The sequence below is a fragment of the Actinomycetota bacterium genome (genome assembly GCA_035765775.1).
In the GTDB taxonomy this organism is placed as follows: domain Bacteria; phylum Actinomycetota; class CADDZG01; order JAHWKV01; family JAOPZY01; genus DASTWV01.
Window position 1 is genome coordinate 1 of sequence record DASTWV010000043.1, and the last position, 57,335, is coordinate 57,335.

The following is a 57,335-nucleotide window of genomic DNA, read 5'->3' on the forward strand; positions in this document are numbered from 1 at the left end:
TATGGCCCGACCGGGGTGGAGCGGGCCGGGACTGGCCTGCCGCCGCATACCTGGTGGCGTGGTACAGCCAGGGGATGTACTGCTCCGCCAACTATGGCCCGACCGGCGTGGAGCGGGCCGGGACTGGCCTGCCGCCGCATACCTGGTGGCGTGGTACAGCCAGGGGATGTACTGCTCCGCCAACTATGGCCGGACCGGCGTGGAGCGGGCCTGCGGCCGGGCTCGGGACCCGGTAGCCGAACCGCCCCACCTCAGTCCGAGATGACGACGGGCGTGCCCAGGGGCACGTTGTTCATCAGCACCGAGAAGTCGTTGCCGGTCATCCGCACGCAGCCGTTCGACGCCCGCTTGCCCATCACCGATGCGTCGGTCCACCCGTGGATGCCCGTACGGCCCCCGCCCGGCCAGTTGACCAGCACCGGCGAGAAGGCCGACAAGGCAAAGATCCCCACGGCGTAGGGGTACTGGTTCCAGTGCTGGGTGGCCCAGACGAAGAAGCTGCCGTTGGGCGTCGGCGTCGCCGGCACCCCGACCGCCACGGTGAAGGAGTTCTGCAGCTGGCCGTTCTCGTACAGGTTGAGCTTGAACTGGCTCTGCGAAACCGTGATGTACCACGGGTCCGAGCGGGTGGTCACGTCGGAGGCCCGGATCCAGCCCGTAGTCCCGTTCGGGCGAACGGGTACCTCCACCTGGTACCAACCGGGCTGCGAGCTGAGGACCAGGAAGGCCTCCCGCTGGCCCTCGACGTTGTAGCCGCTGACGCTCATGTTCGAGGAGCCCCCGGCGCTGCCGAAGATCGGCACCGAGTTCACGGCGGCATCCGCCACCAGGGAAGTGGCCGGGATCCCGGGCACGGTGGCGGGCGCTGCGGGAGCGGCGGCCGGGGTGCCGACTACCGGGGCGGGGGGCGCCGGGGACGGGTTGAGCCCGCCCAGGAGGCCCGAGGCGAGCCCGGACAGGTCGGGGACCGGGATCGAGATGGGCGGCAGGCCGCCGAGCTGGATCGGCCCGATGTCTGCGGTCGAGGCCTGCCCGGTGGAGGCGGCAGCCAGGGTGGAGCTCCCGTGCGGCGCCGGCCCCTGGTGGGTGGCCGCAACCCCGATGCCGGCGCCCACCAGGGCGATGGCGAGGAACAGGGCCACGGCCAGGCGGATCTCGGGCCGGAGCGACTTGCCCCCGGAGCGCACCGCCAGGCTGAGGGCACCGAGGACCGGGCCGACATCAGCCAGTGTCCTGGCGGACGGCCGGGGAGCTGAGGAGGGCGGCGTCCAACTCGAGCCTGCGGGGGTGGGCCGGGTCGCACCGGGACGGGTCGAACTGAGACGGGTCGAACTGAGACGGGCCGAACTGAGACGGGCCGAACTGGGACGGGCCGCGGGCACCGATGCGCCGGGGCGGACACCAGGCCCGCTGGAGGGGGGTTGCCAGGTGGCCGGGGGCGCGCTCTTACGGAGCCCCCCAAGCCCCTGTCCCCGAATCACCAGTAGATTTTACCCAACGCGGGGCTTTGTCGTCAAAACGATGTCGACAGAGTGTCCTGCTTTGATCCGTTCGAGGCGATTTCTGCCAGGCTCCGGTCAGCCAGCACCCAGCACGTGCCCACGTCCTCCCCAGCGACCCCGCGGGGCTCGCAGCGCTACGCCGCCCCCGCACAGTGGCGGTTCACCAGGGCCACGAGGGCGTCGGGGCGGATGGGCTTGGTGATGTAGTCGTCCATCCCCGCCTGCAGGCAGCGCTCCCGATCGCCCGACATCGCTGAGGCGGTGATGGCCACGATCGGCGTGTGGTGGCCCGAGCCCTCGAACTGGCGGATCTGGGCGGTGGCCTCCAGCCCGTCCACCATGGGCATGAGCACGTCCATGAGGATGAGGTCGTAGTCCTGGTGGCGCACGGCGTCGACCGCTTCCGATCCCCCCGTGGCCAGGTCCACGGCGAAGCCCCGGGCTTCGAGGACCGCCCGGGCCACGAGTTGATTGACCGCCGAGTCGTCCACGACCAGGACCCGGCTGTTGGCTGGACCGGCCAGCTGGGAATCCCGCTGCGGGGAAGGCTCGGGAACCGCGCCGCCCGAACTGGCAGGCTCATCGAGGCCGGCCGCAGTCCGGACCGCAGCCAGGGACCGCACGGGCGCCGGGACCGCAATGGCCAGGGGCACGTCGAACCAGAAGGCGCTGCCCTTGCCCGGCTGGCTGCGGTAGTCGAGGGTGCCGCCCATCAGCTCGACCAGCTGGCGGCAGATGGCCAGGCCCAGGCCCGTCCCGCCGAAGCGCCGGGTGGTGGAGGCGTCGGCCTGGGTGAAGGGGTCGAGGAGGTAGCGGCGGGCCGCCGGGTCGATGCCGATGCCCGAGTCCACCACTTCGAAGCGGATCCGGCCCGGCGCGCTCGGGCGGACCTTGATCAGGACCCCGCCCGAGTCGGTGAACTTCACCGCGTTGCCGGTCAGGTTGGTGAGGACCTGGCGGAGCCGGCCCGGGTCGCCGAGCGCAGTGCGGACCATGGTGACGGGGGCGTCGTAGTCGAGGGTCAGGCCCTTGTCGCGGGCCGCGGGCCCGAGGAGGCTGACCACGCCCTCCACCACCGACAGCAGGTCGAATTCCACCGACTCCAGCTCCAGCCGGCCGGCCTCGACCTTGGAGAAATCGAGGATGTCGTTGATCAGCTGCAGCAGGCCCTCGCCCGATTCCCGCAGCGCCACCAGGTACCGGCGCTGCAGGGCGTCGACGTCGGTCTGCAGCAGGAGGTGGGTCAGCCCCAGGACACCGTTCATCGGGGTGCGGATCTCGTGGCTCATCGTCGCCAGGAAGCGGGACTTGAGCCGGGAGGTCTCCAGGGCGGCGTCCCGGGCCGCCCGGATGGCCTCCTCCTTGGCCCGCAGGGCCTCCTCGACCCGCTTGCGGTCGGAGATGTCCCGGATCGCAGCGATCACCCAGAGGCCGTCGTCGGTGCCCACCAGGCTGAGGGTGACCTCGACGGGGATCTCGGTGCCGTCCGGCCGGACCACGGCCATCTCCACCGGGGTCTCCATCTGACGGAGCTCCGGGTCGGCCAGGGACCGGGGAAGGCCGCCGGCGTCCTCCCGGAGGAGGCCCTCCGCCGGGCGCCCGGTCATCTGCGACCGGGGCCGGCCGAACAGGCGCTCGGCGTGGGCGTTGGCGAAGCGGACGACGCCTTGGCGGTCGACACCCAGCATCGGGTCGGGCAGGCCGGCGAGGAAGCGTTCGAAGCGCAACTCGACGGTGTCGGCGATCAGGCGCTCGATGAGCGCGTCGCCCGGGCGGTCGGTGGCCGAGAGCGGGCGGGCGGCTGGGGTGAGCGGCCCACCGGGCAGCATGCCCGGGGCCTGCGGAGTGCCGAATGCCATGCCGTCCTCCGGGAGGAACTCCGGCTTACTCGTCCGAGCGCACCGAGCGCAGGGCGACCGACAGCCCGGGGGGATCGGAGGGCTGCAGGCGGCGCTCCGCCTCCAGGGCAGTCTCGGCCAGCCCCAGGGTCGGGTTCATGACGTTGTCGAAGCGTTCCATCACGACGGCGATGCGCTCCAGCTTGTTCAGCAGCTCGACGAAATACGCTTCCAGCTTGGCGTAGTCCACGGCCAGCTCCGGCATCGTCTGCATCACGCGGTCTCCCGTCGCTCGCCGGGGGTGACCCCCAGATTGGCAGCAAATTGCTACCCCGAGTGTTCGCCCGCAGGGCGACAAATTCAATGGCCCGATCGGGCCATTTCTTGACTAGTCAACACCGGGTCTCCGGGGTCCCGCGGGGGTACCGGGACAGGTCAGCGCGGGCCTGCCGAATGCTCACGCCGCGGTCAGCGGTGCGCCTCCAGGCACACGCAGCCCCGGGGGCCGACCAGTGCCCCGTGCGGGGTCCCGGCCGGCAGGTCCAGACGGTCGCCCGCCTGCAGCGTGACGTCTTCGCCCGCCACCTGGAAGGCGATGCTCCCCTGGGCGCAGATCAGGACCTTGTCGAAGCTGTGGGTGTGGACTGCGTAGCGGTCCCCCGGCCCGTTGGACCAGGCGTACGGCGACAGGCCCTCGGTGGCGAAGACGGCCCGCACCGAGGCCTCGGTCGGGGCTTCGGGCTGCCCCCAGCGCGTGACGGACAGCGGCATGCCGGATTCCTACCCACCCGAGGTCGAGGTCGTCGAGGTCGAGGTGGCCGGGGTGGCGGTCAGCGTGGCAAGGATGGACTTGGCGGTGGGATCGGTCGGCGAGTTGCTGAGCGCCTCGGTGGCTGCCGCCTTGGCCCTCGTGGTGTTGCCCAGGCTGAGGTAGACCTGCGCCAGCTCGTCGAGCTGGGTGGTCTGGTCGGGCCGCTCGGTCACCGCGGTCTGCAGCTCCTGGGCCGTGCGCTGGAGCAGCGAGCGGTTGGTGGGCTCGGCGTTGGCCCAGGCGTTCAGCATGTTGGCGTACTGCTCGTGGATCTGGTAGTCGGTCGGGTCGATGGCCTGCGCCTTGCCCCACCAGGTGTCGGCCAGGGGGAACTTGGTCGGGTCGCCGGCCCCCCAGCTGGTGTACACCCGGGCGAGGTTCATCACGTAGAACACGTTCTCGGGCTGCAGGTTCAGCGCCGCCCGGTAGCGCCCGAGGGACAGGTTGAACCACTTGGTCGCCGTCTTCGGGTCGGAGTTCAGCGCCGAGTCCCCGGCGCTCTCGTAGGTCGATCCCGCCAGGGACTGATAGCTCGGCTCCCGGGGCTGGAAGTGGGCGGCGTGGACGAACATCGCTGCCACGCCCTGGGTGGTGAACCCGCCCTGGCCCTGGGACAGGGCGCTCTGGGCCGTCTCGGCGGTGTGGGCCAGGTTGTCGGCCCAGAAGGGGCGCACGCCGATGACGAGGAGCACCACGAACCCCACGAAGCACGCCAGGTGCACCTGCCAGCGGGTCGTCCCCTGGCGCACCACCCGCAGTCCCCCGAAGGGCAGGCGGGCCTTGGCCGCCGCGGCGCCCTTTTTCTTCTTCGGCCGCGCCCCCTTGGCCGCCTGCGCCGCTCGGGCCGCTTCGATGGCCTCCCGGGCACGGATCGCGCCGGGGTCCGCCAGGCAGGCAATGCCCGCCAGGTTCACCCACCCCAGCACGGCGAGCGGCGGGATGTCGATGGAGAACACGCCCTGGCCGATGTATGCGGCCAGCGAGACGATGAACACGGTCAGCAGCAGGCGGGTGTGGCCCTCGAGCTTCGCCACCCGCTTGTAGCCGAACCAGAGGGCGGCCCCCAGCGTCGCCAGGTAGGTCCCGATGCCCAGGATCCCGGAGTTGGAGGCGTACTCCAGGTAGATGTCGTGGGGCTTGTCGGTGATGGTGAGGCCCAGCAGAGCCCCGTCCTTGGCCAGGCGGTAGTGCGGGTAGTTGGCGTAGTAGGTGTCGGGACCGGTCCCGAGGATCGGGTGGTGCTGGAAGATCCGCAGGGCGGTCACCCAGTAGTAGGAGCGGGAGGTCAGTGTGCCGGTGCGGAAGAAGCTGAACTGGCCGTTGACGTTGAAGATCCCGGGCGCCTGCTTCATGCCGGGGTGGACCAGGACCAAGATCGAAACCAGCACGACCGCCACGACGCCACCGGCTGCCGCCCGGCGCAGCCAGCGGGGCGCGAGGTCTCGGTAGAGGAAGGCCAGGACGGCGAGGGCGAAGCCGAAGGCGATGAAGGCGCCGCGGGCCTGCGTGAACCACAGGGCCGTCATCTCGGCCACCATGGCGGCGGCCAGGATCCAGCGCATGTAGGTGCTCTTGGCGGTGATCACAACGTACAGAAAGAGCGGGGCGGCGATGGCCAGCCACCCGCCGGCGAAGTCCGAGTTGCCCAGGGTGCTGACCGGGTAGGGGGGCGGGTTGCCGGTCGAGTCCCGCCAGGGGATCCAGTCAAGTCCCGCCTTCTCGAGGATGACGTAACCCGAGACGAACAGGGCCGCCAGGACCATCGCCCGGGGGATCTCCTTGAGGTCCTGCGGGCGCTCCCAGTAGAGCCCCACCAGGATCAGGCCGATGGTGGCGTACAGGGTGAAGGGCAGCAGGCCCCCGTAGCGGTGGTAGAGCCCCAGGAAGGACAGCCAGCGGTCCTGGGAGAACACCGTGGCCAGCGCCTGAGCCACCAAGAACGCCCCGGCGAACCAGAAGAGCTTCGCCTTGGGGACCCAGACCCCCCGCTCGGCCGAGGAGATGATCCACAGCACCAGGGCCGCCAGACCCATGATCCACAGGATCGTGAGCTTGGTCAGGTCGAAGACGTCGATGGTCGGGCGCCAGAACCAGATCGCCGAGAAGAAGAGGCCCGTAAGGAGCACGAGGCGGGCATAGGTCTGGTAGCGCTGCAGGATCCACGTTCTCATGTGCGGCTCCGCTCTGCCTCGGCTCTATGCCCGGGTCGGCTTCTTGCTGCGTTGCACCGCAGCGGCCCGCGGTGGGTACTCCACCTTGACGCGCAATAGCAGCCAGCCGAGGAACAGCGCCATGGCGGTCAGCCACCCCATCAGCAGGTAGGCGGTGCGTGGGCGAGCATAGGCGATCACCACCCCCAACCAGCCGCACGAGGCCGATGCGAAGTAAATCAGGCCGACGGCCGCACGGGAAGGAATGCCGATCTTCACCAAGCGGTGCGAGACGTGGTCCTTACCCGGCTGGATGGGGGAAAGGCCGTGGCTCACCCGGGACACCGACACCATCAGGGCGTCGATGATCGGAACCGCCAGCACGCAGATCGGCACGAAGAAGGTCACCTGGTCGATGTTGTCGAAGCGCAGCTTCAGCCCCAGGGCAGCGAGCAGGAAGCCGAGGAAGAGGCTGCCGGCATCGCCCATGAAGATCCGGGCCGGTGGCCGGTTCCACCACAGGAACCCGAGGGCGCAGCCGGTGAGTGCCGCCCCCAGGCTGGCCACCAGAACCTGGTGGGAGAGTGCGGCCATCACGAAGAAGTAGGCGGCGGCGATGGCGACGACGCCTGAACTCAGCCCATCCATGTTGTCCTGGTAGTTCACCGCGTTGGTCACCCCGACCACCCAGCCGATGTTGAGGGGAAGATCGAGGGCGAGGTGCTTGAACGGCTGCGCCCGCACGTGGGCGGCGAACAGACCCAGGGCCACCACGATCTCGACCGGCACCTTGATCCAGCCGGGGACGACCATGAGGTCGTCGATCAGGCCCATGCCCGCCAGGACCAGCCCGCCGCCGAGGATGGCCGCCACCTGCCCGTAGGAGCCGCTGAGCGGGTGGACGATTACGCCCAGGGCCATCGACCCGACGAAGGCCAGGATGATGGCCACACCCCCGAGGTAGGGCACCGGGTCCGTGTGCACCTTGCGCGCCGCCGGCATGTCCACTATGCCCAAGCGCAGGGCCACCTTGCGGGCGACCGGGGTGGCTACCAGTGCACCGACCAGCGAGACCGCAAACGCAGCGGCGTAGTCGACGCTCACAACGCCCTAGCGGCGGTGCCGGGCGTCTTCGATCATCGAATCGACGATCTCGACCAGGGTGGTGCGGGGATCGAAGCCGATGAGCTTGCGGGCCCGGGTGGTGTCGGGCACGCGCCGGGGCATGTCCTCGAAGCCCCCCACGTAGACATCCTTATAGGGGATGAACTGGATGCCCGAGGAGGAGCCGGTGCGCTGGATCACCAACTCGGCCAGGGCACGGATGGTGATCTCCTCGTGGGAGCCGAGGTTGACCGCCAGCCCCTCCGCCTCCAAGGACCCCATGAGGGCCATGAGCGCCGGGACGATGTCCTGCACGTGGCCGAAGCACCGGGACTGGGACCCGTCGCCGTGGACCTTGAGGTCACGGCCCTCGAGGGCGGCGTCGATGAAGCGGGGCAGCACCATGCCGAACTCGGCCGACTGGCGGGGGCCGACGGTGTTGAACAGCCGGACGATCACCGTCGGCAGCCCCTTGGCCTGCCAGTAGGCATGGGCCAGGATCTCGTCCACCGCCTTGGAGGTTGAGTAGCTCCACCGCCCCACCAGGGGGGAGCCCAGCAGCCGGTCGCTGTCCTCGTGCATGGGGACGTCCGGGCTCTTGCCGTAGATCTCCGACGTGGAGGTGATGAGCACCTTCTTGCCGTACTTGTGGGCCTTGTCGAGGAGGATCTCGGAGCCCCGGATGTTGGTGACCAGCGACTCCAGGGGCCGCTCCACGATGAGCCGTACCCCCACGGCGGCCGCCAGGTGGTAGACGACGTCGGCCCGGGACACGAGGTCGTCCACCAGGTCGGCATTGAGCACCGAACCCAGGACGAACTCGAAGCGCGGGTCGCCGATGTGGCCCCGGATGTTGTCGTGGCGCCCGGTCGTCAGGTTGTCGAGCGTCATGACGACGTCACCGGCCGCCAGGTGAGCGTCGCCCAGGTGGGAACCGATGAACCCGGCACCGCCGGTGATGAGGACCCGCATGGTCGCCCACTATAGGCGGGCGCAATATGAACAACACGTGAACTGCGCGGGGCTCCACCCGGGCTTTGGTGGTGTCTACTCGTCGTGGGGAGGGAGACCGTAGACCGAGCTGTTCCGGCGCTGACGGTCGGGGGCTCGATGCCCCGTGCTACTGGGGCTCGCCGGCGAGACCTTCTGAAGCGGCATTCGTCACCGGCTTGCGGAGAACCACGAACCAGCCAGCGTCGTCCCGGGCCGCTTCCAGCGCCATGCCCGCGCCGGTGAACCAGGCCCGCAGCTCGTCCAGGGTGTAGCGGTTCTCGATCGGGGCGCTCAGGCGGTCGAAGGTATCCAGCCACAGGGAGCGCAGCGGCTTGGCCCGGTAGGTCTGCAACGGCAGGCCCCGCAGGGCGGCGACCCGGTAGCGGTCGCCCAGTTGCCCGGGCAGCACGAGGCCGGCGTACAGGACGCCGGCGATCGGGGCGCTGAGCGCCCGCAGGGCCTTGTGGGGCAGCCGGACGGTCGCACGGCGCAGGCCGGCAGCCGCGGCGAGGCCGAGCGCTCGGAGGTTGCGCTCCACGGGGCGGCTGTAGAGGTACAGGAGCATGAGGCCGCCCGGCTCCAGATGGCGGACCAGGGTCTCGAACCCGGCCCGCGGATCGGGCAGGTGGTGGAGGACCCCCAGGCACGAGATGAAGCCGAAGCTTTCCTCGGCGAAGGGCGGGGTACGCAGATCGGAACGGACCACAACGACGTGGTCGAGGCCGGCCAGGTTGCGGGCGGCCGCCTGCACGGCGTCGGAGCCGTCGAGGGCCACAAGGGCCTCCAGGTGGCGGGCGGTGAAGACGCTGAAGCGCCCCTTGCCGCAACCGGCGTCGAGGCCCACCCGGCCGGCGAGCTCGTCGAGGGGCACGTCGGCGACGTAGTTGCGCCAGTAGGCCTCGTCCTCGGGCTGGATGGCATCGAAGGTCGTCCACTCGTAGCCGAAGCTGGCGAAGGTGCGTGCCGTGGCCTCGTCGGCGGGCCGGGCGGAGGCGTCGAGGTACCCGTCCCGCACCGGGAGGGGATGGCCCTGCTGGCATACCAGTGCATCGGTCCCATCCGCAGGGAAGGGGCTGCCGCACGTCGGGCAGCGGAGCCGCTGCCGGATGGCTGGGTGGAGCATGGCCGCATCTTGGCAGCCTGTGGATCAGACGGGTCCCTGGCGGAGCGGGTATGTCGACTGAGTACCACACCCGCCCCAGGGTGGCGGGCTATGGTTCCGGCGACGGTGCCCAGGCCCTCCGCGCCCATTCCAGCGTGCGCTCGATGCCCCGGGCCAGGGGGATCGCCGGCGTCCAGCCGAGCAGCTCGCGCGCAAGTCCGGGGTCGGGGCAGCGCCGCTGCGGGTCGTCCAGAGGGCGCTCCCGGAAGACGATCTCGGAACCTGACCCCGCCGCTGAGCGCACCCGCTCGGCGAGCTGCAGGACGGTGACCTCCTCCGGGTTGCCGATGTTGACCGGCCGGCCGGAGGCCCGCTCCGAGCCGAGCAGGCGGATGAAGCCTTCGATGGTGTCGTCCACGTAGCAGAGGCTCCGGGTCTGCGATCCGTCGCCGTGGACGGTCATCGGCTGCCCGGTCAGGGCCTGGCTGATGAATGCCGGGATGGCCCGCCCATCATTGCGCCGCATCCGGGGTCCGTAGGTGTTGAAGATCCGGGCGATGCGGACCGGCACCGCATGCTCACGGTGGTACGCCATGGTTGCCGCCTCGGCGAAGCGCTTTGCCTCGTCGTACACGCTGCGCACGCCGACCGGGTTGACATTGCCCCAGTAGGACTCGGGCTGCGGGTGCACCAGAGGGTCGCCGTAGACCTCCGACGTGGAGGCGAGGAAGAACCCCGCCCCCGTTGCGCGGGCAAGGCCCAGGCAGTTGAAGGTGGCGAGCGACCCGAGCTTCAGGGTGTGTATCGGGTGGCCGAAGTAGTCCACCGGCGACGCCGGCGATGCGAGATGCATGATCCACTCCAGCGGGCCGCTGACCTCCAGGCGCTGGGTGACATCGATCTGCTCGAAGGCAAAGCGGGGCTCGCCGCGCAGCGAGGTCAGGTTGTCCAGGGAGCCGGTCAGGAGCGTGTCGAAGCACAGGACCTCGTTGCCCTCTGCGATCAGCCGTTCGCACAGGTGGGAGCCGAGGAACCCCGCTCCTCCGGCGACCAGGACCCTCACGCCGGCCAGTTGACCGATGGCCGGCCGGTGGGCAGGTAGGTGAAGCCGGCCGACTGCAGCTCCGCCGGGTCGTACAGGTTGCGGCCGTCAACGACGAGGGGGTTGGTCATCAGCCCCTTCAGCCGCGCCCAGTCCAGGTGGCGGTACTCGGGCCACTCCGTGGCCAGGACGAGCGCATCGGCCGCCTCGGCTGCGGCGTAGGGATCAGCGGCGATCTCGAGTCCGGGCACCGCCTGAGCGGCTCGCTCGGCGGCCTGCGGGTCGCACCCGACCACCGAAGCCCCGCCGGCCAGCAGCCGGCCCACCAGGCGCGGGGCGGGCGAGTCCCGGAGGTCGTCGGTGCCCGGCCTGAACGCTAAACCGAGGACGGCGATGCGCTTCTGCTCCAGGTTCCCCAGGGCATCGGCGATCTTAGCCACGACCGCCTCCAGCGCCTCGTCGTTGATCCGGACGATCTCGTCCAGCAGGCGGAAGTCGTAGCCGAGCCGGTGGGCCTGGCGGTGGAACGTCGCCAGATCCTTGGGGAAGCAGAACCCGCCGAAGCTCAGGCCGGCATTGAGGAATGCCCGGCCGATGCGGGGATCGGCCCCGATGATGGCCGCCCCCGCGGTCAGGTCCGCTCCCGACGCCTCACTCACCCGCGCCCGCGAGTTTGCGTAGGAGATCTTGAGCGAAAAGAACGCGCTACAGCCGTGCTTGGCCAGCTCGGCGGTGGCGATATCGGTGGCGAAGTAGGTGGCACCGGCGTCGATCATGGGGGCGTACACCCGGCGCAATAGCGCGTGGGCCTCCTCGTTTCCCGCCCCCACCAGGATCCGGTCGGGGCCCAGGGAGCCCGCCACCGCGCAGCCTTCCCGGAGGAACTCGGGTTCGACGCCACAAGCAGGCGGTGGCGGGACAGCCGCCGCAGCAACGCCGACGCCCGCTCGGAGGTCTGCACGGGGACCGTCGACTTCTGCACCACGACCATGTCCCGGGAGGTCTAGGTGCCGATGGCCGACGCCGCCCGCTCGACCGCCAGAAGGTTCGGCTCGCCGGTCGGCCTGCCCGGCGTCCCGACGCAGATGAACGCGACCTCGCTGCCGGGGATGCCCTCCTTCGGATCGGTCTCGAAACGAAGGCGCCCGGCGGCACCCTCGGCGTCCATGAGCTCCTGGAAGCGCTCCTCGAAGAGGTGACTTCCCCGACTGCAGGAGGACCACCTTCTCCCGGTTGTCGTCGGGGCCGACCACCCGGTGGTCCAGGCTGGACAGCGTGGCGGCGGTGACGAGCCCGACATGGCCAGTGCCGATGACCACGATCTTCAGCTCGTCGCCCATCCCCACCCTTCTCCAGATGTGCGCGCCCAGGACGACGCTCTCTTAGAGGCCGCTCGCTCAGCGTGCCCTCTCGTGTGCATCAACGCCCTGAGCTGAGTTTGCTCCGCCCGGAACGAGACCTTTGTGAGCCTAGCCCAGGCACGGGCGCGCCGCAGGGCACCCAGCCGTTGGCGGCGTCCGGGCATGGACGCCCGCTACCCTGGCACGCGAGCGGCACCCCGCCAGGGGGGCGGGCCGGCCGCCGGAGGACTCGTGGCCGGTGCGCTCAAGGCAACATTCCTGGTGACCGCACCCCCGGACCGTTCCCCGGGGCAGCGCTTCCGGGCCGAGCAGTGGCTCAAGCTCCTGCCGGAGGGCGCCGTGGACGCCCGCGTGCTGGCTCTCTTCAACGAGGCGGAGTACCACCGCCTCCACCGCCCGGGCGGGACGGCCCGCAAAGCCGTGGACAACCTGGTGGCCCTCGGGCGGCGGGCGGCCCAGGTGGTTCAGGCGCAGCGAGCGGACGTCGTGTACCTGTTCCGGGAGGCGTTCATCCTCGGCCCGGCGTTCTTCGAACCCCTCCTGGAGCGCCGGGTCCCGGTGGTCTTCGACTTCGACGACGCCATCTGGCTGCTGGAGGCCAGCGAGGCGAACGCGTGGGTCGCCCGCCACCTGAAAGTGCCGGGCAAAGTGGACGGGATCATCGCCCGGGCCACCACGACCACGGTGGGCAACGACTATTTGGCCGACTACGCACGGCGATCCAGTGATCGGGTGCACGTGATCCCGACCACGCTGGACGTCGAGCGCTACTGTCCCCAGCCCCGAGAACCGAACGACCTCGTACGGATCGGCTGGAGCGGCAGCCCCACGACCTCCCGTTACCTCGGGCTCATCGAGCGGCCCCTCCGGCGGGCGCTGAGCGAGTTGCCGGTGGAGCTGGTCGTGACCGGAGACCCTGGCTTCGCCCTCCCGGGGGCCGAGCGGGTGCGGGTGCTGGCCTGGGATCCGGCAACCGAGATCGCCGAGGTGGGGGCCTTCGACATCGGGCTGATGCCGCTGCCCGACGATCCCTGGAGCCGGGGCAAGTGCGGCTTCAAAGCCCTCCTCTATATGTCGTTGGGGGTGACCCCGGTGGTATCGCCGGTGGGGGTGAACACCGAGATCGTCGCCGACGGGGAGAGCGGGGTCCTGGCCGACAGCGAGGACCAGTGGTTCACTGCGCTCCGGAGCCTGGTCGAGGATGCCGATCTCCGGCGTCGGCTGGGTGCCGCCGGCCGTAAGACTGTGGTCGAGCGGTACTCGGGAAACGTCTGGGCGCCGAGGTTTCTCGAGGTCCTTCAGGAGGCGGCGAGCCGGAGGATGGGGGACTAGCTCGGCGTTATGCCGCGTCCGTGAACGTGAGGGTCAACTCACCGCTGCCGCGCTGCACACCGGCGCAATCAGCACCAGAGTCGCCGCGCGGGCTCCAGGTTTACCCGCCCCACATCTTCCCCATACTCCCCACTTAGAGCATTCTCGTAAGAAGGGCGGCTAACCTTTAGCCTTGGTCGATCGCAGCCCATGTGCGAACGCCTCGCGGATCCGCAACGCCGTCCTCACGCCTTACAGAGAGCGTTCTTCGAGGCGGTCAGGCTGATCGTCAATGGCTGTGGGGCAGTTGCGGAAGGCAGTTAACCTCAGCCTTGCTGCACGCCCCATGCAGCGGTCGTCAAGGCAAGCCGGGTGGGTCCGGAGGCCGCCTCCCAGTCGCGTGTGCGGTTGTCCGCGACAAGCAGGTTCGCCTGATCGCCGCTGCGGAACGTATGACTTTGCGGCCAGGCTTCCGCCTCATACGCACGTCCGTCGCGGCCCACTACCAAGCAGGCTAGGCCCCGTCCCCACACTTGCCTGGTGAGGGAGCTTCGGCCACTTTCGAAACAAAGAGCTTCCCATTTGCTCATGACGTTGGGGGTTCGCAGATCGAGCATAAGGTCACGCCGCATGACGAAGGCATTCGTGCGGATGTGGGGATTCGGGAAGGCGGGAATAGCAACTGCTGCTCGGGCGTATTCCCTAATGACCCACCCTCGGTCCCGAAGGCTAAGTCTCCGAGACTTGCCGGATCCCTGAGACCTACCCCAAGGCAACAGAGCTGCAGGGAGCATGCGCCCAACTGACGACCTATGACTTTCCCAAGATCCACTGGCACCAACCACCCCTACGTCTGCAGTTTGGTGCGACAACAGCTTGCGCAGCCAGCCCTTATCCCGGATGACGCTGAAGGAATTCAGGAAGCAGAAAGTGTCGTATGAAAAGGCATGAGCAGCGGACCAATATGCGCCGATATCCCACCCTTCGTCCCCCAACGCCATCGACCGATTTCCGTGCCGAGCAAGGCGTTGCTGGTACTCAGGCGGCGCAACATCGCCGGGAAAGCCCTTGAGAACGACAACTAGTTCATAATCTACGCCAGCATCATACTCTTCAAGAGATCGCAGGAAGCGATCAAATGGTTCCCAGCCATTTGCCCAACGCGCCAGGTGTACCACGCACAGGCTGACCCCCTCAGCCATCGTGTCGATCAAGGCGGCCTAGCCGCCGGCCTCGGATCGCCATCCGAAGGATCAGAGCGTAGGCTTGGAGACGCTCCTTGGCGAGCGACCTTCGCCGTGAGCTCGTAGACAAGAGTGCCCAGACAGCTGAGCGGAGGGCCATCTCCGGCACGGTCATCGCCGCGACCACTTTGCGTCGCCACACTGATCCGTGGCGGTCAAAGAATCGTTGGGCGCTTTCATAGCTGTGCACAAGGCTCTGGGTCTCCAGCTTTTTGCGACTTGCTCCCCCAATATGGACTATTGGATGTGTGGATAGAAACCAGACACTAAATCCGGCCTCTCGGACACGGGCGCACAAGTCCAGGTCCTCGTAGAACATGAACATGGCCTCGTCCCACCCGCCCAAATCAATAGCGAGATCGCGTCGTATACAGAGGGCGGCTCCTGTTACCCAGTCAACTTGTCGCGAGGCCGAGGGAGCCCATTGCCGAAGTGTCGGAAACACTCGGTGCAACAGTGACTTGCTTAGAAACTCCGTCCACAAATTTGGTCCCGGACCGCAGGAGGCCTGTGGCCGCCCATCGGGGAAGACCAGAGTCGGGCCAGCCACGCCAGTCAGCGAATGTTCCCCAAGGAACACGGCAATATCATCCAACGCCTTTGGGTCTGGAATTGTGTCGTTATTCAGAAACATGATATACGGTGTACTCAACGCGTACATGCCCTGATTATTGGCGTAGGCAAATCCGCGGTTGGTAGGATTTTTAATCACCTGCACTTCGGGAAACATCTCTTGAATAAGGTCGACGGATCCGTCGGAAGAGGCATTGTCAACAACAATGACGGGTACACCCGCTCGGGTCAGAGGAGTCAGGCATTCGCGCAGTAGATGAGTACCGTTCCAGTTGACAATGACAACGCCCATCGAGGGCTGAGGGACCTCGCGATCGTCCATGCCGATCAATCATGCCGCACTATTCTGTCCTTGTGATGCGCGATGAACCCGTACTGGCTAAAGCGCCCGAGGCTGGGCGACCGACTTTGACGACTATAGCGATCCCCACATACAACCGATTGGGGCTTCTCGAACGCGCACTCGCCTCGGCGATGGCACAAGACTATGCGGACCTAGAAATTGTTATCTCTGACAATGCTTCAACAGATGGGACCGAGCAGTTCTGTAGGAGTGTCTGCGAGAAGGATGCACGAGTTAGGTACTACCGGCTACCGGAGAACGTGGGGCATGCCCGAAATTTTGCCGCGGCGTTTCGGCACGTGCGCGGGCCCTTCTTCCTATGGCTCGCCGATGACGATTGGATCGATTCGAATTTTGTGTCGCGCTGCGTCGAGAAGCTCCAGAGCCATCCGGATACGGTTCTTGTCTGCGGTGTGTGCATCTATTACCGTGAAGGTAACCCATCAGAGTTGAACGAACCAGTAGTGAATCTCCTCTCCGAGTCGCCCACGCGGCGAGTTCTCGATCACTATCGATCGGTAAAACGCAATGCCACGCTCCTGGGGGTCACTCGTAGCGCCTGCATTGAGGCCGATGCCTTCCCCACCGTCTTCGGAGGCGACTGGCTTCTGCTTGCCCGGCTGGCCTTTCAGGGGAAAGTCAACACCCTCGGGGACGTCGCTCTCCACCGGAGCCTTGGGGGCGAATCAGGGGATATGCGGGGCCTCGCGATGGGATTCGGTCTCTCTCCGGCGATCGCCCGGGTTCCCAATGTCGCCATCACCTGGTACGCCGTCCGCGATGTGCTCCGAGCCGATTCGTACCGCCGGATCGGTACCGTTCGGCGGGTGGCGCTTGCGGGGGAGGTGGGAGGAGCGCTCGCGGCGCGCTTCGGCGTGCCCTACCTCGTGCGCCGCATTCCGGGGGCGGCAGCCCCTCTGCGTCGAGTGCGGGATCGTTTCCGACGTTGAGAGTCCCCACGCCCCGGGCCGTCTACCGTGCTCTTTCACCAACCGAGAGGCTGGCCAGCTTGGTCCGGGCGTCCTCCTCGGCGGTCGCGTTCAGACGGGCGCACCTTGCCCTGCGTCTCGCATGGCCGCCGGCACTGCGGGACCGCGAAAGGCGGGTTCCCGCTGCATCCAGCCTTTCGTCCGAAGCCCCTTTAGTCACGGTGCTGATCACACGGACATCGCCTGAGGCAGTCCAGTTTTGTCGGCAGTCCTTGGATCTGTCGCTCACATTGCCATTCGAAGTCATCGTCGCCGACCGCCCCGATGGCCGGGCCCTTCCCGCCGTCCTGAACCGAGCGGTGCAGGAAGCCCGCGGGCAGATCCTCGTGTTCATGAGTGCCGACCTGCGGCTTGAGGGTTGGCCTTCGGTGCTTAAGGACTCCGTTATCGCCGGCGCTGTGACCCTCAGTGGCAAAGTGATCTCGGCCGGGGCAGAGGTGACCCAAAACGGGTCAACGCAGCGGCTCCATTGGGGCCTTAATGCGGACGAGCCCCCGGTCCGTTTCCGCCACCCGGTTATGGCGGCGTGCCCCCAGTTGCTGGTGATCACCAAGACAGCCTTCGATGACCTCAAGGGATTTGATCCAACCTTCGAGAACGGCTACGTCCAGGAATTGTGCCTGAGGATCCGCGATGCGGGGGTGACAGTAATGTTCGATCCCGGCCTTCGCGCAGTGGCCACCGGCCACGCCCGCCTCTGGCGAGCCACAGCTCACCAAGACGCTCCTGAGCTCGCCCGCCGATCCAAGGCGCTCGCCGCGCCCGGGCGCCCCCTCCGTGAGCACGATGGACTCCGCGTCTTGTTTGTTGAGGACCGAGTGCCTCACCCTCATCTGGGCCGCGGTCTGCCCCGCAGCCACGCCCTCCTGACCAGCCTGTGCGCTCACGGCCACCAGGTGACGCTCTACCCGCGGCTCTTCCCGAGGGAGGACTGGCACGAGATCTACAGCGACATCCCCGACACCGTACGAGTCGAACGGCTGAGCGGCCGGTTTGGCCTTCGATCGTTCCTTCGCCGCAACGAGGCGGCCTTTGACGCCGCGATTGTGAGCCGGCCGCACAACATGAGGGCCTACCGCCTGGCCGGCGGACTACATGGCCGAACGCCCGTCCTCTATGACGCTGAGGCGCTCTTCTGCCTGCGCGACATCGAGTTACAGAAGGTGCACGGGCACCCCCTCTCTCCTCAGCAGGAGGACACTTTGGTCCGCGCTGAAGTCGGCCTCGCGCGGGGTGTGAGTGCCGTCTTTTGCGTATCGAAGTCGGAGGCGGACCACTTCAGACAGGGAGGTATCGCCGATGTTCATATCCTGCGGCACATAGTGTCTGCTTCCTCAGATACGCCAGATCTCCGCGATAGGACAGAAATTCTCTTCATCGGTCCAATGGACAACCCCTTATCACCTAACGCCGACGGGGTTCAGTGGTTCGCCTCTGAAGTTCTCCCCCGTCTACGCCACATTCTGAATAAGGACGTTACCCTCCTGGCAGTCGGCGACCCGCCACCCGCGTCTCTGGCCCGCGAGCTTAGCGATCGCGTCCTCTTTCTCGGTCTTGTCGACGACCTCGCACCGCTATATAGAACCGCCAGGGCCTTTGTAGCCCCTGTGCGCTTCTCGGCTGGCATCCCACTTAAAGTCTGTGAGGCTGCCGCCGCCGGGGTGCCGGTCGCGACGACTCCCTTGGCCGCTCGTCAGCTGGGCTGGACCGACGGTGCCGACCTCGTCGTGGGAGGCTCGCCGGAGGAACTTGCACGCGCATGTGCTGCCCTCCTAGTCGATGACGAACTCTGGATCAGGGTTCGAGCCTCGGCGCTTGAACGGGTACGCAGCGAATGCTCGGCAGAGGCTTTCGAGGACACGCTCGAGAAGGCCCTACAGGCGGCGGCCAAGGCTCCCCCCGTACACTGATGAGGAAGGTGTACGAAGATCCCCCGCCAAGGGCCCTTTACACGAATGAGCACATTCCAAAGCGGCGCTGACGCCTCCTCCGTGCCCGGCGCAAACCCAACCTCCCTTGGTTCGGGGACGGCGGTCCGCGACATTCAACCCCCTGGGCGATGGTCGTCCGTTCGGTTCGGGGACCTCTGGCAATCCCGGGAACTTCTGTTTTTCTTGTCGCTTCGAGATATTAAGGTGCGCTATAAGCAGGCGTTCATCGGTGTGGGTTGGGCCGTCATACAGCCCATTTTCATGATGTTGGTGTTTTGGATTTTTCTTGGCCGCCTTGCGAAGGTCGGTTCCGAAGGACTTCCCTACAGCGTGTTTGCCTTCTCCGGGCTTATCCCATGGTTGCTTTTCGCCAACGGAGTTACGACTGCGAGCGACAGCCTGGTTAACAGCGCGAATCTCATCTCCAAAGTGTATTTCCCGCGCCTAGTGATCCCGCTCGCCGCCGTTGCATCCTGGGTACCTGATGTCTTTATTGGAATCTTGGTTCTTATCGGTGTTATGGCCGTCTATGGAATCGCGCCTGCCGGAGCTGTCGTCTTGTTGCCTCTCTTCATTGCCCTCGGATTCCTCACCGCAGTGTCGTTCAGCCTCTGGCTGTCGGCGCTGAATGTGGCATACCGAGATATTCATTACGCTGCGCCCTTCTTTATTCAACTGGGTCTGTTCCTGACCCCAGTCACCTATCCGTCCACCCTCGTGCATGCTCACCTTTTACGTCTGGCATTGAGCCTGAATCCTATGACCGGCGTCGTTGAGGGGTTCCGATGGGCACTCCTGGGCGGCGCTGCTCCATGGAGCGCGGTCGGCATCTCCTTCCTCGTCACTTGCATCATCCTGCTATCGGGTATTCTCTATTTTCGCCGTGTTGAACAATTCTTTGCAGATATCATCTGAGTCGGTGTGATCGATTCCGTGGAAGACCGTCAGCTTGCGGTTCGAGCCGAAAATTTGGGGAAGCTCTACCGCGTGGGAGCCACTCAAGGCGCCTATCGCTATCGTCTGTTGGGCGAAGAACTCGCAAATAAAGTTAGGCGAGGCCGCCTTGGCGATGACGGACGACCTCGCACCTTCTGGGCGCTCCGTAACGTCTCATTCGAAATCGGCCAAGGGGAAGTCGTCGGCATCATTGGTCGGAACGGAGCAGGAAAATCCACCCTACTCAAGATCTTGTCGCGAATCACAGCTCCGACAGAAGGCCACGTTCAGGTCCGAGGTCGGGTTGGGTCCCTGCTCGAGGTCGGTACGGGATTCCACCCGGAACTGACGGGGCGAGAGAACATCTTCCTGAGCGGCGCCGTGATTGGCATGCGTCGGGCAGAGACCCTCGCGCAATTCGATCAGATCGTAGCATTTGCAGGCATAGAAAGGTTCGTGGACACACCAATCAAGCGGTTTTCGACCGGGATGTACCTCCGCTTGGCGTTTGCCGTCGCAGCCCACTTGGAGGCGGACATTCTTCTCGTCGACGAGGTCCTCGCAGTTGGGGACGCCGATTTCCAGAAGAAGTGTCTAGGTAAGATGGCAGAAATAGGTGCGACTGGGCGTACTGTGTTGTTTGTGTCTCACAGCATGCCGACCCTTTTGCGACTTTGCCCACGGGTGATTCTGCTAGATCACGGCGGCGTTGTCGCGGACGGCGGGTCGGGCGAAGTGATTCGGGCTTACCTGGATTCCGGCCTGGGATCCGCCGAGAGAACTTGGGAGTCGATTTCCGTTGCCCCAGGAGACGAGGTCGCTCGACTCAAGGCAGTGCGTATTCGAACACGCGGCGGGGTCGTGAATGAAGAGGTTGACATCCGTCTTGCTGTGGGGATCGAGGTCCAGTATTGGCACCTTGCGAAGGATACAATCCTCAAACCATCCGTCAACGTACATTTGGTTAACGATTCTGGAGTGACACTTTTCGTATCTAATGACTTCAACAATGAAGCCTGGCGACAAACCGAGCGGCACCCCGGCGTCGTGACCACCACCTGCTGGATCCCCGGCAACTTCCTTGCGGAGGGACGCATCTTCGTGACCGCTGCTGTCAGTTCCTATAATCCAACCCTTGTGCATGCCATCCAGACCGAAGCAGTGGCCTTCCAGGTCGTCGATCGAAGCGTTGGTGACGGCGTTAGAGGCGAGTATGTGGGCGATTGGCCGGGCGTCGTTAGGCCCATGCTGGATTGGAGCGTAAGCACCGAAACCATTGAGGTTGATGCCGAAGGCAGACCCTCGTGAAAGTGGTCATCTTAGCGGGAGGGTTGGGCACGAGGCTTGCCGAGGAAACCGAAACGCGGCCAAAGCCGATGGTGGAAATTGGTGGCTATCCGGTCCTCTGGCACATCATGAAGCACTACAGCGCGTATGGCTTCAAAGAGTTCGTTGTGGCACTGGGCTATAAAGGCGAGATGATCAAACGATATTTCGTGGACTACATAACATTGTCAGGTGATCTCACCGTATCTCTCGGCCATGGTCACGTGAAGCGGCACGGCAGTCCGCAAGACGAATGGACGGTCCAACTAATCGACACGGGCAAAGACACGCAGACAGGGGGCCGAATCGCCCGTCTGGCACCGATCCTTGGTGATGAGCCGTTCATGCTCACATATGGGGACGGAGTTTCCAACATCGATCTCAACGAACTGCTTGCCTTCCACCAAGGGCACGGCAAGACGGCCACCATCTCGGCAGTTCGCCCCCCCTCACGGTTTGGCGGCCTCGAGTTCGCGCCCGGGGGAAGCGTGCGCTTCAACGAGAAGCCCCAGATGGGTGAGGGGTGGATCAATGGCGGGTTCATGGTCATGGAGCCACGGGTACTCGGGCTGATCGATGGCGACATGACCAACTTTGAAGCCGATGTTCTGGAGAGGCTCGGTCTTGAGGGCGACCTGATGGGCTTTCCCCACACAGACTTCTGGCAGTGCATGGACACCCTTCGGGAACTGCGCTTTCTCCGGGCGCTGTGGGATGAGGGAAGGGCTCCCTGGGTGACGTGGCAGTGACCGGCGCCGACGGATTCTGGAGGAGCCGGCGTGTGCTCGTCACGGGAGCCGGCGGGCTTCTCGGTGGGTGGGTGACGCAGGCTCTAGCCGCTGCGGGGTCCGATGTCGTGGGTCTCGACAACGCTTGGACGCCGGGTGCTCGCCAGCGAGCGGCAGAGGGCGTTCAAGTGTTCGATGGAGACGTCCGGGATCTGGACTGCCTTCGGGACGTCCTTGAAAGCGGGATCGATACCGTCCTGCATCTAGCGGCCCAACCCATTGTCGGCGAGGCGAACGAGGATCCCATCCCCACCTTCGACAACAACATCGCGGGGACGTGGACGCTGTTGGAGGCGTGCCGACTATCCCCTGCAGTCCAAGGAATCCTGGTCGCTTCGTCCGACAAGGCATATGGCGACGCGGGTTCGGCAACCTACAGTGAGGACATGCCCCTCAAGGCTCGGCACCCGTACGCCGCCTCGAAAGCCTGCACAGATCTCCTCGCCCAGACCTACGCAGAGAGCTACGGCACAAAGGTGGTCATCAGTCGGTGCGGAAACCTCTACGGCGGAGGCGACCGCAATTGGAGCCGGATCGTCCCGGGCACGATCCGGTCCGCCCTTGAAGGTCGTCGGCCGATTATCCGTTCGGATGGAACCCCCGTCCGAGACTACTTATACGTCGAGGATATTGCAGCCGGCATGTTGCTACTCTCGAAGGCCATCGTGCTCCAACCGGAACTGCGGGGAGAAGCGTTCAACTTCGGCGGCGGAGACCGCGTGGCGGTGCTGGACGTCGTCACCATGATTCTGGGGGAGCTGGGGTCCGAACTGGAGCCCGATATCCGATGTGACTCCGTGAACGAGATCCCCGAGCAGAGGGTAGGCGCGGAAAAAGCCCAGGCTATTCTCGGGTGGCGGCCGACGCACGGGCTCCCCGAAGGACTCCACCGGACTGTCGCGTGGTACCGCGAGCACCTGGCCAGCATGCTATGAGTAGCCTCATCTGCCTTTCGTGCGGGAGTCAGGCCTTGGAGATAGTTCTCAGCCTGGGCAAGCAACCTTTGGCCAACGCTCTTCTCACCGAGGAGCAATTGAGTGAGCCCGAACAGCGCTACCCGCTGGATCTCGCCTTCTGTAGTGCCTGTGCGCTTGCGCAAATAACGGAAGTAGTGTCTCCTGAAATCCTCTTCGGCGAGTACAACTACTTCTCTTCCTTCTCGTCCACCATGGTCGCCCATGCAAAGGAACTGGCCGATCGACTGATCGTTGAGCGACAACTTGGCCCCGGTTCGTTGGCCATGGAAGTGGCAAGCAATGACGGCTATCTCCTGCAGAATTATGTTGCCGCTGGGATCCCGGTCCTAGGCATCGAGCCCGCCCGGAATGTGGCGCCCGCCGCCGAGGCCAAGGGCGTGACGACCCTGTGCGAGTTCTTCAGCCCGTCTGTCGCCGACCGGCTCGTCGCCGATGGGCAGCGGGCCGACGTGTTGCACGCGAACAACGTCATGGCGCACGTTCCTGACATCAACGGGATCATGTCCGGCATCGCTCGGGTGTTGAAGCCAACGGGAGTAGCGGTGATCGAGACACCGTACGTGCGGGATCTGGTGGAGCGCCTCGAGTTCGACACCATCTACCACGAGCATCTCTTCTATTACTCGTTGACCTCTCTCGAGCGGGTTGCGCGCCGCAACGGGCTAAGCGTGGTCGGCGTCGAGCGCCTCCCGATCCACGGCGGCTCCCTTCGTGTGTTCGCCTCCCCAAGCCCAGCCGAGGCCGGCCCCGCCGTGGACGCCATGCTCGAAGAGGAAGCGCGACTGGGGATGGGGACCGTCGGCTACTTCCGCGGATTTGCCGCCCGGGTCGACATGGTTTGCCGGTCGCTTGTGGCCCTTGTCGGCAGCCTGAAAGCCGAAGGCCGTCGCCTCGCTGCTTACGGGGCCGCGGCCAAAGGCTCAACGCTGCTGAACGCCTGCGGCCTCGGCACAGAGACGTTCGAATACGTCGCAGATCGGAGCACGCACAAGCAGGGCCGCTACATGCCCGGCGTGCACTTGCCCATCGTCTCCGCGGAGCGCCTGCTGGCCGACGGCCCCGACGACGTACTGCTGTGTACGTGGAACTTCGCCGACGAGATCCTGGCCCAGCAGGCCGAGTTTCGGGCGAGGGGTGGTCGGTTCATCATCCCGGTCCCGGAGCCCCGCGTCGTATGAGCGCGGCCATTGAGGGCGTGCTCGTTGTCCCCCTCCGCCGAATTCCCGACGAGCGCGGCACTGTCATGCACATGTTGAAACGGACGGACCCGCATTTCATCGACTTCGGGGAGATTTATTTCAGCACGATATATCCCGGCGTCGTCAAGGGGTGGCACCTCCACCATCGAATGGTGCTCAACTACGCCTGCGTGAGTGGTCGCATCAAGATGGTCCTCTACGACGACCGGGAGCACTCCCCCACGCGAGGGCAACTCATGGAGCTTTTCTTGGGACCGGACAACTACAGCCTCGTCCAGGTACCGGTCGAAGTCTGGAACGGGTTCACCTGTGTTGGGGGCCAGCCTGCGATCGTTGCCAACTGTGCGACGATTCCGCACGATCCCACCCAGTCCGAACGGATGGACCCTCACGGTGATGCAATCCCCTACTCCTGGACGGTCCGAGATCAGTAGCCGAACCCGGGTTCTGCTCACCGGTGGCACCGGCTTCGTAGGCTCTCACGTTGCGCGGGTGTGCGTGGCGGCCGGATGCGATACCTACGTCCTGGCCCGGCCGGGATCTTCGCTGGCGCGGTTGGAGGGCGCACTCGAATCACTCACCATCATTCGGGGCAGCCTCGATGAGGCGGCCGACCCACAGTTGCTGACTGAGCTCGAACCCGACGTTTGCATTCACCTGGCCTGGTACGCGGAACCTGGACGATACCTGCGCGCGGTTCCGGAGAACCTGGCGGCCCTGCGCTCAAGCCTCGACCTCATTGAGGCATTGGCTGTCGCGGGCTGCCCGAGGGTTGTGGTTGCGGGCAGTTGTGCCGAGTACGGTCAAGCATCGTCCGACACCACGTTCACCGAGGCCTTTCCGGTCCGGCCGACCACCCCCTACGCCCGGGCCAAGGCTGCGCTCTTTCTGGCCGCCCAAGACATGGCCGCCAATGCCGGGATGGGACTGGCATGGGCACGCCTCTTCTTTCTCTATGGGCCTTGGGAGCAGCCTCAGCGTGTGGTGCCGACGGCCATTGAAGCCTGCCTCGCGGGACGCGGCCTTGGCGCCACCTTGGGAGAGCAGGTACGCGACTACCTTCATGTCGCCGACGTCGCCGAGGCCCTCTGGGCGGTCGCACAATCTCCGCTCCTGGGACCGGTGAACATCTCATCCGGACACGGGGTGCAGCTCCGGGCAGTCCTTGAAGCCATCGAGGGCGCTGCCGGCACCCCCGGCCTCATCCGGTTCGGCGAGCGACCGTACGCCGATGATGAGTGGCTGTGGATGCATGGCGATAACACGCTCCTGCGTGCCACTGGGTGGTACCCGAGATTCACGTTGGAAACAGGGATCGCTGAAACCCTTGCGTGGTGGCGATCACATCTGGTATCTGCAACGTGACCCGGCCGCTGTTCTCCGTTCTAATCCCGAGCAAGGATCGGCCGGATCTCCTTTCCCGGGCCTTGGATTCCATTCGGCGCCAGGAATTCGCGGATGTCGAGATCGTCGTGGCGGACAACGCGTCGTCACCCCCGTATGAGCTCTTTGCCGAAACCCTGGGCGACGAGCGCATCCAGCAGGTCCGCACTGAGGTTGGCGTCCCGGTCACCGAGAATTGGAACCGAGCCCTTGCCCAGGCGCGTGGGGAGTACGCGGTCATGCTCGGCGACGACGATGCATTGGCCCCCGGATATTTCGTCTCGATGACGGCGCTGATCGAGCAATTTTCTCGACCGTCAGTCGTGTATTGCGGGGCCTACCACTACGCCTATCCCGGAGTCATGCCGTCGGAGCCAGATGGGGTTTTGGCCATTGTCAGGAATAGCCCGCTCTTCGTCGACCACTATGAGCCCTACGAACTTCCTCTCGACCGGGCGGCAGAGTTCGCGAAGAAGGCATTGAACTTCCACGATTACTTCCCTTTCAACAGCCAACACTTCCTGTGGAAACGCTCGGCTATGCCGGAAATATGTCGGGGCGGTGATTTCTTCAAGTCCCCCTACCCGGACTTCTATTCGGCGATCATGACCTTTCTCAACGCGAAGGAAATCGTCGTCCAGCCCCTGCCTCGCGTAATCATAGGCATTTCGCCGCGCTCATTCGGGTACTACTATCTGAACCGCCAAGAGCACGAAGGCCACCAATACCTCGGAGCAGAGGGGCAGCCGGCAGATGCTGCGCTCCTTCCCGGATCCGAGCACAACACCAAGTGGCTCCTCGCAGCCGATGCCGTTCGGTCTTCCATGAGCGACCGCTTGCCGCTACACGTCGGAACCCGCAACTACCGGCGGCTGCAGATCGTTGCAGGTGCACGGAGAAAGGTCCTTGAGGGCGACGAGCAGCCACTGCAGGACCTTCAGAGGCACCTTCGCCTTCACGAAAAGCTGTTCGTGTGGGGAATGGAGACGGGCACCCAGCTCCTTCGTTCGCGGCGGCCGAACTCGACCGGCACATTCCTCTTCCGAGCAGTGGATCACCTCTTGGATCAACACGCCCCATCGGTCAACACTCGCCTGCCCCTGCGCAATCATGCCACGATTTTGGATGCCATACGATGGCTTGAGGTGGGCTCGCCAACGCCTGCATCAGACCCACCCAATCCGTTCCTGAGTCCGAATCAGCAGGGGTTGGTCAATCAATTTCATGATTTGTACTACTCCCTCATGAGCGAAGGCAAGGGCGTCCAAACGATCGGCCTGAAGTGGCTCGGCGTCGACCTCTTTAAATGTCCCCTGGACCTCTGGATCTATCAGGAATGGATTCACGCCCATCGCCCAGACGTGATCATAGAGACGGGCACGTTCCGCGGCGGAAGCGCCCATTACCTGGCCACCCTCTGCGAGCTGGTAGGCCACGGTCGAGTGATCACTGTAGACGTCAGCGCCTGGGAGGACGTGCCCCGGCCTCAACACCCTCGGCTCACCTACATTACGGGGTCGAGTATTGCTGCTGAGGTACTGGCAGAACTACGCCGCCTTGTTGGTAAGGCCACGAACGTGCTGGTTATTCTCGACAGCGACCACACCCGCGATCACGTGCTCGACGAGCTGCGCCTGTACCAGCAATTCATCCCGCCAGGGGGTCTCTTGGTCGTCGAGGACACCAATGTCAACGGTCATCCGACCTACCCAGAGCACGGCCCAGGGCCCTGGGAGGCCGTGGATGCCTTCCTGGCCGAAAATCCCGACTTCATCGCTGACCGTTCTATGGAACGATTCCTGCTAACGATGAACCCACGTGGCTTTCTTAGACGCACGTCCGGTAAACTCTAGCTGTAGGCTGTGAACCCATCGGATCGAATCCTAAGGGGCTTGCGGTGTAGGTGCACTAGATCTAGGAGCTAAATGCTGATCACCATCCTTGTTGGCGCTGGAGCGAGTTTCGGAGCGTTCGATGAAGGGCCCTCCCGACCTCCACTGGGCAACCAGCTCTATGATCGCTTGGTCGCGACCTATCCTGGCTCATGGGGCGAGTTGCCTAAATGGATTCAGGACGAATTCCAAGGTGACTTCGGCTTCGAGGCTGGAATGGTCGCCTTGCGTCAAGAGGCTCTGTCCACTCACCAAGCTCTTTTGGATATGAGTTGCTACTTTGGCTCGTTCCAGTTGCCCACGCGAGGAAGGAATCTTTATAGGAACTTGATCTTCGCGCTAGACTCGCTGGGCCCCAAATTTCAGTATTCCTTCGGCAGTCTAAACTATGAATGTCTTCTGGAACTGAGTATGGCCAATTTAGGGCACCCACCTTATTATTGGGGCAACTCAATGGCAAGCGGGCCCCGAGCGGTCCTGGTTGTCAAGCCGCATGGTTCTTGCAATTTCGTCCCGGATACGGGCAGCAACACCATCCAGGTTGGACATTTTGTCGGCGGCAATGCCTACATCGACACTCCCCATCTCAAAAGTATTGGATTAACGCCTGGGTATTGGAACTCTTCCATACCTGCAGCCATGAGCCTCTATGCACCCGGCAAACCGAATCTCGTCGCGCCGACAGCCGTCAAGAGACTTCACAATGACTGGCGGCGCGTGATTGATCGGTCAGATGCAATCCTCATTATCGGTGCACGGATCATAGCCGAGGGCGACCCTCATATTTGGAGGCCAATCTTCCAGTCCAGTGCACCGATCGGGTTCATCGGAGGCGTGGATGCCATGTCCGAATATTCACTGGGAGTTCGGCTCACCATAATCGGATCAAGGTGGGAGAGCTGCGAGCCTGAACTGCATACGTGGCTTCAACAAACGGTCCCTCAATGAGGAGGAGGGGCAGTTAAGCCGGGTCAGCGGACCTACGGAATGAGTTAGTACGGCGTCGTGTCTATGACTAATGGGCGAGTATTATCTGTTTCGGTGCCAGATCTTGTTCCGTGTGGCGGCGCGTAGGCTTGCCCTCCCATGAATCCGAGAATCTCCCCTCATTGAAGATGTGCGCCCTTCGGCATCTCGGTATGAGTAGATCGGGTTGAATCCGGCGATAGGTTGGCGCCGCCATCACCGGTCATGCCTCCAGCGATGAGTAAGGAGCTCTGGCGTTCAAAGAACAGAGGCTGGCCAGAGGCGCGCTTTAAACGCGCACCGGCCGGGCCCGAAGGCCCGGCCGGAAGTGGTTCAGCGCCGGAAACTAGTGCTGGACGGAGCCCGACATGTCCTTGGCCACCTTGACCAGGTAGTTCACGACCGTCGCCGTGGGGGGGTTCACGCTGTGCACGTTCACGAGGTGAGCGGCCAGCTGGCGGCGGAGATCCGCTTCGTCGGTCCAGGTGGTCTTGAAGCCGCAGGCGCCGGCGCCGGCGTTGGCGCACGCGTACTGGTTAGCCATGGGAGCACGCTCCTTGGGAGAGAGATCAACGGATGGATTGACTGCGAACAGCACCGGGAACCCGGCGCACCCGTCCCTGCACACGGCGGACCGGGCCAAGACAGCCTCATCTCATAGGCGCCCCACCCCCTTCGTGCAGGCCGGAACTAACTATGCCAATAGCTTATCGCATCCTGGGATCCATGCCTATTCAGTATCGGAGGACGGATCGGGGGTCGGATCGGGGGCTGGATCGGGCACCGGCAGCCCCTTGCGCTCCAGCTGCTCGGCATACAGGGCGCTGAGATCCTCCACCAGGCGCTCGGCACTGAAGCGGGAGCGCACCCACTCCCGGCCCGCCGCCCCGAAGCGGGCGGCCAGCTCGGGCGCCGCCAGGATCTGCAGCGCCCGAGCGGCGGTGGCCGCCGGGTCTCGGGCCGGCACGACGTAGCCGGTCTCGCCGTCCCGCACCACCTCGGGCACCCCGCCGACGTCGGTGGCCACCACCGGCCGCCCGGCGGCCCCCGCCTCGATCAGGGCGACGGGGGTGCCCTCGTTGCGGGAGGTGAGGACCACGAGGTCGAGGGCGCCGTAGAGCACCGGCAGGTCGGTGATCCACCCCAAGAACCGCACCCGGTCCCCGAGCACGCTCCCGGCGGTGCGCTCCAGGGTCTGCCGGAGCCCCCCGTCGCCCGCCACCACGAAGGTGACATCGGGGCGCGCCCTCGCCACCTGCGCCGCCATGGCCAGGAAGGTGTCGTGGTCCTTGATGGCCGCCAGCCGGCCCACGATCCCCACCAGGGGCCCGTCCGGCGGCAGCCCCAGCGCCTCCCGGGACGGTGCCGGGGCGGCCGGCCCGGCCAGGAGATCCCCCAGCTCGAGGCCGAGCGGCACCACCCGCCACTGCTCGGGCCTGCCGATGCCGAGGGCCAGCAGCTCGTCCCGCACCCGGTGCGAGACAGTGACCAGCACGTCGGTGTGGCGGGCCAGCCAGCGCTCGGCGGCGGTGAGCAGCTTGGTCTGCGGGCCGGACAGGTAGCCCGACAGCACGTGGCCGTGGGCGGTGTGGACCACGACCGGCACCTTCGCCCGCCGGGCGGCGATGCGCCCCAGCCCGCCAGCGGTGGTGGTGTGGGTGTGCACGATGGCCGGGGACCAGGCCCGCATCTGGCGGGTGAGGGCCGAGATGGCCCGGGCGTCGGCGGCGAAGTCGGTCTCCCGCCGGAGCGAGTCGACCCGCGTGTAGCGCTCCGCCGGGGGCGGGAACGTGCCCTCCTCGGCCTGGGGCGCCCCGGACACCAGCTCGCAGGCGTACCCCCGCCGGGCCAGCTCCCGGTGCAGCATGAGCACCTGGCGGGCGGGGCCGCCGATGTTCAGCCGGGTGATCACCCGCAGCAGCCGGGTGGGGGCCTCGGTCACTAGTCGACCGACACCGGCCGGCGCCCGTCGATGAAGCGCCGGTGCCACAGCTCGAAGCAGAGCAGCGCCCAGAGCTTGGCGCTGTGGTCCGCCCCGGCCTCGTGCTCGTCCAGCAACTGTTCCACCGCGCCGGGGTCGAAGTAGGGCCGGTGCCGGGCGGTGTGGTCGCACAGCGCGTCGTGGGCCAGGTCCCGCAGCTCGGTGCGCAGCCAGGCGGCCACCGGGACGCCGAAGCCCATCTTCGGGCGGTCGAGCACGGCGTCGGGCAACCAGCCCCGGCCGGCCTGCTTGAGGATCCACTTGCCGGAGCGACCCCGGATCTTCATCGACGCCGGCAGCGAGGCGGCGAACTCCATCACCTTGTGGTCCAGCAGCGGGGAGCGGGCCTCCAGGGAATGCGCCATGGTGGCGATGTCCATCTTCACCAGCAGGTCGCCGGGGAGGTAGGTGGCGACGTCGGCGGCCAGGACGGCGTCGACCGGGTCCAGCGCGTCGCTGACCGCCTGGGCGGCAGCGAGCACCCGGTAGGCGTCGTCGCCGGCCACCGCCTCCCGCATCTCGTCGCTGTAGAGGAACTCCTTGTCCCGGTTGGTGAACACCGACATCACCTCGGCGTAGCGGGTGGTGGGCGGGCTGAGGGCGAAGGTCAGGAAGCGCTTCACCTTGCGGGTGCGGGAACGGTGCGCCCCGGAGGGCAGCGCATCCACCCCCCGGTGGGCCAGTCTCGACACCGGCCCCCCGGCGGGGATGCGGGCGGCCAGCTTCTGGGCGACGTAGCGGTCGTAGCCGGCGAAGGACTCGTCGCCCCCGTCACCGTTCAGCGCCACCACCACCTCCCGGCGGGCCAGCTCGGCCAGGGCGAAGCTGGGGATGGCCGAGGAGTCGGCGAAGGGCTCGTCGTAGTGCCACACCAGGCGGGGCAGCAGGTCGGCGACGTCGGAGCCGTGCGGGCTCACCACCAGCTCCTCGTGGCGGGTGCCGAAGCGCTCGGCCACCAGCCGGGCGTAGCTGCGCTCGTCGAAGCGGGCGTCCTCGAAGCCGATCGAGAAGGTGCGCACCGGCTCGGTGGACGCCTCCGCCATCGCCGCCACCACGATCGACGAGTCCACCCCACCGCTCAGGAAGGCTCCCAGGGGCCGGTCGGAAATGAGCCGGATCCGGGTGGCCTCCCGGATCAGCTCGCGCAGCGCCTCCACCGCCTCGCCCTCGGAGGCGTGGGTCTTGGCACTGAAGGACAGGCTCCAGTAGCGCCGTTCGCTCACGATGCCGTCATGCCAGGTGAGGGTGTGTGCCGGCGGCAGCTTGCGGACCCCAGACAGGATGGACTCGGGCGCCGGGACGTAGCCGTAGGTGAGGTAGTGGTGCAGGGCGGTCAGCTCCACGCTGCGCCCCATCCCCCCGGCGGCCAGCAGCGCCTTCAGCTCGGACCCGAACCAGATCCCGTCGGGCGTCAGGCGGTAGTAGAGCGGCTTCTTGCCCGCCCGGTCCCGGGCGAGCAGCAGTTGGCGCCGGCGCTCGTCCCACAGGGCGAAGGCGAACATCCCGCGCAGCGAGGCACAGCAGCGTTCGCCCTGCTCCTCGTAGAGGTGGACGATGCACTCGGTGTCGGTGCCGGTCTTGAAGATGTGGCCCCGCGCCTCGAGGCCCGCCCGGATCTCGCCGAAGTTGTAGATCTCGCCGTTGTAGACGACGGCGACGGTGCCGTCCTCGTTGAAGATCGGCTGCTGGCCGCCCGCCAGGTCGATGATCGACAAGCGGCGCATGCCGAGCGCCACCCGGTCCCCGACGAAGTAGCCCTCCTCGTCGGGACCCCGGTGGGCGATGACGTCGCACATCGCCTTGAGGCGTGCCCGGTCGGGCACCTGGGCGCCGGCGTACCCGGCGATGCCGCACATGGGATCAACCGGCCCCGGGCCTCGTCCCCTCGGTGAACCACCGGACGGTTGCCCCCACCGCCTCGCTCCAGCTGGCTTCCGGCTCCCAGCCCAGCACGTCCCGCGCCCGGCTGATGTCCGCCAGCGAGCTGCGGACGTCACCCTGGCGCTTCGGGAGGCGCTGCGGGTCGATCCAGACCCCCAGGGCCTCGGACACTGCGGCCAGGGTCTCGTTCACGGTCTTGGGCCGGCCGGCGCCGATGTTGCAGACCGCACCGTCCGCCTGGGTGCCGGCGGCCCCGGCGAGGAGGTTGGCGCGCACCACGTCGTCGATGAAGGTGAAGTCCCGGGACTGCTCGCCGTCCCAGTGGATCTCCGGCGCCCTGCCCTGCACCAGGGCCGAGATGAGGGCGGGGAACAGGGCGGCGTACTGCGAGTCGGGCCGCTGGCCGGGGCCGAAGACGTTGAAGTAGCGCAGGGAGACGGTCGAGAGTCCCTTGATGCGGGTCCAGACCCGGCAGTAGTACTCCGCGGTGAGCTTGCTCACCGCGTAGGGCGACATCGGGTTGGGGGTGGCATCCTCCCGGTTCACGCCACCGGTGGTCTCGCCGTAGGCGCTGGAGCTGGAGGCGTAGACCACCCTCCGGACGCCCGCCGCCTCGGCGGCCTCCAGCAGGTGCAGCGTGCCGGTGACATTGGTCTCCTCGGTGGGCAGCGGCTCGTCCACCGAGCGGGCGACGCTGCGCAGCGCCGCCTGGTGGTAGACGACGTCCACGCCCACGCACGCCGTGCGGACCGCCTCGGGGTCACGCAGATCACCGAAGGCGAACTCGGCCCCGTCGGGGATGTTCTCCCGGTGCCCGGTGGTGAGGTTGTCAAACACGCGCACGCCGATGCCCTGCGCCAGTGCAGCCCGGGCGATGGAGGATCCGATGAAGCCGGCGCCGCCGGTGACGAGAACGAGTTGGTCGCCCATCTGGTCGCCAGGGTAGCAGCGCGAACGTTGGGGGCCGGGCTGTACGCGCGCCCTGAGCAGTGTCAGTCGACCGTGACCCGCCGATCGAGGTCGTCATGGAGGGCGTCGATGTCGAGGCCGCCGAACAGCGTCGCGACGACATGGCCCGCGCCGTAGGTCTGCCAGCTCCCGATGGTGCCGCCCTGCGGCCGGGCCGCCTCCATCCGCAGGCTGTCGGGGTGCACCAGGAGGTAGAGCTCGAGGCCGGGGAGCTGGGCGTAGGCCACCGCTTTCTCCCGGCGATCGATGTCCGCGGTGGACGGTGAGAGCACCTCGAGGATCAGCGAGGCGTCGACTTCGTGGAGGCGCTTTGCTCCTGGGCCGCAGGAGACGAACATGTCCGGGTAGTACGCATTACCAGCCGGGGTCACCAGTATGCGGTTCGCCATGAAGAGCAGGCACCGGGCGGAGCGGACCCCGGGGGAAAGCACGTCATAGATGAGACCGGCGATGACATCGTGGCGTTGCGAACCGCCAGTCCGGACGTAGACCCGCCCGCCGACGAACTGGGCTACTATCCATTTCGAGCAAATAGTGGCGGAAGAAGGGCTGGTAGAGTCCAGGGAAAGTGGAAGGGCCCACGGGTCGAGCGGGTCGAGCGGGTCGAGCGGGTGGCCGTTCGCACGCAACGAGCAGCCGTCTGGCGGCCGTGACCGCACTGTGCGTGCTGCCCTTCCTCCTGCTCGTGGCCTTCATCGAGCGCCGGGCGGTGAACATCCCGTACTCCGACGAGTGGGACCTGGTCCCGCTGCTGCGCAAGCAGGCCCTCGGCACGCTACGGCTGTCCGATGTCTGGGCCCAGCACAACGAGCACCGCGACTTCTTCCCGCAGCTCATCCTGTTGAAGCTCGCCCGGCTGACCCACTGGGACCTGCGCTGGGAGCTGGTCGTGAACGTGGTCCTCGCGGTGGCGATGCTGGCGGTGCTGTTGCTGTTGGTGCGCAGGGTCCTGCGCCCCCTGGGTGTGGGGCCCTGTGCGGTGGGCGCGGTCGCCGCTGCCTGGCTGTTCTTCTCCCCGATGCAGTGGGAGAACTGGCTTTCCGGCTGGCAGGTGGGATGGTTCCTGGCATACGGGGCCGCAGTGGGAGCCATCGCTCTCCTGGCCCTGTGGCCGGCCGGCCGCCCAGCCGGGATCCCGGTGGTGGGGGCCATCGTGCTGGGCGTGATCGCCAGCTACTCGCTCGCCAGCGGGCTCTTCGTCTGGCCGGCGGCCCTCTGCGTCTTCGTGGTGCAGCCCCGCTACCGGCGCTGGCTCTGGGCCTGGGTGGGCGCCGGGCTCGTGACGGCGGCGCTCTACCTCCGGGGCTACCACTCGCCCGCCGGGGCGCCGCCGCTGACCGCCGGGCTGCACCACCCCGGGAACTTCGTGCTCTACCTGCTCGCCTACTTCGGCACACCGCTGTGGGGAAGGCGTGCCGGTGCGGTACTCGTGGGCCTCGGGGTCGTCGTGGGTTTCGCCGTCGCCCTCCGGTACCTGGTGCGCGGCGACCGTCAGGCGCTGCGGGACGCTGCCGCCTGGGTGGGCCTGGCGGTGTTCGCGCTGCTCGCCGCGCTGGAGACGGCGGTGGGCCGGGTGGGCTTCGGCGCCACCCAGGCCACCACGAGCCGCTACACCACGGCGGCGCTCCTCTTCATCGTGGTGACGGTGGTCTTCGGCATCCTGGCCTTCCACACCTGGGCGTCCAGGGAGCACAGCCCGGCAGCCTCGGGGGGCAGGGTGGGGGCCGTCCTCGTGATGATCGTGGTGGCGGCCATCCTGCGCAGCTACTCCTCCGGCATCAGCGGTTCACGCGTGTACCGCTCCTACGAGCTGGCAGGCCGGGCCTGCATGGCCACGGCGACCCCCACCGACCACGCCTGCCTGGCGATCCTCGTCCGGCCACCGGACTACGTCTACCAGCAGCTCACGTACCTGCGCGCCGCCCGACTCGACGGCCAGCACCCGATCCCCGGAGGGTAGGGGCAGGATCCGGCATCGGGACGCCACCCCGACCTACCACACCGTGGTCGCTCGGGAGTTGGGGTGTCCCCGCATTCGACCGTCCTTCGTGACGAGGGGCCACCCATACTCAAGTGCGGTGGCATAGATGAGCCGGTCTGCGGGGTCACCCAGAAATGTGGCGGGCAGCCCTGCCGCTCGATCGGCGATCGAGGGCGTGACTCCGACGGTCCGCACGAACGAAGAGAGATCGCTCAGCCACGTCAGCACTGGGGCCGAGACCAGAATGCGTCCGTGGGCCGCAAGCCAAGCCAATTCGTACCAAGAGATTCCGGCGACGGCCAGTTCGTCGGCGTCCTCGACGGTCTGGCGCGCTCGGGGACTGAGCCGGTCTGCCTCGGTCGACCACCAGTGCAGCACGTGAGTATCGAGCAGGGCCGTCGTCACCGGAGCTCCCACTCGACGCCGGCACTGAACAACTCGTCATCGCGTGCGGCTGACTTCGCAATGCCCGACGCGGCACCCCGCAGGCCACGGGCCGCCCGGGGGGGTACGAGGCGCGCCACTGTCTTGCCCCGCTTCGTAATCTCGACCTCCTCGCCAGCGGCCACGTCGTTGAGAAGCCGCAGGAAGGTGGCCTTGGCCTCGGTGGCTCCCAGTCGCCTCACCATACTGGTCATTCTACTGGTCATTGCGCCCTCGGGCCCCTGTTTCGATGCCGAAGCGCACAACGGACGCGACGTGTGCCGGGCTACGCTTCTCCCATGGGCACCCTCCGGCTGGCCCTCGCCCAGCTGAACCTCACCGTCGGCGACCTCGAGGGCAACCGCGACCGCATCGTGGCGGCGATCGGAGCGGCCCGCAGCGCCCGGGCCCACCTCGTCGCCCTCCCGGAGCTGGCGGTCACCGGCTACCCGCCCGAGGACCTGGTGCTGCGCCCCTCCTTTGTCGCCGACAACCTCGCCACGCTGGATGCCATTGCCCCGGCGGCCACCGGGCTGAGCGCGGTGGTCGGCTTCGTCGACCGCTCCGGCGGCCAGCTGTTCAATGCCGCCGCCGTGCTGGTGAACGGGGCGGTGGGGGCCATCTACCACAAGCACCTGCTGCCCAATTACGGGGTCTTCGACGAGCAGCGCTACTTCTCGCCCGGCAGCGGCATCGTGCTGGCCGAGGCCGCCGGGACCCGGATCGGCGTCACGATCTGCGAGGACCTCTGGCGTCCGGACGGCCCGCACGCCGCCTGCGCCGCGGCGGGGGCCGAGGTCATCGTCAACATCAACGGTTCGCCCTACCAGCGGGGCAAGGGCGCCCTGCGCCAGGAGCTGCTCCGGACTCGGGCCCGCCAGACCAGTGCCACCTTCGCGTACGTCAACCTGGTGGGCGGCCAGGATGAGCTGGTCTTCGACGGCCAGTCGTGCGTGGTGACCCCCGATGGCGCCCTGGTGGCCCGGGCGGTCCAGTTCGCCGAGGACCTGCTGGTCGTCGACCTCCCGGCCACCACGCCGCTCCTGGCCCCGGAGATGGGTAGCGCCGAGGAGGTCTACGCCGCCCTTGTCCTGGGGGTGGCCGACTACCTGGGCAAGAACGGCTTCGCCTCGGCGTGCATCGGGCTTTCCGGGGGCATCGACTCCTCGCTGACCGCGGCGATCGCGGCGGACGCCCTGGGTCCGGAGAACGTCCTGGGCGTGCTGATGCCCAGCGTGTTCACCAGCGCCGAGAGCACCGAGTACGCCCATGCGCTGGCGGCCAACCTCGGCATCGCCACCCTGACCCTGCCGATCACCGGCCCCTACGAGGCCCTTGCCGGCACGCTCGCCCCGGTCCTGGACGGCCGCCCTCCGGGGCTCACGCAGGAGAACCTGCAGTCGCGGATCCGGGGCACGCTGCTGATGGCGATCTCCAACCAGACCGGGCGCCTCGTGCTCTCCACCGGCAACAAGTCCGAGATGTCCACCGGCTATGCCACGCTCTACGGCGACATGGCCGGCGGCCTGGCGGTGCTCAAGGACGTGCCGAAGACCCTGGTCTTCGAACTCAGCGCCTGGCGCAACCGGGTCGGCCCGGCGATCCCCGAAGGGGTCTTGACCCGGCCCCCCACCGCCGAGCTCCGCCCGGATCAGCTCGACGCCGACGCCCTGCCACCTTACGAGATCCTCGACCCGATCCTGGAGGCCTACGTGGAGGAGGACGCCAGCCCGGAGGAGATCGCCGCCCGGGGGTTCCCCCGGGAGACCGTCGCCCGGGTGGTCGCCATGGTCGATGGTGCGGAGTACAAGCGTCGGCAGGCCCCGCCCGGGGTGAAGATCACCGGACGGGCATTCGGGAGGGATCGCAGGCCCCCGATCACCAACCGCTACCGGCCGTTCGTCGGTCCGCAAATGGTGCGCGCCAAGGAGGCGGCGGAGCCTTAGCGGAGCGCCGGTTCCGCGCGCTTCAACCGTTACTGCACCAGAATCTCCCGGGCGTTCGCATACCTTAAGATTTTTTCATTTTCCGCGACGGTCCGGACATACAGCCCGAACAAAGACTCGGTATAGTTCCCTAGTCACTGGACCGCGCCAACCGGGTGTGGCCCCAACCTGAAACGGGGGAATCGCTATGGGTGGACTCGGAGAGCTTCTCGAGAACCTCCTCACCAGCCTCGGCCTGCACGACCTCGGCCAGACGCTGGAGAACCTGCTGGACGGCAGCGACGACGACGACTAGAGCACCCGCACCACGCACTGCGGTATGACGGGTGGGGCGGCCAGCCCCGCCCGTTGCGCGCCCGGGACGGGCCGGGCTGGAGCCGGCTCAGCGGTGGAAGGTGACGCCCTTCTCCAGAGCGACAAGGATGGAGGCCTTCAGCTTGCTTGCTGGCGTGCCGGCGTCGGTCCACCAGCCCCGCAGGACGTCATAGGTCATCGTGCGCTCGGCGATATAGACGTTGTTGAGATCGGTGACCTCCAGCTCGCCCCGGGCCGAGGGGACCAGGGTGCGGATGAGGTCGAAGACCCGGTCGTCGTAGAAGTAGCAGCCGGTCACGACCAGGTCGGATCGGGGCGCATCGGGCTTCTCCTCGATCCCGAGGATCTTGCCGTCGGCCACCTCGGCGACCCCGAAACGGCGGGCATCCTCGGGCGAGACCTGCTTGAGGAGGATCTTCGCCCCCTTGCCCTGGTCGGCGAAGGCCTCGGCCGCTCCGGCCAGGCTCTCCTGGAAGATGTTGTCGCCCAGGATCACGCAGATCGGGTGCCCGCTGACCAGGGACTCCGCCCGGGAGAGTGCGTCGGCGATACCCCGCTCGCCCTCCTGGTAGGCGTAGGTGATCCGGACGCCGAGCGACGACCCGTCGCCCAGCAGTTTCTTGAACTGGGCGATCTCCTCCCCGGTCACCAGGGTGATCTCCTCGATGCCGGCGGCGGCCAGGGTGCGGATCGGGTAGAAGACCATGGGCTCGTCGAAGACGTCGAGGAGGTGCTTGTTCACCACCTTGGTCACGGGATGGAAGCGGGTGCCCAGTCCGCCCGCCAGCACGACGCCCTTCATGCGCACACCCTGACATACGCAGCCACCGCTTGGCGCCAGTCGCGCAGTTCCACCCCGAGGGCGGCCGCCCGGGCGCAGTCCAGGACGCCGTTGGCCGGCCGGGGTGCGATGGGGCCCGGCCGTCCGGCGTTGTAGGCCTCGGTGCTGGTGCGCAGCACCGGTGCCGGGCGCCCGGCGGCCTCCAGGGCCACGGCGGCGACGTCCGCCCACGTCCCGGGCTCGCCGCCGCCCTGCAGGTGGAGCAGGCCGGTGGCCCCCGCCTGGACCAGGGCGACCATGCCGCCGGCCAGATCCACGGCGTACGTCGGCCGCCCCCGCTGGTCGTCCACCACCGTGAGGGCCTGGCCGGGCCGGGCGGCGCTGGCCGCCAGGATGGCCCCGATGAAGTTCTTGCCCTCACCGAAGACCCACGAGGTGCGCACCACGAGGTGGCGGGGCGCCTGGGCGGCCGCCTCCTCGCCACCGAGCTTGCTGGCGCCGTAGACCGAGAGCGGGTGCGGGGGATCGTCCTCCCGGTAGGGGCGGGCGGAGGCACCGTCGAAGACATAGTCGGTGGAGAGGTAGACCAGCAGCGCCCCGGTCTCTGCGGCCGCCCGGGCGACCGCAGAGGTGCCTGCCACATTCACCGCCCGGGCCGCCTCCGGGTCGGCCTCGGCGGCGTCCACCGCCGTCCAGGCTCCGGCGTGCACGATGACCGAGGGCGCCCGGGCTACGAGCTGTCGGCGCACCCCGCCGGGGTCGGACAGCTCGAACTCCGGGCGGTCCACCAGCACCGCGTGCGGCAGGAGTGCTGCCAGCGCCCTGCCGAGCTGGCCGTCCCGGCCGGTGACGACCCAGCCGGCGCCGGTCACTCCCCCGTCGGCCACAGCCCGCCGACGTCGTCCCAGGACAACGGCGGGTTGGCCTGGTCCCGCCCCGAGAGCACCGGCTGGGCGATGCGCCAGGGGGCGGACAGGGTGGCGTCGTCCCAGGCCACCCCGAACTCGTCGCTGGCGTCGTAGTAGCCGGTCACCCAGTAGATGAGGTCCACGTCGGTCACCGCCAGGAAGCCATGGGCGACGCCGGGCGGGATGTAGAGCACCTGCGGCTCGCCCCCGACGAGCGGGACCGGCACCACCGCCGGGGAGGTGGAGGCGGTGCGCAGGTCGGCCAGCATCGCCTGGGCCTCCCCGCCGATCACGTACCAGGCGTCGGCCTGCTTGCGGTGGTAGTGCAGCCCGCGCAGCACCCCGGCGGCCGAGTGCGAGTGGTTGGCTTGCACGAAGTGCACCCCCAGGAGGTCCTCGCGGAAGATCTCCATGAACGACCCCCGGCTGTCGCCGTGCACGACGGGGGTGCCGAGGACGGCGCCCGGGATGCCCGGGATCGGCTCCAGCTTCACCGGGCCGCCGCATCGGTGTAGATCGACTCCGCCTCCGCCAGGTGCGGCCCCCACCAGTCCTCGTGGTCCCGGTACCAGTCCACCGTGGCCCCCAGCTGCTCCCAGACGTCGCCCGGGCGCCAGCCCAGGCCGGTGATGCGGGTCGCATCGACGCAGTAGCGCCGGTCGTGGGCCGGGCGGTCGTAGGCGGTCATGACGATGCGGTCCTCGGGCAGGCCGAGGCGTCCCGCCAGCCAGCGCACCAGCGCCAGGTTGGTGATCTCGGGCTCATGGCGGGGGCCGACGTTGTACACCCCACCCGGGGCGCCCATCGTGGCGGCCAGGCCGACGGCGGCGGCGAAGTCGCCGGCGTGCAGCCACTGACGCACGTAGAGGCCGTCGCCCCAGACCGGCAGCACGTCGCCCCGGAGGCCCCGCACGATCCAGCGGGGGAAGGCCTTCTCGGGGAACTGGTGCGGCCCGAAGGCGTTGGTGGGCCGCACGACCACCACCTCCAGGCGATCGGCGTACGAGCGGGCCAGGTCGTCGGCGATGGCCTTCGACCGGGCGTACGGGCTACTCGCCGCCCCCTCGCCTCGCCCCTTGTCCTCCTCGGCGAAGGCCCCCTCGAGGATCGGGCCGTAGACCTCGTCGGTGGAGACATGGACCACACGGCCCACCCCGTGGGCGAGCGCCGCGTCGAGCACCACCCGGGTGCCCTCGACGTTGGTGCGGAAGAACCGGTCGGGATCCGACTCGCTGCGGGTGACGTGGGTCTCAGCTGCGTAGTGCACGACGAGATCGGGCCGGTACACCTGGAAGACGGCGGCGATCTCGGGCGCCGAGGCGACGTCGGCCCGGACGAAGGCGCAGCGGGGGTCGTCGGCCACATCGCCGAGGCGGCGCAGGTCCCCGGCGTAGGTGAGCGCATCGACGTTCACCACCAGGCCGGCGCCGGACGCCAGGGCGTGGCGGACGAAATGGCTGCCGAGGAACCCGGCCCCGCCCGTCACCACGATGGTCTTGCCCTGCATCCGCCCTCCGGCTTCCTGTTCGCCCGCGTTCGGCGCCCACGTTCGGCGCCCGCGCCGGGGACGATACTGCACTGGTTGGCCGGCGGCGGTCTCCAGAAGCCCGCCCAGGTGGCTGGGGCCTTACTCCGGGGTTACTCCTTCTCAGCCAGCGCCGACTTCACTGCCGTGATCATGTCGGGTGGGCTGGCGAACACCAGGTTCTTCACCTTGCCCTTCAGACCCCGGGCGGCGGATTCCTTGGCGGCGATGACCACGATCGGGACGGTTGCGAGCTCGTCGGTGCCGGCCAGGCCCACGGCCATCGCCCGGCCCTGATCCGGTGAGCGGGTGAGGTCGATGAGCACGAGGTCGGGCTCGATCTTGGGGATCTGCTTGTAGGTGTCCCCCTTCGGCTCCTCCACCCAGGGCACGCTGTAGCCGTTCTGGCGCAGCGCGCTCACCCAGGGGCGGCTCTCCTCCCAGCAGAGAACGGCAACCTTGGCGTTCATTGCTCCTGCTTCCTTCGCGGTGGGTGCGGGCTGGACCCCGCCGGCCGGCGCACAGCCCTACCGGGCGCCATATTGATGATATCCGACCGCCCGCACGGGCCGGTGGCGGGGGGCCGGAAGCGGTACCCTCCCCCCTCGCACCGAACCCTCGCACCGACCCGCGCCCCCATGACCCAACCCATGACCCAACCATGACCCGACCATGAGCCACCCCCTGCCCGCTGACTCCGCCACCCGGCCCGGCGTCCCCGTCGAGCTCGCCGCCCTCGAGCGCGGGGCGGGCCCGGTCGTCACCCTCATCCACGGCGGGATCTTCCATTCCGGCCCCACCTGGGCCCGCCAGATCGGCCCGCTCGCCACCGAGGGCTACCGGGTGCTGGCGGTGGACCGGCGGGGCTACGGTCGCTCCCCGGACGCCCGGGCGCCGGCGGGCGAGCGCATCTCGGTCGCCCTGCAGGCCGCCGATGTCTGGCACACCCTCGACCTGCGGGAGGCCCCGGCCAGCCATCTGGTGGGCATCTCCTACGGCGCACTGGTTGCCCTGGAGGCCGCCCTGGCCCGCCCGGAGGCGTGCACCTCGCTGACGCTCATCGAGCCCGGCCTGCTGGCCTGGCTGGCGGACGATGCCGACTACGGCCCCTGGCTGCAGCGGTGGCGGGAGCTGGAGGCGCGGGGGGCCTCGGGGGCGCCGCTCGAGGAGTGGCTGGGCGAGTTCCTGTCCCTGATCGACCCGCAGATGGCCCGGGACCTGGCGCCGGGATCACCTGCCTACGGCATCCTGGAGCGGGCACTCCCCCACGAGTGGGAGGAGGAGAGCGCCTCGACCTACCAACCCGACCCCGAGGCGTTGGCCGCCCTCGGCGTCCCCACCTTGATCGTCACCGGGGCCGACAGCGAGCCCGCCCCGCATGCCATCGCCGAGCTGATGGCGGAGCGCATCGCGGGCGCCACCCAGGCCGAGATCGAGGGCGCCGGGCATGCCCTGCAGGCCGAGCAGCCCGACGCCTTCAACCGGCTACTGCTGGGGTTCCTCGCCCTGCAGGCGTAACCCGCGGGGGCTCGCCCCGGTCGTAGAATTGAGGCAAGCACCACAGGCCCGGAGGCCCCGCCCCGGGACCAGAGAGAGGAGTGCCCGCCATGCCCACGACCGTGCGCGACCTGGCCCGCTACAAGTCGGACGGCCGCCGCTTCGCCATGCTCACCGCTTACGACTTCCCCACCGCCCGCCTGCTGGACGAGGCCGGGATCCCCGCCCTGCTGGTGGGCGACTCCCTCGGGCAGGTGGTCCTGGGCTACGACACCACCCTGCCGGTGACGATGGACGAGATGCTGCACCATTGCCGGGCGGTCGCCCGGGGGGCGCGCACCGCCCTGTTGATCGGCGACATGCCCTTCGGCAGCTACCAGACCTCGCTGGAGGACGGCATCCGCAACGCCACCCGCATGCTGAAGGAGGGCGGCATGCACGCCGTGAAGTTCGAGGGCTGGATGCCCGAGCTCACCCAGGCCCTCACCGAGCGCGGCATCCCGGTAATGGCCCACCTGGGCCTGACCCCCCAGTCGGTGCACGCGTTCGGCGGCTACCGGGTGCAAGCCAAGAACGAGGAGGACGCCCACGCCCTCGTCGCCCACGCCCTCGACCTGCAGAAAGCGGGCGCCTTCGCCCTGGTGCTGGAGGCGGTGCCCGCGGCCGTGGCCGCCTCGGTGACCCAGGCGCTCGCCATCCCCACCATCGGCGTCGGGGCGGGGCCGGGCTGCGACGGCCAGGTCCTGGTGGTGCACGACCTGCTGGGCTTCCGGGCCGGCGTGGAGGCCACCCGCTCCCCCAAGTTCGTGAAGGCCCAGGCCGACCTCGCCACCGTTATCCATGACGCCGCCCGGGCGTACCTGCACGAGGTGGAGGCAGGCACCTTCCCGGACGAAGCCCATTCGTACTGAGGCCGCCACCGCGGCGTCATCGGTCACGGTCAGATCAACACCAGAATCTAAGTCCCAACCACCCTCCCCGGTTACCCGGCCGACCCGGGGGTGCCAAGGCTCAGCCGCACCGGCTGGCCGGCCACCTTCAGCGCAATCTCGCCCTCAGCCGTGACCTCCGGCTCGCCCGGACGCACCAGCGTGAAGGTGGGAGCTTCAACCGGGGCCAGGCCGGGCAGGTCCACCAGCAGGTAGGCCTCGGCCCCACCCAGCAGGTAGTCGTCCCGCTTGCGATTGCGGTCCACCACCCGGGTGGAGGGCGAGGCAATCTCGACCACCAGGTAGGGGGGAGGAACGAAATGTTCGTCCTGGCGGGTGTCCCAGTCGCGTCGGAGGACCGTCAAGTCCGGCATGTTGAGGTAGCCGCTCCCCTCCGGTACCCGCCACGGTGGGCCGTTGCCCACAATCTGGGCATCCACCACGCTGAGTTGCGAAAAGAGCTGTTCCCACAGCAGTGCGACGGCCTTCTCATGCTGATCCGTCGCCGGCGTCACGATGAGGCTCCCCCACGGGTCCAGCTCGACGTGCGCCACACCCAACTGGGTCCGGAGCCAGTCGAGATCGTCGACGGTGTAGCCTCCTTCGGCCGCACGAACCATGCCGCAGGGTACCCGTTCAGTCCCGCGACTCGAGCGGGGTCAGGGTGAGGCGCACCGGCCGGCCGGCCACCATCAGCGCAATCTCGGTGTGGGCCGTGACCTCCGGCTCGCCCGGGCGCACCAGCGTGAAGGTGGGAGCCTCGACCGGGGCCAGCGCGGGCAGGTCTACGAGCAGGTAGGCCTCGGCCCCGCCCAACAGGTAGTCGTCCCGCTTTCGGTTGCGATCCACCACGCGGGTGGAGGGCGAAGCCACCTCGACCACCAGGTGAGGGGGAGGGACGAGATGCTCGTCATCCCGGAGGTGCCAGCCCGCCGTCAGTACTGCCAGATCCGGCATATTGAGGTACCCACTCCCGCCGGGCACCCGCCAGGCAGGGCCATTGGCCGCAATGGCCAAAGAGTCTGGGAGTTGGCGTACAAGCTGGCGGGTCAGCAGGCTGACCGCGGCCTCGTGGAGGTCCGTCGCCGGCGTCACGACCAGGTTGCCCCAGGGATCGAGCTCGACGTGCGCCACTCCCCACTGGGCGCGCACCCAGTCGAAGTCCTCGACGCTGTACCCTCCCTCAGCTGCACGGGCCATGCACCCAGCCTACGGCGTGGGCGTCTCCGTCGCCCGGTACTGGCCCGCCCAGAACGCCGTGCGGGCCAGGTAGGCGGTCTGCGCCTGGGGGTCGGCCAGGCCGTAGGCCCCGCTGTAGTCCTCGTAGCAGCTCCCCTGGTTCGGGATGCAGAACGGCTGCGCCGGCTCGATCTGGGAGCCCTCGTGCCATTCGTTGTAGCTGGTGATGGTGATGAGGTCCGGGGCGGCGCTGATGGCGCCCGACCACATGGAGTCGTACGTCGCCCCGTTGCTCCGGGAGCGCACCCGCGTGTCGCCAGTGGCCCGGGTGGCGTCGTAGCCGGGCGCCACCGACGGGGCGCACAGCAGTCCGTTCGCCCGGGCCTGGGTGCACAGGTGGGCGAAGTCCGACCCCGAGAAGTTGTACGGGTCGTAGGTGTAGATGCCGTCGAAGCCCCCCGCCACGGCGAAGGGGTTCAGCAGCCCTGCCTTCATCGCCGAGGCGCCTCCGGTGGCGAACAGGGTGATGGCGGGGTACTGCGCCCGGATGAGCGCCCAGTTGTTGGCCGAGATCTGGGTGGTGTCGTAGACGTAGAACTCGGTGATGCCTTTCGCCATGAGGTAGGGGATGTCGGAGGTCACCGAGGACGCGGTCCTCCCCACGTAGGGCTCCAGGTGGATGGCGACATCGATGCCATGGGCCGCCGCGATCGGCAGCGTGGCGGTGAGGGCCTGGTCGATGTAGGTGCCCTGGCCCCACCAGGAGAAGACGATCTGGTTGATCCCGGCGGCGGCGATCTCGGCCATCTGGGCATCGATCACCGCCGTATCGGTGCTCGAGTAGGCGCCCCGGGTCGGGTAGAAGGTGGACCCGATGTCCGTGGGTGGGCTGTGGCCCCCCTCATCCCAGTGCAGCCAGCCGCCATTGGCGGTGGACGACGGGGTGCCGTACCAGCCGTAGTAGAAGACGCTCACCACCCCGGTCACGTGGTTCGGCACCGGCGCCATCCCGATCACCCCGCTGGCATGGCCCCCGGCGCTGCCGAAGAAGGCGGCGTCGCCGTACGAGAACACCCCGCCGTCCGAGGCGGCCAGCCAGTAGCCCTTGCCGCTGGGCGTCGCCGCCATGCCCACCACCGGCTTGACCAGCGGGACCGAGCCCGCCGAGCCGTAGAAGGCGGCGTCGCCGAACGAGAAGATCCCCCCGTCGGAGGCCACCAGCCAGTAGCCGGCGCCGTCCTGGGTCGCCGCCATGCCGACGATGGGCTTGTTGAGGGGCACCGAGCCCATCGATCCCAGGAACCCGGCGTCGCCGAAGGCGAACACGCCGCCGTCGGAGGCCACCAGCCAGTAGCCGTTGCCCGAGGGGGTCGCCGCCATGCCGACGATGGGCTTGTTGAGCTTGATGCTGCCGGTCGAGCCCTCGAAGGGTGTTCCGTAGTTGAAGATCCCTCCGTCGGAGGCCACCAGCCAGTAGCCGGAGCCACCCGGATCGGCGGCGATGCCTACCACCGGCTTGTTGAGCTTGATACCCCCCGCCGAGCCCTCGAAGGGCAGGCCGAAGGCGAACACGCCGCCGTCGGAGGCCGCCAGCCAGTAGCCGTTGTCCAGGGTGGAGTTGGCGATGCCCACCACGGGCTTGTTGAGCGCGCCGGGCACGCCGCCCTTGTCCACCGCCGCCCCGTAGTGCAGCACCTGCCCGCCGGCGGTGGTCAGCCAGTACCCCTTCGCCGCCCGGCCCGCAGACCGGGGCGTGACGGGCCTGGCCGGCGTGTAGGTGGGCGTGACGGTGGCGGTCACCTGGCTGGGAGCGCCGAGCAGGGCCTGAGCCGCCGGGTCGCCCGACCCCGCGCCCCCGGCCGCCGAGGCCCCGCCGGCTGCGAGGGCCACGCCGAACAGGGCGAGCACCACCAAGGCGGCGACCCGGGGAAGGGTGGCCCGGAGCCGCCCGATCAGCCCGCCGCTCCCGGTCGAGGAACACCCGGCACAGCGTGGCTTAGGCCTGTTGCCAGGATCGCTGCGCCAGTCACGGTCAAGACAATACCGCGGGTGGAGCGGCGTCACCTGGGTTTGGGCGATCGCCCAGCCGGGCAATGATCGGCCACAGTGTGCGGACGTAGGTGGCCATCACCTCGGCCGCCTCGCTGGCGAGGTCGGGATCCTCGTGGTCGGTCTCCGCCAGGCACTCTGACAGGCGGCGCCACTGCGCCCCCATCGGGCCGAGGGCCCGGCCGGCCACCGCCGCCGGCAGGGCCGGCCGCCACGAGGGCTCGGCCTCCTGCAGGGCGTGCAGGACCTCGTCGTTGGCCACCGGGCGGGGGTGCTCGCAGTGCAGGCCGACCTCGAGCACCGGCGCCTTCGTGGGCGACCAGCGCGGCCCGACCCGCTGGACCTCGAAATGCACCGGCCCGTCGCCGTACCACAGCTTGAGGAGGCGGGAGCTGCGCACCGAGCGGTAGTCGCGCAGGGCCGGGCCGAGCAGCCCGCGCAACTCGTCGTCGATCTGTTCGAAGAACTCCCGGCTCATGGGCCGGACTGTAGCGCCGCCCGGAGTAGTCTCAGGCCCGATGGCGGAGCCCGGCACCATCCAGGAGCACTACGACGCCATCATCGTCGGGGGGCGGGTGGCGGGGGCCTCGCTGGCGACCCACATCGTGCAGCAGGGCTACTCGGCCCTGGTCGTCGAGCGGGCCGCCTTCCCCCGGGACACCCTGTCCACCCATATTTTCCAGAACCTCGATACCCTGGAGCGCCTCGGAGTCCTCGACCGCCTCCTCGCCACCGGCGCCCCCCTCCTCACCGAGTTCCGCCTGCGCATGGACGGCCTCGACCTGTCCCAGGACCACGACGACCTCCCGATGCTCGCCGTGCGCCGGCGGGTGCTGGACCCGATCCTCCTCGACCGGGCAGCCCGCGCCGGCGCCGACGTGCTCAGCCCGGCCCGGGTGACCGGCCTCCTCAGCAACGGCGCCCGGGTCACCGGCGTTCGCCTGCGGGACCCCGGGCGCCGCGAGCGCGAGATCCACGCCCGGGTGGTGGTGGGAGCCGACGGGCGCACCTCGACCGTCGCCCGGCTGGTGGGCGCCCGGCGCTACAACGTCACCCGCAGCGAACGGTCGGGCGGCTTCGCCTACTTCGAGGGCGTGGAGCCCGGCCCGGTCTTCCACTTCTACGTGGAGGGCACGGACTACTTCCTGGGCTACTCCACCGACAGCGGGCTGTTCCTCGCCTCGATGATGTGGGGCAGCCCCGACTTCCGGCGCTACCACGATGCCGATGGCACCGCCTTCGACGCCGCGCTCGCCACCTGCCGCCCGCTGGCCAAAGCCCTGGCGGGCGGGCGCCGCATCCGCCCGCCGGTGTTCATCGGCGGCTGGGAGGGCTACTTCCGGGAGGCGGCCGGCCCGGGCTGGGTGCTGGTGGGCGACGCCGGGCACTTCAAGGACCCCGCCCCGGGCCAGGGGATCTCCGACGCCCTCCGGCAGGCCGAGGGCCTGGCGGCCGCCATCTGCCGGGGCATCGAGACCCACACGCTGCCCGCCCAGCTGAAGGCCTGGTGGCGCTGGCGGGACTGGGACGCCGCCGAGATGTACTGGTGGGCACGGGAATTCGGCCGGGGGGGCCGGCAGTCGCCGGTGATCGCCGAGATGCTCCGGGCGATGGCGGGCAGCCCCCGGGCACTCCGGGCGACACACGAGATCGTGTTCCACCGCCGCCGCCCCTTCCGGGTGTTCACCCCGCCCCGGGTGGCAGCAGCGGCGACCCGGCTGCTGGTCGCCGGGTCCCTCCCCCGGGGCCAGGTGCTGGCCGAGACCCGCACCCTGGTACGCCGGGACCTCGAGCGCCGCTACCGCACCCGGCGGCCGAAGTACGAGGAGTAGCCCTCCGGGCAGTACGGTGGAGGCATGGCCCGGTACGGTCCCACCACGGCGCTGATCGTCGTCGACGTCCAGAATGACTTCGCCGACCCCCGGGGCAGCCTGTCGGTCCCGGGCGGCGAGCAGGCCCTCGGCGCGATCAACCGGGAACTGGCCGAGGCCCGGGCGGCGGGCGCCTTCGTGGTCTTCACCCAGGACTGGCACCCACCGGTCACGCCGCACTTCGCCAGCGACGGGGGCACCTGGCCCGAGCACTGCATCGGCGGCAGCTGGGGAGCCGAGCTGCACCGGGACCTCGCCGCCCTCCCCGACGAGCCCCGCATCCGCAAGGGCGTCGGCGGGGAGGACGGCTACTCGGGCTTCACGGTCGCCGACCCCACCGGCGGGCAGCGCTCGCCGACGGGGCTGGAGGACCTGTTGCGGGACAACGGGATTGCGCAGGTGGTGGTGGTGGGCCTGGCCACCGACTACTGCGTGAAAGCCACCGCCCTGGACGCCGTCACCCTGGGCTTCCCAACGGTTGTCGTCGAGGACGGCGTCCGGGCGGTGGACCTCGCCCCAGGCGACGGTGCCCGGGCCGTCGCCGAGATGCGAGCCGCCGGGGTCACGGTTGCCTAGGCCTCAGGCGGACTACCTCAGCCGGCGACCGGGTCCTCGAGCAGCCCGATGACGTTGCCGTCGGCGTCCTTCACCGAGCCGACCAGCCTCCCCCCGCCGACATCCCGGGGCTCGGCGTTCGACGTCGCCCCGCCGTCGATGAGCGCCTGCATGGTGGCCTTGATGTCGCTCACGTGGTAGAAGGCCTGCGGCCCGCTCTGGCCCTCCCGGTGCCCGTGCGGGTTCAGCCCGATGTGCTGCTTGCCCACCTGGAAGCCCACGTAGTAGGGCGAGTCCGCAATGGGGTCGGAGCCCAGCAGCGTGGCGAAGAGGGCCTTGCTGGCCTCGAGGTTGGTGGTCGGGTAGATGATGGTCCACACCCCTTCGTTCATGTCCTTGCTCCTTTCACCGCTCTGGCGTTTCGGTCATCCCACTGACGGATGCGCCGCCGCGCATGTGACAGGCAGGCCGCGTCCGCAGTAAGCCCCGGCCACCCTCGGCAGCCGGTCAGCGGGAGCCGGTGATCGGGGAGTCGGTGGCCAGCTCCTGCACCAGGGCATCGACCACCTCGACCAGGCTTCCCGAGGCCGCGGCGATGTCACGCTGGCGCAGGTAGGAGGGACCCGTCTCCAGGATGGTGAGGCAGTGGCGGAGCTCCGCCAGGCACCCGAGCCGCTGGGCGACCGGGCTCAGCTCGTCGACCAGGGTGACGATCGCCTCCCGGATCTTCATGAGGTCGCCCTCCTCGTCGATGATGATCTCGGCCTCCATCCCGTAGCGCACCGCCCGCCATTTGTTCTCCCGGAGGATCCACTGCTTGGGTTCGGGCAGCGCGAAACCTCGCTCGCACAGGCCCTCCATCCACTCGACCAGGCACTGGCTGAGGGCGGCGACCGCGCACACCTCGCTGAGGGTGGGCATGCCGTCGCAGATCCGCATCTCCACAGTGCCGAAGTCCGGGTGCGGCCGCACGTCCCACCACACCTCCCGGATCGAGTCGACGGCCCGGGCGTTGATCAGCGTGGTCATGAAGCCCTCGAAATCGCTCCAGGTCTGGAGCGGGTACGGCAGGCCGGCGGTCGGAAGCTGCTCGAAGATCTTGGAGCGGCACGACGCCAGCCCGGTGTCCTGGCCGAGCCAGAACGGGCTCGAGGCCGAGAGGGCCAGGAAATGCGGGATGTAGTAGGCGAGGGCGCCGGCCATCGCCACCGCCCGCTCGGCGGAGCGCACGCCGACGTGGACGTGGATGCCGAAGATCTGGAGCTGGCGGGCGGGCCACTGCATGGTCTCGACCAGCCGGCCGTAGCGGGGGTCGGGGCTGATGCGCTGGTCGATCCAGTGCGAGAACGGGTGGGTCCCGGAGCACATCATCGCGACGCCGGCGTCGGCGCAATGCGGCGCCAGGGCGGCGATTGCCGACTCCAGGTCAGCCCGGGCGTCGGCCACGGTGTCGCACACCCCGGTATTGATCTCGACGGTGCATTCCATCAGTTCGTGCTTGGCCCGCACCGCCGCGTGGCCGGCGCTGCTCCGGGCGAGGGCCTCCAGGATCTGCGAGCCCTTGGAGGTCAGCTCGCGGGTCGCCGTGTCGACGAGCTCAAGCTCCATCTCGACGCCGAGGCTGGCTCGTGGTGAGGCCTGGAACACGATGTGCACGCCGAACTGTATTCCCGTTGGCGGCGGGGCGCTACACGAACGACGTCATTTCAGCAGCTCCCACACCAGCAGCGGCCACAGCTCGGCGCAGCGCCGGAGGGACTCGGCGTCGATGCGCTCGTTGTCCCCGTGGGCCATGGTGGCGAAGTCGGCGAAGCTCAGCCGGTCGCTGTAGAGGCCGAACCCGTAGGCCGTGGCCCCCATCATCCGGAAGAACCGGGCGTCACTCTGCCCGGCGGCCAGGAACGGCACCAGGACCGACCCCTGGGCAGTGGGGAGAAGGGCCGAGGTCGCCCGGGACAACGCCTCCCACAGCGGTGAATCGGTGGTCGACTCCGTCGGCGGGGCGTCGAAGTCCACCGTGAGGCGCACCGAGTCCCACAGGTCGCCGAGGGCGTCCCGGAGCATCGCCTGCACCTCGTCGCCCCCATGCGCCGGCAGTGTCCGGATGTCGAGCTGGATCTCGGCGGCGTCGGGGATGACGTTGCGCTTCACCCCGCCCCGGAGCACCGTCGGGGCGATGCTCGTGTGGGTGCAGGCGTGCGCCATGCCCGCCCAGGGGGCGAGGGGGTGGCGCTCGGCGATGTCGCCGATGCGGCGGGCGTCAACCAGGGCCGCGGTGTCCTCGGCGCTCAGGTCCATCCCCTCCACGAAGCGGCGCCACACCGCCGGGATGTGCGCCTCAGGCCGGAACGCGGCCAGCCGGCTGACGATCTCGGCCGCCTTCACCACCGCGTTGTCGGTGCGCAGCGGGCGGGCGCCGTGGCCGGGGCTGCCCTCCACGTTGATCGTGCACCAGTAGGCACCCTTCTCGGCGACCGTCACCGGGAGCCGCAGCGGCCCTCCCGGGGTGGCTGCCGGGAGCGGCATGCGGAACAACCCGGGCTCGGTGACGACGTAGTCGCACCGGATGGCGTCGGGGTGGTGCTGCGCCAGCCACTCGGCCCCCAACCGCCCTCCCGCCTCCTCGTCGGCGACTGCCAGGTACAGCACCGTCCCCCGGGGACGGGTCGCAACCCTGGCCCCGGTGGCCCCCGTGGCGAGATGGCGGGTCGCCACGGCCATCGACGCCGTCAGGCTGAGCATGTCGACGGCTCCCCGGCCCCACACTTCACCGTCGACCACCTCGCCGCCGAAGGGGTCCCGCACCCATCCGTGGGGATTGGCCGGGACCACGTCGGTGTGGCCCATCAGCATCAGCGTCGGGGCGTGCTCGTCGGCGCCCTCCAGGCGGGCGAGGAGGCTGACCCGGCCCGGGTGCGGCTCGAAGCGCTGCAGCTCCAGCCCGGGCACGTCGAGGTAGGAGGCCAGCAGGTCGGCACTCACCGACTCATGCCCGGAGTCGGGCGTGCCGTCGTTGATGCACGCGTTGCGGATCAGCTGGCTCAGCAGCTCAGTTGTCTCGCCCTCGAGGTCCGCCATCGCTCCGCTCCGTCCGGGGTAGCCAGTCCATCAGGCTACCCAGGCCGGGCGCTCACCTCGCGGTTTCCGACGCCAGCAGGTCCATGAGCAGGCCGTCGTGGAAGGTGCCGTCGAGCCCCCGCTCGTACTCCCGCAGGATCCCCACCGGCCGGAAGCCCACCTTTTCGTAGGAGCGGATCGCCCGGGCGTTGGCGGCGGCGGGGTCGATGGTCAGGCGGTGGTGGTGGCGCTGGTCGATGAGGAAGCGCACCAGGAGCCCGACCGCCTCAGTGCCCAGGCCGCGGCCCTGATGGGCGGTGGACAGGAAGATGTCGATCCCGGCGTGGCGGTACTGCTCCACCGGCTGCTCGCAGTACTGGATGCCGCCCGCGACCGCCCCACCGGCCTCGATGACCAGCATCACGCACTCGCCGTCGCCCGCCAGCGCCTCGGCGAGGTCCTCCTCGTCGTCGGGCTCCCCCCACCACAGCATGACCGACGCCTCGGCGAGGATCGCCCGCAAACGGGGGACGTCGTCCGGCTCGCCCGGGCGGAGGACCACGCGGTCACCCCGCAGGACAGCCAGGCGGGGGTAGGGGTCGGGCGCCGCCGGGATGCTACTCGTGGCCGGCGGCCAGCTCACGGGAGCGCTCCATCGCCGCCTGGATGGCATTCAGCAGGGCGGCCCGCACCCCGGCCTGCTCCAGCTGGCGGATCGCCATGATGGTGGTGCCGCCGGGGGAGGTCACCGCCTCCCGGAGCTCGACGGGGTGCATGTGGGCGTCCCCGAGCAACCGGGCGGTGCCCAGCATCGTCTGGACGACGAGGTCGGTGGACACCCGCCGGGACAGCCCGAGCATGATGCCGGCGTCGATCATGGCCTCCGCCAGCAGGGCGAAGTAGGCCGGCCCGGACCCCGATACCGCGGTCACCGCGTCCATCGACGCCTCGGAGACGGTCACCACCTTGCCGACGTGGGCGAGCACGGCCTCGGCGGCCTCCAGGTGCTGGCGGGTGGCCGAGCTGCCGGCGCACACCCCGGCGATGCCCTCGCGCACCTGGGAGGGGGCGTTGGGCATCGCCCGCACGACCGGGACGCCGGGGGGCAGGCGGCGCTCGATGTAGCTGGTGGAGATGGCGGCGGCCACCGAGAGCACCAGGTGCTCGGGGGTCACCTCGGTGGCGATCTCGTCCAGCAGGTGCTCCACGTCGGTGGGCTTGACCGACACGACGAGGGTGCGGGCCTCCCTGGCCGCCTCCTGGTTGGAGGTGGTGGCGTGGAAGCCGTAGCGGGCGGCCAGCTCTTCGGCTCGCTCCGGGCGCCGGGCGGTGACGATGATCTGGTCGGGCCGCTTCCAGCCGGACGCGGCGAGACCGGCGGCGAGGATCTCGCCGATCTTGCCGCACCCCAGGATCGCCAGGCCGTCGTCCACCGGCCGAAGTATAGGGACGCCCTACGATGGCACGACGATGCCCAACCACCTCCTCCTGCAGATCGCCGGCAACGAGCGGCTGAAGGAGCTGATCTCCTCGAGCCCGGTCACCCGCCCGGTGGTCGAACGCTTCGTCGCCGGCGACACCCTGGACGACGCCGTCCGGGTCGCCCAGGAGCTGAAGGCGGGCGGCGTGGGGGCGATCTTCGACTACCTGGGTGAGAACGTGTCCACCGAGCAGCAGGCCGACGCCGCCATGGCGGCCTACATCGCCAGCCTGCGGGGGATCATCGCCCTCCGCCTGGACGCCCACGTGTCGGTCAAGCTCACCCAGCTGGGCCTCGACCTCTCCTTCGAGTCCGCCCTCGGGCGGCTGCGCCAGATCGTCGAGGCGGCCTCCCAGGGACCCCGGACAAAGGTGGCCATCGACATGGAGTCGCACGCCTACACCGACCGCACCATCGAGGCCTACCGAGCCCTGCGGCCCTCCACCGACCGCCTCGTCCTCTGCCTGCAGGCGTACCTGAGGCGCACCGAGGCCGACGCCGGGTCCCTGGTCGCCCTGGAGCCCAGCGTCCGGCTGTGCAAGGGCGCCTACGACGAGCCGAAGGAGATCGCCTTCGGCCACCAGGCCACGATGGGCTCCTACCGGCGCTGCCTGGCCCTGCTGCTGCCCACCTCACCCTGGACGGCAGTGGCCACCCACGACGAGCTGTGCGTCAAGGAGGCGATCCGCATCGCCCGCCGGCGCCGGGTGACGGCCGACCGGTTCGAGTTCGAGATGCTCTACGGCGTGCGCCGGGACCTCCAGGCCGCCCTGGTGGAGCAGGGCTACGGCGTGCGGGTCTACCTGCCGTTCGGCACCCAGTGGTACCCGTACCTCATGCGCCGCATGGCCGAGCGGCCGGCGAACCTGCGCCTGTTCGTGGAATCGGTCCTGCGGGGCTGAGCCGGGCACGCCCCGCTTACCCCGGCCGCCCAGCCAGCCCGCCCTGCTCCCACCGGCCCCGGCTGGGCTACCCCCGGAGGGCCGCCTTGGGGTACGAACCCAGGACCCGCAGGAACGACGTGTGGTCGGCCACCGCCTGCAGGGCCTCCTGGGCGACCGGGTCGTGGGCCGGGGCGTCGAAGTCCACGTAGAAGTTGGATTGCCAGGCCTTGGCCCTCGAGGGACGGTGCTCCAGCTTGGACAAGTTGAGGTGGCGCTCAGCGAAGGCCCCGAGGCAGCGGTACAGCGCCCCGGGCACATCGGCGGTGGTGAACACCACCGAGGTCTTCTCCGGCGGGCCGAACAGCTCGGCCGGGTTGCCGCTGCGGGCCGAGGCGATGGCCACGAACTTCGTCGAGTTGTCGGCCCGGTCCTCGATGTCGGAGGCCAGCACCTCCAGCCCGTACAGCTCGCCGGCCTCGGCCGAGGCGATGGCGGCCGCGGCGGGCTGCTTCTTCTCGGCCAGGAGGCGGGCGGCGCCGGCGGTGTCGTGCACCGCCACCCGCTCGACCTGCAGCGAGTCGAGGAACTCCGAGCACTGGTCGAGGGCCTGGGCGTGCGAGTAGACGGTGCGCACCTCGTCCATGGCGGTACCGGGCAGCACCAGCAGGCAGTGGGAGATGCGCACGATGGTCTCGGCGACGATCTGCACGCCGTGGCGCACCAGCAGGTCGTAGCTCTCGTTGATGGAGCCGGCGTGCGAGTTCTCCAGGGGCACAACCCCGTAGCCCACGGTCCCGATCTCCACCGCCTCGAAGACCCGGTGCACCGAGTGGAACGGCACCGACTGCGCCTCCTTGAAGAGGCGGGTGACCGCACGCTGGCTGTAGGCGCCCGCCTCGCCCTGGTAGCCGACCTGCAGGACCCGGGCGTCCGTGTTCGTGATCATTGCCGGCGAAACCTAGCACGACGACTCCGCCGGGCCCCGGACGCGGTTAAGGCCCGAGCTACCTCCGAATCGACAGCCAGAGCGCACTTCCCCACACACTCCGACCGCCGACCCCTTAGCAACTCGGGCCCTAAGCGTCCCAAGCGACCTCTTGAAGGGGAGCCGCTGGTGCGACGTCGAGGACCCCTCGTCGAGCCTGCCGCCTCGCCCGGCGTTCCCCCTGTAGCAGCGGGTTTCCCCTCCGCAACGGGCGACCGCTCGGGTCCGCCGACCTGCTCTTCCAGAGTCCCCGGACGGCTACCTCCGGCTCCGTTCCCCCTGCCGACCGCTTGGGACAGGGGGCAAGATACTTATCCGACGCCGGGGGCGTCAAGGGGCGGGCCGGAGATTTCTTCGCGTGCTCGGAAGTTTCTTCGCGCTCCCTGCTCCTGCCCCCGAAGGGCGACCGATTCGGCGTGATCGCGAGCGCTGACCATGTACAGATCGGTCAATTCCGCAGCCGAGCGATCCCAGGAGAAATCCCGGGACGAGCACTGGGCGAGGCGCCCCATGCTCTCGGCCAGGGGCCGGTCGGACAGCACCCGCCAGATTCGTTCGGCGAAGGCGGCGCTGGCCCCGGGCTGGACCAGGAAGCCGGTCTGGCCGTGGCGCACGATGGCCCGCAGCCCGCCGACCGCGCCCCCGACCACCGGCGTGCCGCACGCCTGGGCCTCGAGGGCCACCAGGCCGAAGGATTCGGTGTGCGACGGCACCAGGGCGACCTCGGCCGCCTGGTAGAAGGCGGGCAGCTCGCCCTGGGGCTGGGCGGGCAGGAAGCACACCGCGCCGGCGACCCCGAGACGCTCGGCCAGCGCCCGCAGGCGGGCGGGCTCGGCCTCGCCGCTGCGCCCGGAGCTGCCGCCGACGATGACGAGCATCGCCTCCTCGAGGGCGAGCCGGCCCCAGTCCACCAGGTGGGCAAGCGCCTGGATCGCGGTGTCGGCGCCCTTCAGCGGCTGCAGCCGGCCGACGAAGAGCAGGAGCCGGCGGCCGGCCAGCGCCGGTGCCCCGGCCTCGGCCAGCCGGGGGGCCAGGGCGGCCCGCGCGGCGGCGGTGTCCCCGTCGGGGGCGGGGACGAAGCGGGTGTGGTCGACGCCGGGGTGGATGACGTGGATGCGCTCGGGGTGGGCGGCGTAGAGGTCCACCAGCCACTCCCGCTCTTCCCAGGTGGAAGCGACGATGGCATCCGCCTCGGCGATCACCCGGGCCTCGCCCCGCAGGCGGACCTCGGGCTCGATGGCCTCGCCCGCCGCCCGGCCCTCGTTCTTGACCCGCCCGAGGGTGTGGAAGGTGTGGACGAAGGGGATCCCCCAGTGGGCGGCCAGCCGGGCGGCGACCCGCCCCGAGAGCCAGTAGTGGCTGTGCAGCAGGTCGTAGTGCACGCCCCGGCGCTCGGCGTCACGCACGAGGTTGGCGGTGAAGCTGGGCAGGTACGCCGGGATCTCCTCCTTGGAGAGCCCGGGCGGCCCGGCGGCGATCGGGCGCACCTTGACCCCTGGGAACAGCTCCCGGGTCTTCGGCCTCCCGCCGGACTCGCTGTCCTGGCGGGTGTAGATGTCCACCTTCAGACCCTGGGCGGCGAGCGACCGGGCCATCTCCCGCACGTAGACCGTCATGCCCCCGGCGTCGCCCACCCCGGGCTCGGCGACCGGGTTCGAGTGCACCACCAGCATCCCGACACGGCGCAGCCGCCGGTGCGGCACGGGGGCGAGCGGGGTGTCACGGACGGCCAGGGGGGTCTCCTTCGCGGCAGCGGACTGGGGGTGGCGTGCGCGGGCTGCGGACCTATGGTACCCAGCACCCAGGTATAGTCGGGCCCCGAACGACCCTCAGGTCTTCCCGGGCCGGGTGATCTGCACGGCGTGCAGCGGGAGGCGCTCGGCCCCCAGCTCGAACTTGTAGCGCTCGGTGCCCCGCAGGAAATCGAAGCGAGCCATCCCGGCCGCGATGCAGCGCTCGATGAGGCGCACCACCAGCACGATGCCGGGCGAGATCCCCCCCTGGCCGGCGGTGAGCGCCGAGTTGTACAGGTAGAAGGACCCCTCGTACGGGAACGAGAACGTCGTGGCGATCCGGTCCCCGCCAGCCGTCTGCAGGAAGTCGAGGCTGAGCATGCCGTGGGGCTCCAGGGTGCGGGCGATCCGGGTGAAGAACGTCTCCCGCGCCGCACCCATGAAGTGGCCCTTCTCGCCCTCGCTGCCCCGGTGCATGGCGAAGAAAGCCGCAAGGTCGGCATCGAGGCGCTCTGGGGTGGTGGTGGTGAGCACCGCGCCCGGCGTCGCCTCCTCGAAGCGGCGCATCTTGCGGCGCAGCTCGTGGCGGCGGTGCTTGCCGAGCTGTTCCAGGTAGGCGTCGAAGGAGTCCGGCAGGCTCATCAC

55 protein-coding genes (1 of these 55 running past the window's edge) are annotated in these 57,335 nt (G+C 68.5%); 19 read left to right on the forward strand and 36 right to left on the reverse strand.

What is annotated here, in order from left to right; translation table 11 throughout:
* Positions 1–251 precede the first annotated feature (251 nt).
* The 11 genes from VFW71_09365 to VFW71_09415 form a co-directional block, all read right to left on the reverse strand.
* Positions 252–1,187 (reverse strand): L,D-transpeptidase, encoded by a 936-nt coding sequence (locus VFW71_09365; GenBank protein ID HEU5002972.1) that lies wholly within the window; start codon positions 1,185–1,187, stop codon positions 252–254.
* A 449-nt stretch (positions 1,188–1,636) separates the two neighbouring features.
* Positions 1,637–3,361: an ATP-binding protein gene (locus VFW71_09370; GenBank protein ID HEU5002973.1), complete on the reverse strand. Its 1,725-nt coding sequence runs from the start codon at positions 3,359–3,361 to the stop codon at positions 1,637–1,639.
* Positions 3,362–3,386: 25 nt separating this feature from the next.
* The gene (locus tag VFW71_09375; protein HEU5002974.1) at positions 3,387–3,617 is read right to left on the reverse strand and encodes a hypothetical protein; all 231 of its coding nucleotides are present in this window, start codon (positions 3,615–3,617) and stop codon (positions 3,387–3,389) included.
* A gap of 191 nt (positions 3,618–3,808) precedes the next feature.
* Positions 3,809–4,111, reverse strand: coding sequence for a cupin domain-containing protein (locus VFW71_09380; GenBank protein ID HEU5002975.1), 303 nt, complete (start codon positions 4,109–4,111; stop codon positions 3,809–3,811).
* Positions 4,112–4,120: 9 nt separating this feature from the next.
* On the reverse strand, positions 4,121–6,322 hold the full coding sequence (locus VFW71_09385; protein ID HEU5002976.1) for an O-antigen ligase family protein: 2,202 nt from the start codon (positions 6,320–6,322) through the stop codon (positions 4,121–4,123).
* Positions 6,323–6,346: 24 nt separating this feature from the next.
* Positions 6,347–7,405: an MraY family glycosyltransferase gene (locus VFW71_09390; protein ID HEU5002977.1), complete on the reverse strand. Its 1,059-nt coding sequence runs from the start codon at positions 7,403–7,405 to the stop codon at positions 6,347–6,349.
* Positions 7,406–7,411: 6 nt separating this feature from the next.
* The gene (locus tag VFW71_09395) at positions 7,412–8,377 is read right to left on the reverse strand and encodes a GDP-mannose 4,6-dehydratase (GenBank protein ID HEU5002978.1); all 966 of its coding nucleotides are present in this window, start codon (positions 8,375–8,377) and stop codon (positions 7,412–7,414) included.
* Positions 8,378–8,525: 148 nt separating this feature from the next.
* Entirely contained in the window at positions 8,526–9,521 is a 996-nt protein-coding gene (locus VFW71_09400; protein HEU5002979.1) for a class I SAM-dependent methyltransferase, read from the reverse strand.
* Positions 9,522–9,609: 88 nt separating this feature from the next.
* Entirely contained in the window at positions 9,610–10,563 is a 954-nt protein-coding gene (locus tag VFW71_09405) for a UDP-glucuronic acid decarboxylase family protein (GenBank protein HEU5002980.1), read from the reverse strand.
* The gene (locus tag VFW71_09410) at positions 10,560–11,627 is read right to left on the reverse strand and encodes a nucleotide sugar dehydrogenase (protein HEU5002981.1); all 1,068 of its coding nucleotides are present in this window, start codon (positions 11,625–11,627) and stop codon (positions 10,560–10,562) included. The genes VFW71_09405 and VFW71_09410 overlap by 4 nt, the downstream gene beginning before the upstream one ends.
* A complete protein-coding gene (locus tag VFW71_09415) occupies positions 11,546–11,842 on the reverse strand; it encodes a hypothetical protein (GenBank protein HEU5002982.1) in 297 nt (98 codons plus the stop codon). Before VFW71_09415 ends, VFW71_09410 begins: the two co-directional genes overlap by 82 nt.
* A 223-nt stretch (positions 11,843–12,065) precedes the next feature.
* Between VFW71_09415 and VFW71_09420 the strand changes: the two genes are divergently transcribed.
* On the forward strand, positions 12,066–13,235 hold the full coding sequence (locus VFW71_09420) for a glycosyltransferase family 4 protein (protein ID HEU5002983.1): 1,170 nt from the start codon (positions 12,066–12,068) through the stop codon (positions 13,233–13,235).
* A 1,173-nt stretch (positions 13,236–14,408) separates the two neighbouring features.
* Here VFW71_09420 and VFW71_09425 read toward each other — a convergent pair.
* Positions 14,409–15,353, reverse strand: a complete 945-nt coding sequence (locus VFW71_09425) for a glycosyltransferase family 2 protein (GenBank protein HEU5002984.1) — start codon at positions 15,351–15,353, stop codon at positions 14,409–14,411.
* Positions 15,354–15,388: 35 nt separating this feature from the next.
* Between VFW71_09425 and VFW71_09430 the strand changes: the two genes are divergently transcribed.
* The 11 genes from VFW71_09430 (at position 15,389) to VFW71_09480 (ending at position 27,743) form a co-directional block, all read left to right on the forward strand.
* Positions 15,389–16,324: a glycosyltransferase family 2 protein gene (locus VFW71_09430; protein ID HEU5002985.1), complete on the forward strand. Its 936-nt coding sequence runs from the start codon at positions 15,389–15,391 to the stop codon at positions 16,322–16,324.
* A 269-nt stretch (positions 16,325–16,593) separates the two neighbouring features.
* Positions 16,594–18,273, forward strand: a complete 1,680-nt coding sequence (locus VFW71_09435) for a glycosyltransferase (GenBank protein HEU5002986.1) — start codon at positions 16,594–16,596, stop codon at positions 18,271–18,273.
* 81 nt (positions 18,274–18,354) lie between these two features.
* On the forward strand, positions 18,355–19,209 hold the full coding sequence (locus VFW71_09440; protein HEU5002987.1) for an ABC transporter permease: 855 nt from the start codon (positions 18,355–18,357) through the stop codon (positions 19,207–19,209).
* 6 nt (positions 19,210–19,215) lie between these two features.
* Entirely contained in the window at positions 19,216–20,538 is a 1,323-nt protein-coding gene (locus tag VFW71_09445; protein HEU5002988.1) for an ABC transporter ATP-binding protein, read from the forward strand.
* A complete protein-coding gene (rfbF, locus tag VFW71_09450) occupies positions 20,535–21,305 on the forward strand; it encodes a glucose-1-phosphate cytidylyltransferase (protein ID HEU5002989.1) in 771 nt (256 codons plus the stop codon). Before VFW71_09445 ends, rfbF begins: the two co-directional genes overlap by 4 nt.
* Positions 21,306–21,337: 32 nt before the next feature.
* Positions 21,338–22,279 (forward strand): NAD-dependent epimerase/dehydratase family protein, encoded by a 942-nt coding sequence (locus VFW71_09455; GenBank protein ID HEU5002990.1) that lies wholly within the window; start codon positions 21,338–21,340, stop codon positions 22,277–22,279.
* Positions 22,276–23,499 carry a class I SAM-dependent methyltransferase gene (locus tag VFW71_09460; GenBank protein ID HEU5002991.1) on the forward strand — a complete coding sequence of 408 codons (1,224 nt, stop codon included), beginning with the start codon at positions 22,276–22,278 and terminating at the stop codon, positions 23,497–23,499. Before VFW71_09455 ends, VFW71_09460 begins: the two co-directional genes overlap by 4 nt.
* Complete coding sequence (locus VFW71_09465; protein HEU5002992.1) at positions 23,496–23,954, forward strand: dTDP-4-dehydrorhamnose 3,5-epimerase family protein; 459 nt, start codon at positions 23,496–23,498, stop codon at positions 23,952–23,954. Before VFW71_09460 ends, VFW71_09465 begins: the two co-directional genes overlap by 4 nt.
* On the forward strand, positions 23,917–24,885 hold the full coding sequence (locus VFW71_09470; GenBank protein ID HEU5002993.1) for an NAD(P)-dependent oxidoreductase: 969 nt from the start codon (positions 23,917–23,919) through the stop codon (positions 24,883–24,885). Before VFW71_09465 ends, VFW71_09470 begins: the two co-directional genes overlap by 38 nt.
* The gene (locus tag VFW71_09475) at positions 24,855–26,756 is read left to right on the forward strand and encodes a CmcI family methyltransferase (GenBank protein HEU5002994.1); all 1,902 of its coding nucleotides are present in this window, start codon (positions 24,855–24,857) and stop codon (positions 26,754–26,756) included. Before VFW71_09470 ends, VFW71_09475 begins: the two co-directional genes overlap by 31 nt.
* A 72-nt stretch (positions 26,757–26,828) precedes the next feature.
* Positions 26,829–27,743, forward strand: a complete 915-nt coding sequence (locus tag VFW71_09480; protein HEU5002995.1) for a hypothetical protein — start codon at positions 26,829–26,831, stop codon at positions 27,741–27,743.
* 364 nt (positions 27,744–28,107) lie between these two features.
* On the opposite strand, the gene VFW71_09485 is transcribed toward VFW71_09480, so the two are convergent.
* The 5 genes from VFW71_09485 to VFW71_09505 all read right to left on the reverse strand — a co-directional run bounded on the left by VFW71_09485 (position 28,108) and on the right by VFW71_09505 (position 33,251).
* Entirely contained in the window at positions 28,108–28,305 is a 198-nt protein-coding gene (locus tag VFW71_09485) for a DUF1059 domain-containing protein (protein ID HEU5002996.1), read from the reverse strand.
* A 186-nt stretch (positions 28,306–28,491) separates the two neighbouring features.
* Positions 28,492–29,703, reverse strand: coding sequence for a glycosyltransferase (locus tag VFW71_09490; protein ID HEU5002997.1), 1,212 nt, complete (start codon positions 29,701–29,703; stop codon positions 28,492–28,494).
* Positions 29,703–31,598: an asparagine synthase (glutamine-hydrolyzing) gene (gene asnB, locus VFW71_09495; protein ID HEU5002998.1), complete on the reverse strand. Its 1,896-nt coding sequence runs from the start codon at positions 31,596–31,598 to the stop codon at positions 29,703–29,705. Before asnB ends, VFW71_09490 begins: the two co-directional genes overlap by 1 nt.
* A gap of 4 nt (positions 31,599–31,602) precedes the next feature.
* Positions 31,603–32,553, reverse strand: a complete 951-nt coding sequence (locus tag VFW71_09500; GenBank protein HEU5002999.1) for an NAD-dependent epimerase/dehydratase family protein — start codon at positions 32,551–32,553, stop codon at positions 31,603–31,605.
* A gap of 62 nt (positions 32,554–32,615) precedes the next feature.
* Positions 32,616–33,251: a Uma2 family endonuclease gene (locus VFW71_09505; GenBank protein HEU5003000.1), complete on the reverse strand. Its 636-nt coding sequence runs from the start codon at positions 33,249–33,251 to the stop codon at positions 32,616–32,618.
* Here VFW71_09505 and VFW71_09510 point away from each other — a divergent pair.
* Positions 33,242–34,552 carry a hypothetical protein gene (locus VFW71_09510; GenBank protein HEU5003001.1) on the forward strand — a complete coding sequence of 437 codons (1,311 nt, stop codon included), beginning with the start codon at positions 33,242–33,244 and terminating at the stop codon, positions 34,550–34,552. The genes VFW71_09505 and VFW71_09510 overlap by 10 nt on opposite strands.
* Positions 34,553–34,585: 33 nt before the next feature.
* Here the strand turns inward: VFW71_09510 and VFW71_09515 are convergent, their stop codons facing one another.
* Both VFW71_09515 and VFW71_09520 read right to left on the reverse strand, forming a co-directional pair.
* Entirely contained in the window at positions 34,586–34,978 is a 393-nt protein-coding gene (locus VFW71_09515) for a PIN domain-containing protein (protein HEU5003002.1), read from the reverse strand.
* Complete coding sequence (locus VFW71_09520; protein ID HEU5003003.1) at positions 34,975–35,202, reverse strand: type II toxin-antitoxin system prevent-host-death family antitoxin; 228 nt, start codon at positions 35,200–35,202, stop codon at positions 34,975–34,977. The genes VFW71_09515 and VFW71_09520 overlap by 4 nt, the downstream gene beginning before the upstream one ends.
* A 93-nt stretch (positions 35,203–35,295) precedes the next feature.
* On the opposite strand from VFW71_09520, the gene VFW71_09525 reads away from it, so the two are divergent.
* Positions 35,296–36,942, forward strand: coding sequence for an NAD+ synthase (locus VFW71_09525; protein HEU5003004.1), 1,647 nt, complete (start codon positions 35,296–35,298; stop codon positions 36,940–36,942).
* Between the two features lie 382 nt (positions 36,943–37,324).
* Here VFW71_09525 and VFW71_09530 read toward each other — a convergent pair whose 3' ends face one another.
* The 5 genes from VFW71_09530 to VFW71_09550 form a co-directional block, all read right to left on the reverse strand.
* A complete protein-coding gene (locus VFW71_09530) occupies positions 37,325–38,059 on the reverse strand; it encodes a sugar phosphate nucleotidyltransferase (GenBank protein HEU5003005.1) in 735 nt (244 codons plus the stop codon).
* Positions 38,056–38,925, reverse strand: coding sequence for a dTDP-4-dehydrorhamnose reductase (gene rfbD, locus VFW71_09535; GenBank protein ID HEU5003006.1), 870 nt, complete (start codon positions 38,923–38,925; stop codon positions 38,056–38,058). The genes VFW71_09530 and rfbD overlap by 4 nt, the downstream gene beginning before the upstream one ends.
* Positions 38,907–39,440, reverse strand: coding sequence for a dTDP-4-dehydrorhamnose 3,5-epimerase family protein (locus tag VFW71_09540; GenBank protein HEU5003007.1), 534 nt, complete (start codon positions 39,438–39,440; stop codon positions 38,907–38,909). The genes rfbD and VFW71_09540 overlap by 19 nt, the downstream gene beginning before the upstream one ends.
* Positions 39,437–40,453, reverse strand: coding sequence for an NAD-dependent epimerase/dehydratase family protein (locus VFW71_09545; GenBank protein HEU5003008.1), 1,017 nt, complete (start codon positions 40,451–40,453; stop codon positions 39,437–39,439). The genes VFW71_09540 and VFW71_09545 overlap by 4 nt, the downstream gene beginning before the upstream one ends.
* Before the next feature lie 131 nt (positions 40,454–40,584).
* Positions 40,585–40,941 carry a hypothetical protein gene (locus tag VFW71_09550; GenBank protein ID HEU5003009.1) on the reverse strand — a complete coding sequence of 119 codons (357 nt, stop codon included), beginning with the start codon at positions 40,939–40,941 and terminating at the stop codon, positions 40,585–40,587.
* 202 nt (positions 40,942–41,143) lie between these two features.
* Between VFW71_09550 and VFW71_09555 the strand changes: the two genes are divergently transcribed.
* On the forward strand, positions 41,144–41,989 hold the full coding sequence (locus VFW71_09555; GenBank protein HEU5003010.1) for an alpha/beta hydrolase: 846 nt from the start codon (positions 41,144–41,146) through the stop codon (positions 41,987–41,989).
* A gap of 89 nt (positions 41,990–42,078) precedes the next feature.
* Entirely contained in the window at positions 42,079–42,879 is an 801-nt protein-coding gene (gene panB / locus VFW71_09560) for a 3-methyl-2-oxobutanoate hydroxymethyltransferase (protein HEU5003011.1), read from the forward strand.
* Between the two features lie 71 nt (positions 42,880–42,950).
* On the opposite strand, the gene VFW71_09565 is transcribed toward panB, so the two are convergent.
* The 4 genes from VFW71_09565 to VFW71_09580 all read right to left on the reverse strand — a co-directional run bounded on the left by VFW71_09565 (position 42,951) and on the right by VFW71_09580 (position 46,603).
* Complete coding sequence (locus VFW71_09565; GenBank protein ID HEU5003012.1) at positions 42,951–43,517, reverse strand: Uma2 family endonuclease; 567 nt, start codon at positions 43,515–43,517, stop codon at positions 42,951–42,953.
* Positions 43,518–43,533: 16 nt separating this feature from the next.
* Positions 43,534–44,097: a Uma2 family endonuclease gene (locus VFW71_09570; GenBank protein ID HEU5003013.1), complete on the reverse strand. Its 564-nt coding sequence runs from the start codon at positions 44,095–44,097 to the stop codon at positions 43,534–43,536.
* A 9-nt stretch (positions 44,098–44,106) separates the two neighbouring features.
* Positions 44,107–45,987: a hypothetical protein gene (locus VFW71_09575; protein HEU5003014.1), complete on the reverse strand. Its 1,881-nt coding sequence runs from the start codon at positions 45,985–45,987 to the stop codon at positions 44,107–44,109.
* 121 nt (positions 45,988–46,108) lie between these two features.
* Positions 46,109–46,603, reverse strand: a complete 495-nt coding sequence (locus VFW71_09580; GenBank protein ID HEU5003015.1) for a hypothetical protein — start codon at positions 46,601–46,603, stop codon at positions 46,109–46,111.
* Positions 46,604–46,643: 40 nt separating this feature from the next.
* Here VFW71_09580 and VFW71_09585 point away from each other — a divergent pair, with 40 nt between their 5' ends.
* Both VFW71_09585 and VFW71_09590 read left to right on the forward strand, forming a co-directional pair.
* The gene (locus VFW71_09585; protein HEU5003016.1) at positions 46,644–47,957 is read left to right on the forward strand and encodes an NAD(P)/FAD-dependent oxidoreductase; all 1,314 of its coding nucleotides are present in this window, start codon (positions 46,644–46,646) and stop codon (positions 47,955–47,957) included.
* Between the two features lie 24 nt (positions 47,958–47,981).
* A complete protein-coding gene (locus VFW71_09590) occupies positions 47,982–48,572 on the forward strand; it encodes an isochorismatase family protein (GenBank protein ID HEU5003017.1) in 591 nt (196 codons plus the stop codon).
* A gap of 17 nt (positions 48,573–48,589) precedes the next feature.
* Here the strand turns inward: VFW71_09590 and VFW71_09595 are convergent, their stop codons facing one another.
* The 5 genes from VFW71_09595 to proC all read right to left on the reverse strand — a co-directional run bounded on the left by VFW71_09595 (position 48,590) and on the right by proC (position 53,041).
* Positions 48,590–48,943 carry a VOC family protein gene (locus tag VFW71_09595; protein HEU5003018.1) on the reverse strand — a complete coding sequence of 118 codons (354 nt, stop codon included), beginning with the start codon at positions 48,941–48,943 and terminating at the stop codon, positions 48,590–48,592.
* A 115-nt stretch (positions 48,944–49,058) separates the two neighbouring features.
* Positions 49,059–50,207: a glutamate--cysteine ligase gene (locus tag VFW71_09600; protein ID HEU5003019.1), complete on the reverse strand. Its 1,149-nt coding sequence runs from the start codon at positions 50,205–50,207 to the stop codon at positions 49,059–49,061.
* 45 nt (positions 50,208–50,252) lie between these two features.
* Positions 50,253–51,629, reverse strand: coding sequence for a M20/M25/M40 family metallo-hydrolase (locus VFW71_09605; protein HEU5003020.1), 1,377 nt, complete (start codon positions 51,627–51,629; stop codon positions 50,253–50,255).
* 52 nt (positions 51,630–51,681) lie between these two features.
* Positions 51,682–52,194: a GNAT family protein gene (locus VFW71_09610; GenBank protein ID HEU5003021.1), complete on the reverse strand. Its 513-nt coding sequence runs from the start codon at positions 52,192–52,194 to the stop codon at positions 51,682–51,684.
* Between the two features lie 31 nt (positions 52,195–52,225).
* Positions 52,226–53,041 (reverse strand): pyrroline-5-carboxylate reductase, encoded by an 816-nt coding sequence (gene proC, locus VFW71_09615; GenBank protein HEU5003022.1) that lies wholly within the window; start codon positions 53,039–53,041, stop codon positions 52,226–52,228.
* Between the two features lie 37 nt (positions 53,042–53,078).
* On the opposite strand from proC, the gene VFW71_09620 reads away from it, so the two are divergent.
* A complete protein-coding gene (locus VFW71_09620; protein HEU5003023.1) occupies positions 53,079–53,990 on the forward strand; it encodes a proline dehydrogenase family protein in 912 nt (303 codons plus the stop codon).
* A 67-nt stretch (positions 53,991–54,057) separates the two neighbouring features.
* Here the strand turns inward: VFW71_09620 and pheA are convergent, their stop codons facing one another.
* From pheA to VFW71_09635, 3 genes are all read right to left on the reverse strand, one after another.
* On the reverse strand, positions 54,058–54,918 hold the full coding sequence (gene pheA / locus VFW71_09625; GenBank protein HEU5003024.1) for a prephenate dehydratase: 861 nt from the start codon (positions 54,916–54,918) through the stop codon (positions 54,058–54,060).
* Positions 54,919–55,268: 350 nt separating this feature from the next.
* Positions 55,269–56,660 (reverse strand): glycosyltransferase, encoded by a 1,392-nt coding sequence (locus VFW71_09630; GenBank protein ID HEU5003025.1) that lies wholly within the window; start codon positions 56,658–56,660, stop codon positions 55,269–55,271.
* Between the two features lie 126 nt (positions 56,661–56,786).
* Positions 56,787–57,335, reverse strand: partial view of a GNAT family N-acetyltransferase gene (locus tag VFW71_09635; GenBank protein ID HEU5003026.1) — the 3' portion only. Its footprint extends 468 nt past the window's final position; 549 of the gene's 1,017 nt are visible here — the last part of the coding sequence; its start codon lies off the right edge, out of view — the gene reads right to left on this strand; the stop codon is at positions 56,787–56,789.

Coding starts and splice junctions, on each gene's coding strand:
- VFW71_09550 (HEU5003009.1), bottom strand. CDS start 40,941: ATGAACGCCAAGGTTGCCGTTCTCTGCTGGGAGGAGAGCCGCCCCTGG.
- VFW71_09555 (HEU5003010.1), top strand. CDS start 41,144: ATGAGCCACCCCCTGCCCGCTGACTCCGCCACCCGGCCCGGCGTCCCC.
- VFW71_09430 (HEU5002985.1), top strand. CDS start 15,389: ATGCGCGATGAACCCGTACTGGCTAAAGCGCCCGAGGCTGGGCGACCG.
- VFW71_09425 (HEU5002984.1), bottom strand. CDS start 15,353: ATGGACGATCGCGAGGTCCCTCAGCCCTCGATGGGCGTTGTCATTGTC.
- VFW71_09370 (HEU5002973.1), bottom strand. CDS start 3,361: ATGGCATTCGGCACTCCGCAGGCCCCGGGCATGCTGCCCGGTGGGCCG.
- VFW71_09620 (HEU5003023.1), top strand. CDS start 53,079: ATGCCCAACCACCTCCTCCTGCAGATCGCCGGCAACGAGCGGCTGAAG.
- VFW71_09465 (HEU5002992.1), top strand. CDS start 23,496: ATGAGCGCGGCCATTGAGGGCGTGCTCGTTGTCCCCCTCCGCCGAATT.
- VFW71_09385 (HEU5002976.1), bottom strand. CDS start 6,322: ATGAGAACGTGGATCCTGCAGCGCTACCAGACCTATGCCCGCCTCGTG.
- VFW71_09420 (HEU5002983.1), top strand. CDS start 12,066: ATGGACGCCCGCTACCCTGGCACGCGAGCGGCACCCCGCCAGGGGGGC.
- VFW71_09605 (HEU5003020.1), bottom strand. CDS start 51,629: ATGGCGGACCTCGAGGGCGAGACAACTGAGCTGCTGAGCCAGCTGATC.
- VFW71_09500 (HEU5002999.1), bottom strand. CDS start 32,553: ATGGGCGACCAACTCGTTCTCGTCACCGGCGGCGCCGGCTTCATCGGA.
- VFW71_09585 (HEU5003016.1), top strand. CDS start 46,644: ATGGCGGAGCCCGGCACCATCCAGGAGCACTACGACGCCATCATCGTC.
- VFW71_09580 (HEU5003015.1), bottom strand. CDS start 46,603: ATGAGCCGGGAGTTCTTCGAACAGATCGACGACGAGTTGCGCGGGCTG.
- VFW71_09485 (HEU5002996.1), bottom strand. CDS start 28,305: ATGGCTAACCAGTACGCGTGCGCCAACGCCGGCGCCGGCGCCTGCGGC.
- VFW71_09525 (HEU5003004.1), top strand. CDS start 35,296: ATGGGCACCCTCCGGCTGGCCCTCGCCCAGCTGAACCTCACCGTCGGC.
- VFW71_09530 (HEU5003005.1), bottom strand. CDS start 38,059: ATGAAGGGCGTCGTGCTGGCGGGCGGACTGGGCACCCGCTTCCATCCC.
- VFW71_09590 (HEU5003017.1), top strand. CDS start 47,982: ATGGCCCGGTACGGTCCCACCACGGCGCTGATCGTCGTCGACGTCCAG.
- VFW71_09595 (HEU5003018.1), bottom strand. CDS start 48,943: ATGAACGAAGGGGTGTGGACCATCATCTACCCGACCACCAACCTCGAG.
- VFW71_09570 (HEU5003013.1), bottom strand. CDS start 44,097: ATGGCCCGTGCAGCTGAGGGAGGGTACAGCGTCGAGGACTTCGACTGG.
- VFW71_09565 (HEU5003012.1), bottom strand. CDS start 43,517: ATGGTTCGTGCGGCCGAAGGAGGCTACACCGTCGACGATCTCGACTGG.
- VFW71_09480 (HEU5002995.1), top strand. CDS start 26,829: ATGCTGATCACCATCCTTGTTGGCGCTGGAGCGAGTTTCGGAGCGTTC.
- VFW71_09545 (HEU5003008.1), bottom strand. CDS start 40,453: ATGCAGGGCAAGACCATCGTGGTGACGGGCGGGGCCGGGTTCCTCGGC.
- asnB (HEU5002998.1), bottom strand. CDS start 31,598: ATGTGCGGCATCGCCGGGTACGCCGGCGCCCAGGTGCCCGACCGGGCA.
- VFW71_09415 (HEU5002982.1), bottom strand. CDS start 11,842: ATGTCGGGCTCGTCACCGCCGCCACGCTGTCCAGCCTGGACCACCGGG.
- VFW71_09400 (HEU5002979.1), bottom strand. CDS start 9,521: ATGCTCCACCCAGCCATCCGGCAGCGGCTCCGCTGCCCGACGTGCGGC.
- panB (HEU5003011.1), top strand. CDS start 42,079: ATGCCCACGACCGTGCGCGACCTGGCCCGCTACAAGTCGGACGGCCGC.
- VFW71_09520 (HEU5003003.1), bottom strand. CDS start 35,202: ATGGTGAGGCGACTGGGAGCCACCGAGGCCAAGGCCACCTTCCTGCGG.
- VFW71_09460 (HEU5002991.1), top strand. CDS start 22,276: ATGAGTAGCCTCATCTGCCTTTCGTGCGGGAGTCAGGCCTTGGAGATA.
- VFW71_09395 (HEU5002978.1), bottom strand. CDS start 8,377: ATGCGGGTCCTCATCACCGGCGGTGCCGGGTTCATCGGTTCCCACCTG.
- pheA (HEU5003024.1), bottom strand. CDS start 54,918: ATGATCACGAACACGGACGCCCGGGTCCTGCAGGTCGGCTACCAGGGC.
- VFW71_09380 (HEU5002975.1), bottom strand. CDS start 4,111: ATGCCGCTGTCCGTCACGCGCTGGGGGCAGCCCGAAGCCCCGACCGAG.
- VFW71_09470 (HEU5002993.1), top strand. CDS start 23,917: ATGCAATCCCCTACTCCTGGACGGTCCGAGATCAGTAGCCGAACCCGG.